Raw genomic sequence first — 57671 nt, 5'->3', positions numbered from 1 at the left:
ACGACGTGTACTGTATGGCCGATCCGACCTTCTTCGACTCGCCCACCGAGTTGAAGGAGGAGGGCCTGGACTTCGCCCTCTCCGGGCGGCCGGTGCCCGACGGGTGGAGCCGGATCGAGCACGGCGACTGGGTGGTCCACCGCCCCGAGGGCGGCGAGCCGCTGCCCAAGCAGGGCTGGAAGATCCACACCTCCGGCCGGGGGCAGAACGCCGACCGGATCCTCGATGAGGTGTCGGCCTACTGCTACGCCGAGCGCATCCCGTTCAAGCACCTGTCCGGCCGGCACATCCTGCAGACGCGGAACATGAAGTACGCGCACCGGGGGTCCAGCGGAAAGCTCGTCACCGTCTACCCGCGTGACGAGGCCCAGCTGAAGGCCGTGCTGGACGCGCTGGAACCACGCATCGGCGGTGAGGCCGGCCCGTACATCCTGAGCGACCTGCGGTGGAACGCCGGCCCGCTGTACGTGCGCTACGGCGGCTTCGCCGAGCGGCACATGGTCTCCGACCAGGGCCTGCTCGTCCAGGCCATCGAGGCGCCCGACGGCACGCTGGTGCCCGACAGGCGTGAGCCGGCCTTCCATGTACCCGAGTGGGTGGAGCTGCCGGACTTCCTGGTGCCCCAGCTGGAGGCCCGCAAGCGGGAAACCGTCGAAGGCCTGCCGTACCGGATCGAGAAGGTGCTGCACTTCTCCAACGGCGGCGGCATCTACAGCGGGGTGGACACCCGCACCGGCGAGCGGATCGTGCTCAAGGAAGCCCGGGCCCACGCCGGCCTGACCAACGACGGGAAGGACGCGGTCGACCGGCTCCGGCACGAGCGGGCCGTCCTGGAACGGCTCGCCGGGCTGAGCGTCGTGCCCAGGGTGATCGACTACTTCGAGGTCGGCGACCACCACTTCCTGGTCGAGGAGTTCCTGGACGGCCGGCCGCTGAACCAGTTCTTCGGTCGGCGCTACCCGTACAACAAGTCCCGGACGGACCGGGCGGAGATCGCCGAGTACACGGACTGGGCGATCGGGATCTGCCAGGCGGTCGAGGCGGCGGTCGACGCACTGCACGGGCGCGGCGTGGTCTTCGGTGACCTGCACCCGTTCAACATCCTGGTCCGCGACGACGGCGGCGTCGCGCTGATCGACTACGAGGTCGCGTCCCCGGTGGAGGCGGAGACCAAGCCCGCGCTCGGCAATCCCGCCTACGCGGCGCCGCGCGACCGCACCGGCTTCGCCATCGACCGCTACGCCCTGGGCTGTCTCAGGCTCGCGATGTTCATGCCGCTCACCGCGATGCTCCGCCAGAGCCTCGGCAAGGCCCGGCACCTGGCGGACGAGATCGCCCTGCGCTTCCCGGTGCCGCCGGAGTTCCTCGACGCCGCGGTGCGGGACGTACTCGGCCCGGCGGACCCGGAGCGACCGGACGGGCCGCCGTCCACCGGCACCTCCGCGACGGTCTTCGACCCGACGGTCCTGCCGCTGCCCACGCCGGACCGGGCCGACTGGGCCCGTACCCGCGACTCGCTGGCCGGGGCCATCCTGGCGAGCGCCACCCCGGACCGGGACGACCGTCTCTTCCCCGGTGACGTCGAGCAGTTCAGCACGGGCGGGCTCAACCTCGCCCACGGCGCCGCCGGGGTGCTGTACGCCCTGGACGTGACCGGCGCCGGCCGCTTCCCGCAGCACGAGCAATGGCTGCTGGACCATGCCCTGCGCAAGAACGCGCGGGCCCGGCTCGGTTTCTACGACGGCCTCCACGGCGTGGCCCACGTGCTCGACCTGCTCGGTCACCGCGCCGATGCGCTCAAGATCCTGGAACTCTGCCTGGCCGAAGGCTGGGAGAGCCTGGGCAGTGACCTGCAGAGCGGCCTGTCGGGCCTCGCGCTCAACTTCGCGCACTTCGCCGACGCCACCGGCGAGTCCGTGCTGCGCGAAGCCGCCCTACGGGCCGCCGACCTGGTCGCCGGGCGGCTCGGCGGCGCCGAGAGCGTGCCCGAGACCAGCGGCGGACGCCACCCGCACGCCGGGCTCATGCGCGGGTCCGCCGGGCCGGCGCTGATGTTCGTCCGGCTGTACGAGCAGACCCGGGACCGGGCGTTCCTGGATCTGGCCGCCACCGCCCTGCGGCAGGACCTGCGCCGCTGCCTGACCCGCACCGACGGCGCGGTCCACATCAACGAGGGCTGGCGCTCGATGCCCTACCTCGCGACCGGAAGCGCGGGTCTGGCGATCGTCCTGGACCGCTATCTGGCGCACCGCGAGGACGAGCAGTTCCGCATCGCCGCCGACGGCGTGCGGATCTCCTCGCAGTCCGAGCACTACGTGCTGTCCGGCCTGTTCAACGGTCGGGCCGGCATCCTGCAGCACCTCGCCTCGACGTCCCGGCTCCCGAGGCCGGCGGACGACCCGGACGTGGCCGCGCAGATCAGGGCGCTCTCCCTGCACGCGCTCGCCTACCAGGGCCGTCTCGCCTACCCCGGGGAACAACTGCTGAGGTTGTCGACGGACCTCGCGACCGGTTCCGCGGGCGTGTTGCTCGCCCTCGGCGCGGCCCTGGGCGGCCCCTCGGTCCACCTGCCCTTCCTCGGGCCGGCCCGGACCTCCTGATCCGCCCCACCCCACGGCCCCGGCCGGCGCCCGCGCGCCCGCCCGCGGGCCACCCCACCGACCGCCCTTCCGATCCGGGAAGGGTGCCCGCATGGGCAAGACCGAATCCAGAGGAAGGAACGAACCATGGCACTGCTCGACCTGCAGACGATGGAACTCCCCACCGAGGCCGAGGAGATGGCTCCGATGGGCAGCGGCGACAGCAACAACTGCTCCAACTCCAGCTGGCTCTGGTGCAACTGACCCTGCCCTTCGGGCCGGGTCGCGACACCTCGCACAGCACGGACCGTCCACGTACGACACACCAGAGAGGACAGGACCATGGCACTGCTTGACCTGCAGACGATGGAGCTTCCGGCCGAGGCCGAGGAGATGGCTCCGATGGGCAGCGGCGACAGCAACAACTGCTCCAACTCCAGCTGGCTTTGGTGCAACTGACGCTGACTGACCCAAGGGTCGGCTAGGCCGCCCGGGCCTGGGCGGGTACCCGCCCAGGCCCGGGCGGCGCGTTTCACCCTGGCACCGCCGACGCGCCCCGCTGCGGCATCCGCAGCCCACCACGACGACCCGTGACGACCCGTGACGACCCGAGACGATCCGGACGGGCAGAGCGATGACCCACTCCCCAGCAGCGCCCGACCGGGCCGAGCCGTCGACCGGGCGGGCCGCCGACCGGCTTCTGTTGCACGCGGTACGGCGTGCCGGCGGCTGGGCCGTTCTGCTGCTGCTGTCGGCACTCGGAAGCGTGCTGGCCCAGGTGCTGCTGCCCGCGGTGGTCGGCGCCGCTGTGGACAGTGCGACGGCCGGCCGCGGCGGTGACGGGCGGATCACCACCTGCGCGGTGGTGATCACCGTGTTCATCGCCTGTGAGGTGGTGTCCGACCTCGCGGCGGGCCGCTGCTCCGCCACCGGCACCGCCTGGCTGCGCCGGGCCGAACTCGCCCACCTGCTCACCCTCGGCGGCCGGGCCACCGCCCGCTTCGACCCCGGCGACCTCACCGCCCGGTTGATCGGTGGCGCCGCCGACGCGGGCGCCGCCGCGGAGGCGGCCGTGTGGGCAGCGCTCTCCGTCCTGCCGACCCTCACCAGCGTGGTCGCGCTCTGGCTGATCGACCCGTGGCTGGCGCTGACCTTCCTGGCCGCCCTGCCCGCGCTGGTCTTCTTCCTGCGCTCGTACGCCCAGGACATGTCGGCCTTGATCACCCGCTACCAGAAGGTCCAAGGCACCATCGCCGCCGGCTTCGTCGAGGCCCTGGGCGGTATGCGGACCATCGCGGCGGCGGGTACGACGGACCGGGAGGCCGAGCGCGTGCTGCGCCCGCTCCCGGAGCTCAGCGCACTCGGGCACGGCTTCTGGCGGGCGCAGACCAAGGTCGCGGCCCAGAGCGCCCTCCTGGTGCCGTTGCTGGAGGTCGCCGTGCTGTCCGTCGCCGGGTTCGGGCTGGCCGCCGGCCGGGTCACCGTGGGCGAGATGCTGGCGGCCTCCCGCTACGCCGCCCTGGGTGCCGGCGTCGGCATGACCGCCATGTTCCTCGGCCGGCTCGCCCGCGCCAGGGCCGGTGCCGGACGCCTCCGGGAGGTGCTCGCCGAGCCCGCCATGGAGTACGGCACCAGGTCGCTTCCGGCGGGCCCCGGCCGGGTCGAACTGCGAGGGGTCACCGTGCGGGTCGACGGCCGGACGCTGCTCGACGAGCTCGATCTCGATGTGCCGGGCGGAACGTCACTCGCGATCGTGGGCCGTTCCGGCACCGGCAAGTCCCTGCTCGCCGCGGTGACGGGACGACTGGCGGACCCCCAGCGTGGCACGGTCCTGCTCGACGGAGTGCCGCTGTCCGAGTTGTCGCGTGAGGAACTGCGCGGCGCGATCGGGTACGCCTTCGAACGTCCGGCCCTGTTGGGAGGGACGGTCGAGGAGGCCGTCGCGCTCGCCGACGTGGCCGCTCCGGACCGGCAGCGGATCGTCCGGGCCGCCGGTGCCGCCTGCATCGATGCCTTCGTCGAGCGGCTGCCGGAGGGCTACCGGACAGACCTGCGGGAGGTGCCGATGTCCGGTGGTGAGGCCCAACGGATCGGACTGGCCAGGGCGTTCGCGCACCAGGGCCGGGTCCTGGTGCTCGATGACGCGACCTCCAGCCTGGACACCGTGACCGAGTTCCGGGTCAGCGGCGCGCTCGCCACCGAACTGGCGGGCCGCACCCGTCTGATCGTCGCCCACCGGGCCTCCACCGCCGCCCGGTGCGACTCGGTGGCCTGGTTGGAGGGCGGCGGCATCCGGCGGGTGGGGCCGCACAGCGAGCTCTGGGCTCTGCCGGAGTACCGGGCCGTCTTCCGGCCCGACCCGCCCGCCGGCGAGGCCGGGCGCGCGGACCGGCACGAGGACGCGCGGACCGACCCCGCCGAGGTGGGCGCGTGAACGCGACGCCCGAGGTGTCTCTCCGGACCGAACTGCTCGCCCCGCTGCGCCGCCGTCCGCGTGTGGTCGGCTGGTTGGCGCTGTGGTCGACGGTCGAGGCGCTGCCCGGGTTCGCCGCCGGTCGATTGGTGGCCGGTTCGGTCGACTCCGGCTTCGGAGCCGGCCGCCCGGCGGTCGGCATGGCCTGCCTGGTACTGCTCGGTGCCACCGTCTTCGTCGGCGCGTGGGCGACCCGCCAGGTCTACCCGCGCCTGGCGGCCCTGGTGGAACCGCTGCGGGACGACCTGGTCCGCCGGGTCGTCGTCGGCGGACTGCGTACGGCGCAGGCGGCACCCGGCCGGCCCGACACCTCGGGCGTGGCCCGGCTGACCCAACAGGTGGAGATCGTGCGCGAGGCGTACGCCGGGATCACCATGGTCGTCCGCCGGTTCGTCTTCAGCGTCGGCGGTGCCCTGCTGGGCATGTGCTTCCTGGAGCCGCTGGTCCTGGTCGTCGTCCTGCCGCCGCTGCTCGCCGCGACGGGCCTGTTGGCGCTGATGCTCCGCAGTACGACCGAGGGGCAGCGGGAGCTGTTGCTCGCCGACGAGCGGCTCGCCGCAGAAGCGGGCGCCGTCATCGGCGGCCTGCGTGACGTGAGCGCGGCCGGCGCGGAGCGGTGGACCGGCGACCGGCTCTCGGCCGCGGTCCACCGGCAGGCCCTGGCGGCGCGGCGGGTCGCCCGGCTGACCGCCAACCGGACCCTCGTACTGGCCGTCGGCGGCTGGCTGCCGCTGGTCCTGCTGCTGTCCACGGCCTCCTGGCTGACCGGCCACGGTGTGACGGCCGGTGCTCTGCTCGGTTCCGTCACCTACGTCATGCAGGGCCTCCAACCCGCGTTGCAGACGCTGGTCCAGGGCCTGGGCGGCAGCGGCGTACGACTGGCGGTCACTCTGCGGCGCGTCCTGGGCTCCGTTCCGCCCGAACCCGCTGCCCGGCCACCCGGGTCCGCTGCCCGCGGGCACGGCCCGTACGGAGTCGAGCTGAGCGGGGTCAGCTTCGCCTACGGCCCCGGCGCCGAGCCGGTGGTCCGCGACCTCGACCTGTCGATCGGCCCGGGGGAGCACCTGGTGGTGGTCGGGCCCAGCGGCATCGGGAAGTCGACCCTGGCCGGCCTGATCGCCGGACTTCTCCGGCCGACCGGCGGCGAGGTGTGCCTCGGTGGGCGCCCACTGTCGGACGACCCCGCCGAGCTCGCTCGCCGACGCGTCCTGATCCCCCAGGAGGCCTACGTCTTCACCGGAACCCTGGACGAGAACCTCCGCTACCTCAGCCCCGGGGCCGGGCCGGAGGACCTGGACCGGGCAGTGGCCGCCATCGGCCTGGAACAGTTGGTCGAACGGCTCGGCGGCCATCAGGCGATGATCGCGCCCGACACGCTCTCGGCCGGTGAACGCCAGCAGATCGCGTTGGCCCGGGCATACCTGTCCCCGGCCGAGCTGGTCGTCCTGGACGAGGCGACCTGTCACCTGGACCCGGCCTCCGAGGCACGGGCCGAGGAGGCCTTCATCCGTCGGCCGGGCTCCCTGCTGGTCATCGCCCACCGGATGAGCTCGGCGCTGCGGGCCGACCGGGTCCTCGTGATGGACGGGACCGAGGCGGTCGAGGGCAGTCACGAGGAGCTGTTGGCGCAGTCCGGGCTCTACCGCGACCTCAACGGCCACTGGCGGGGCTCCGCCGACGCCGTTCGAGGGTCCTGACGGTTCCGTCGGCGGTCGAACCGGGACCGTGCACACGGGCCCCGGTCCGAGCCCGGCGTCAGTCGCGCCGGGGGCCGACGGACAGCCAGCCCATCTCCTCGGCGATCCGGATCGCGTCCACCCGGCTGCGCCCCCCGGTCTTGGACACCGCGGCGGCGAGGTGGTTGCGGGCGGTGCCCGCCGAGATGAAGAGCCGGGCGGCGATCTCGCCGACCGAGGCGCCCTCCGCGGCGAGCCGCAGGATGTCGAGCTCCCGCGGCGTCAGCGGGTTCTCCCGGGCGCCCAGCGCGGCCACCGCCAGCTCCGGGTCGATGGCGCGCTCGCCGGCGGCCACCTTCCGGATCGCCGCGGCCAGTTCCTCGGCCGGGGCGTCCTTGCCGAGGAAGCCGAGCACATGGGCGGAGAGCGCACTGCGCAGGTGCGAGGGGCGCGCCAGCCCGGTGAGCATGAGCGTCCCGCACTGCGGAAGCTTCTCGTGCAGTTCGGCCGCCGCCCGCAGCCCGTCCAGCCCGGGCATGTCGATGTCGAGCACCGCGACGTCCGGCCGCACCTCCAGGGCGGTCGGTACCACCAGGTCCCCGCGGTCCACGTCGGCGACGACCTCCAGGTCGTCCTCGTACGCGAGGAGTGCCATCAGCGCGCTGCGCACCATGCTCATGTCCTCGGCCAATAGGACCCTGATCATCCCGCATCCCCCTGTCAGGTAACTGCCACACCCACCCTTCATTAGACAACACGCCCTGGCCAAGCCCGTTTTCCGCACGTGATCCGCTCCACTCGACCCGTCGGTCGGCGTAGCCTTCGTGCATGGCAGAGAGCAAGGTCCGGAAAGCGGCGGCGCCGAAGGCCGGCCCGGTGGGGCGGGCGGCGGTGAAGCCGCGCAAGCCCGAGTCGCACCTGGCGATGGTGCGGCGGGCCCGGAAGATCAACCGTGAGCTGGCGGAGCTGTACCCGTACGCGCACCCGGAGCTGGATTTCGAGAACCCCTTCCAACTGCTGGTGGCCACCGTGCTGTCGGCGCAGACCACCGACCTGCGGGTGAACCAGACCACCCCGGCGCTGTTCGCGAAGTACCCGGCGCCGGAGGACATGGCGGCGGCGAACCCGGAGGAGCTGGAGGAGATCATCCGCCCGACCGGGTTCTTCCGGAACAAGGCGAAGTCGCTGATCGGCCTGTCGATCGCGCTGCGCGACGAGTTCGGCGGGGAGGTCCCGGGCCGTCTGGCCGACCTGGTGACCCTGCCGGGCGTCGGCCGCAAGACCGCCAACGTCGTGCTGGGCAACGCCTTCGGGGTCCCCGGGATCACCGTCGACACCCACTTCGGGCGCCTGGCCCGGCGGTTCGGCTGGACGGCCGAGGAGGACCCGGTGAAGGTCGAGGCGGCCGTCGCCGAGATCTTCCCGAAGTCGGAGTGGACGATGCTCTCGCACCGCGTGGTCTTCCACGGCCGCCGGATCTGCCATTCCCAGAGGCCGGCCTGCGGGGCCTGCCCGATCGCACCGCTCTGCCCCGCGTACGGCGAGGGCGTGACCGACCCGGAGAAGGCGCGCAAGTTGCTCAAGTACGAGATGGGCGGTCAGCCCGGGCAACGGCTGAGGCCGCCGGCGGACTTCCCCGGCGAGGCGGCCGCCCGCGCCGACGCCGCCGCCCACCAGGGGCAGGCCGCGGACCCGGCGGTGGCGGAGTGACCGCGCGCGGGATCGACGGGATCGAGCGGGGCGCCCTGCCGGCCTGGCTGGAGCCGGTCCGGGAGGCGGCCGAGCGGGTGCTGCCCGAGCAGCTGAGCCGCTTCCTGCCGCCGGTCGAGGGCGGCCGGGCGGCGGCCGTGCTGATGCTGTTCGGCGAGGGGCCGGAGGGCCCGGACCTGCTGCTGATCGAGCGGGCCCGTTCGCTGCGTTCGCACGCCGGACAGCCGTCCTTCCCGGGCGGTGCGCTGGACCCGGAGGACGGCGACCCGGACGGCCCCGGCCCGATCGCGGCGGCGCTGCGCGAGGCCTGGGAGGAGACCGGCCTCGACCCGGCCGGGGTGCAGGTGTTCGCGGCGCTGCCCCGGCTGTACATCCCGGTGAGCAGCTTCGTGGTGACCCCGGTGCTCGGCTGGTGGCGCGAGGAGTCGCCGGTGCACCCGGTGGACCAGGGCGAGACCGGCGCGGTCTTCCGGGTGTCGATCGCGGACCTGGCCGATCCGGCGAACCGGGTGCGGCTGCGCCAGCCGTCCGGCCACGTCGGCCCGGCCTTCACGGTCGCCGGCCGGCTGGTCTGGGGCTTCACCGCCGGGGTGATCGACCGGGTGCTGCACCACAGCGGGCTGGAGCTGCCCTGGGACCCGTCCCGGGTGGTCGACCTCCCGGACGACGCGCTGGCCCTGGTCCAGGGCGACCTCGAGCACTCCCGCGTGCTGCCGGGCGGCGACGCCGGAGCCCCGTGACCGGCCCTCGGCCCGTCGGGCCCGCGGGCCGTGGGAGGGTGTCGGAGTGAACGTCCTGGATGTGCTGCTGATCGCCGCTGCCGTCGGATTCGCCGTCTCGGGCTACCGGCAGGGCTTCGTGGTCGGTGTCCTGTCGCTGGTCGGCTTCCTCGGCGGCGGCCTGCTGGCCGTCGAACTGCTGCCGCTGCTGCTCGACCACCTGAGCCCCGGTACGACGGCCTCGGTGGTGGCCGTCGTCGTGGTGATCGTCCTCGCCGCGGTCGGCCAGGCGATCACCGCGCACTTCGGTTGGAAGCTGCGCGGACACATCGACCGCCGTCCGGCCCGGGTGCTGGACGCGGCGGGCGGCGCGGTGGTGAACGTGGTCTCGATGCTGCTGGTGGCCTGGCTGATCGGGTCGGCACTGGCCGGGGCCTCGCTGCCGACCGTCTCCAAGCAGGTCCGTTCCTCGGCGATCCTCGGCGGTGTGCAGAACGCGCTGCCCTCGGACGCGCCGAACTGGTTCTCGGACTTCTCCAAGGTGCTCGCCCGCAACGGGTTCCCGCAGGTCTTCAACCCCTTCGAGCACGAGCCGATCACCCAGGTCGACACCCCCGACCCGGCGCTCGCCGCCAGCCCGGCGGTGGCGCGGGCCAAGCAGAGCCTGGTCAAGGTGATGGGCACCGCGACCTCCTGCGGCAAGACCCTGGAGGGCAGCGGCTTCGTGTTCGCCCCGCACCGGGTGATGACCAACGCCCACGTGGTCGGCGGCGTCAGCGAGCCGACCGTGCAGATCGGCGGCGTCGGCCAGCTGTACGACGCGACGGTGGTCCGCTACGACTGGCAGCGCGACATCGCGGTCCTGGACGTGCCCAAGCTGAACGCGCCCGCGCTGTCCTTCGCGGGCGAGGCCAAGACCAACGACAGCGCGATCGTGGCGGGCTTCCCGGAGAACGGGGCCTTCAACGTCCAGCCGGCCCGCATCCGCGGCCGGATCCAGGCCAACGGCCCGGACATCTACCACCGCGGCCAGGTGGTGCGCGACGTCTACTCGGTGCGCTCGGTGGTCCGCCAGGGCAACAGCGGCGGCCCGCTGCTCACCCCGGACGGCCAGGTGTACGGCGTGGTGTTCGCCAAGTCCCTGGACAGCGCCGACACCGGCTACGTGCTGACCGCGGCCGAGGTGCGCGAGGACGCCCAGCAGGGCAGCGCCGCGACGGCCCGGGTGGACACCCAGGGCTGCGCGCTCTGACCGGAGGCCGGCGGCTGGCTGTCCGGCCCGGGGCGGGGCTGCCCGGGTCGGTCCGGCCACCGGTGCGGCCGGCGGTCCGGTCCGGGGCCTCGGCAGCCCGGGCGGACGCGCCGGGCCGGGGACCGGCCGATATCCGTCGTACCGTCAGCCTGCCCTGGTAGCCTCGGCGCGCTCACCCGTTCGGCTCAACCGGTCGCCGTCCCGGAGTGGGCTCTACGGGAGGTCGTGGCAGTCCGATGATGGGTCATTCGCACGCGGTGAGCGGGGCGATGCTGTACGCGGCGTCGGCCCCCTTCCTGCCCCCGCTGCTGCTGCACACCACGCTGCAGCCGGCGGACATACTGATGGGCACGGTGCTGTGCGCGGGTGCGGCCCTGCTGCCGGACCTCGACCACCACGACGGCTCGATCGCCAACTTCCTCGGCCCGGTCTCCAAGGCGCTCTGCCGCTTCGTGGCCTGGGCCTCCGGCGGTCACCGGCACGCCACCCACTCGCTGCTGTTCGTCGCGCTGATGGGCGGCGGCACCTGGGCCGGCGTCACCTACCTGGGCCGCAACTTCACCCTCGTGCTGACCTTCTTCCTGCTGGCGCTCGCGGTCCGGGCCCTGCGGCTCTGCCCGCCGAGCAACGGTCCGGAGGCGTGGATCACCGTCATCGGCCTGGCCGCGCTCGGCACCTTCGGGATGAACACCTGGATGCCCAACTCGCCCGGCTGGCTGCCGTACGCGGTGGGACTGGGCACGCTGGCGCACCTGCTGGGCGACTGCCTGACCAAGAAGGGTGCTCCGCTGCTCTGGCCGCACAAGGAGCGCTACGAGATCGTGCTGATCAAGCGCAGCGGCAACAACGTCGAGACCAAGGTGCTGGTGCCGATCATGTCGGTGGCGACCTTCGTCCTGCTCTGGTTCACCGCACTGGCGCCGATCACCAACTGACCGGCGGGACCTGACCGCAGGAACATCACCGCAGGGCCGTCATCGCAGGAACGTCACGTCAGGAACGTCACCGCAGGGCCATGACGGCAGGCCCGTCACAGCAGGACCGGCGCGGCGCGAGGCCTCAGGTCTCGCGCCGCAGTCGTGCGCCCACCCAGCGGGCGCGCCGGCCGAGGATGCGCGGGATGCCGAGCTGCCGCCGCTCCGTACGCTGGCGGCGGTCGAGGCCGTCGAAGCCGAGGTCGTCCGCCCGGTCGGGGCGGTGGGCGGAACGCTGCGGGCTGTTCTGGCGTCGGCCGCGTGGGACGGCGCCGCGATCGGGCATCCAACTCATACCGGAATGGATGCCCCTGGGCCGGTGGAGGTAACCGCCCGGGGTCCCCGAAGTTGGCCTATGCGCTTGTCATATGAGCGCAACATTAAGGGAGTTGGGCCCTGCGGCCCTTCCGCGGAGCCGTGCGCCCGGCCACCCGCCGGCGCCCTCCGGTGGCCCCGGAACCGACCCGGCGCCGACCCGGCGCCGCCCTGGGGACGCCCCGGGGATGCCCCGGAGCCGCCCCGGGGACGTCTCGGCGCCGCCCCGGAGTCACTCCTTGTGGCGCCCGATCCAGTCCAGCAACTCGGCGGTGAACTCCTCCGGCGCCTCCTCGTGCGGGAAGTGCCCGACCCCGGGCATCAGCCGCCAGCGGTACGGAGCCGCCACGTACTCGCCGCCGCCGAGCGCGGTGTGCGACAGCAGCACCGGGTCCGCCGCGCCCTGGACGTGCAGGGTCGGCGCGGTGATCGGCTTCTTCATCCGCCGGGCGAACTGGATGCCGTCCGGCCGCGCCATCGACCGCAGCAGCCAGCGGTACGGCTCGATCGAGCAGTGCGCGGTGCTGGGGATCCGGATCGCCTGCCGGTACGCGTGCACCGCGGCCTCGTCCAGGCCGTTCGGGCCGGTCCAGGCGGCCAGGTAGCGGCCGACCAGCGCGGCGTCGTCGGCCACCAGACGGCGTTCCGGTATCCACGGCCGCTGGAACCCCAGCACGTGCTCGAAGGCGGCGAACTGGTGCCGGTCGGTCAGCAGCGCCCGGCGCAGGTCCCTCGGGTGCGCGGCCGAGACCGCGGTCAGGCTCTGGATGACCGACGGGCGCATCACCGCCGCGACCCAGGCCAGGGTGCCGCCGGAGGCGTGCCCGACCAGGTGCGCCCGGCGCTCGCCGAGCGAGCGGATCACCCCGGTGATGTCCAGGGCCAGGTTGCCCGGGTCGTACCCGCGCGGGGTGCGGTCGCTGCCGCCGATGCCCCGGAGGTCGAGCGCCACCGCCCGGTAGCCGGCCTCGGCCAGGGCGGTCAGCTGGTGGCGCCAGGCCCACCAGTACTCGGGCCAGCCGTGCACCAGCAGCACCAGCGGGCCCGAACCCAGCTCGGCGATGTGGAAGCGCGCCCCGTTGGCCGCGAGGTCGCGGTGCGTCCACGGGCCTTCCTGCCGGATGCTCCACGGCTCGGCGCCCGTCTCCAGCTCGGCGCCCGTCTCCGCGGCGGCACCGGAGGCCGTCCCGGCGGGTTCCTGCCCGGCGGCCGGGTCGACCCCCTCGCTGGAGGGACCGGGGCCTGAGCCGGTGTCGGGGCCGGAGTCGGGGCCGTGACCGGCGGACGGCGGCGCGGGTACGGGCTTCTGGTCAAGCGGCATACCGAGAGCGTGTCACATCCGCGCGCCCGACACGTGCCCGGCACTCACTGTCGGTGGGTCCGGGTGACGGCCGGTGCCCGGCCGCCGCCGGCACCCACCGGTACCCGCCGGTCGACGGGACGCGGACGCCGGGGCCGTGCCCCGGGACGTGTTCCGTGACGAGCCCCTCGGCGCGACGCGTGACGTGTTCCCTGACGCGTCCGCCGACCGGTTTCGTCGAGGGGCCGCCCGCAGGTCCGCCCGCGGGTCCGCCTACGGGTCCGCCTACGGGATGCGGCCCAGGGCGCGGTCGATCTCCTCCTTGGTGGCCGGGCGCGGCCGGGCGTTCTTCAGTACGTCGGCGGTCTTCTGGGCGCCCTCGATGGTGCGGTGCGGCGGCTCGATCTTCTTGAACGAGCGGAACGCCAGCAGCCCGAGCAGCACCGCGAGCACCAGGTAGGCGCCGGCCACGATGAGGAACGACCAGCCCAGCGACAGGCCCAGCGCGTGGATGCCGAAGGCCGCTGCGGCGCTCAGCATCGGGATGGAGAACAGCGCCACCACGCCGGCGACCACCAGGGAGACACCACCGGAGACGCCGCGCTTCACGTCCGCCCGGATCTCGGCCTTGGCGAGCGCGATCTCGTCGTGGACCAGCGCGGACAGGTCGGCGGTGGCCGCCGCGAACAGCTGCCCCACCGAACGCTCGCCCTCGTAGGGCGCCCGGCCGTTGCTGGACGGGTCTGCGGCTCCTGCGGGCATCAGCGGTTCTCCTCTGCGACTGTGCGGCGTGACGCCGTCGCGGGTGTGCGGTTCCGGGGCCGGTGGGGGATCCGGAGGCGTCAGTGAATTGTCGACAGCTCAGAATCATGCCCCTACCGGTCAGTCGGACACCACTCCGGGGCCCCGCCGGAGGGACGTGTCCCGGCCCCGGCAGGCCTCCGGAGGCCCTCCGGGGCCCCAGGGACCCCGGGACCCTGGTGGGCCCGCCAAGGGCTCACGGGAGCCTCGGGGCGCCCCCGAGGAGCCCCGGGGAGCCCCAGGGGGTTCCTCCGGGAGCCCGGGAGCCTCCGAAGGCCGGGGGAGCCCGCGGGGACCGGGGCCGGTCCGGAGGGGCCGTCAGCGGCCCGTGCCGGGGTCCTCACCGGTCCGCGGCCGGGCCGGCTCGGACGTCCTCGCCCGCCAGGCCGGGTCGTCCTCCTGGTAGATGTCCGGGACGCCGTCCCCGTCCGTGTCCCGGTCCTCCTCCTCGCACAGCGCGCGGTAGTGCCGGTTGCGCAGCTTCAGCAGCACGGTGGCGACCACCGCGCAGAGCAGCGAGCCGACCAGGACGGCCGTCTTGGCCCGGGTGGCGAGCGCCGGGTCGTCCGGGAAGGCCAGCTCGCTGATCAGCAGCGAGACCGTGAAGCCGATGCCCGCGAGCACCGAGACGGCGACCATGTCGGCCCACTTGAGCTGCGGGTTCAGCTCGGCCCGGGTGAACCGGGCGGTCAGCCAGGTGCCGCCGAATATGCCCACCGACTTGCCGACCAGCAGTCCGACCACGATGCCGATCGGGGTGGCCTGGGTGAACACCTCGCGCAGCGCCGGGCCGGAGATCGCCACCCCCGCCGAGAACAGCGCGAACACCGGGACGGCCACCCCCGCCGAGAGCGGGCGGACCAGGTGCTCGATGTGCTCGCCGGGGGAGTGCTGCTCGTCGCCCTCCCGGTGGCAGCGCAGCATCAGGCCCATCGCGACGCCCGCCACCGTGGCGTGGATGCCGCTCTCGTGCATCAGCGCCCAGGTCACCACGGCGAGCGGCACGAACAGGTACCAGCCGTGGACCCCGCGCCGGTGCAGGAACCAGAACAGCACCAGCCCGGCGAAGGCCAGTCCGAGCGCCCAGAACTTGATGCCGGAGCTGTAGAAGATCGCGATGATCAGGATCGCGATCAGGTCGTCCACCACGGCCAGGGTGAGCAGGAAGGCGCGCAGCGCCGAGGGCAGGTGGCTGCCGACCACGGCCAGCACGCCCAGGGCGAAGGCGATGTCGGTGGCGGTCGGGATCGCCCAGCCGCCGGGGTGCCCGCCGTTGCCGGAGTTCACCAGGGCGAACAGGATCGCGGGCAGCGCGACCCCGCAGAGGGCGGCGATGACGGGCAGCACCGCGGCACTGGGCGTGCGCAGCTCGCCCGCGACGAACTCGCGCTTGAGCTCGATCCCGGCGACGAAGAAGAAGATCGTCAGTAGCCCGTCCTTGGCCCAGGAGGCCAGGGAGAGGTCGAGGTGCAGCGGAGCGGAGGGGCCGACGGTGTAGTCGAGCATGCTCTGGTAGGCGTGCGGCCAGACGTTGGCCCAGATCAGCGCGATGACGGCCGCGCCCAGCAGCAGCATGCCGCCGACCGTCTCGGTGCGCAGGGCGTCGGTGATGAAGGTGCGCTCGGGCAGTGACAGCCGGCCGAGGAACTGCCGGCGGCGGGTCGTCGGCTCGTGGACGGGCGGCTGGTCGGTCACGGGGGACCTCCTGAGGGGCTGGGAGCGGCAACGGATGCACGTGTGGTGCAGTTGCCGACCAGACTTCCCGGCGCGCCCTGTGACGCCCCGATCCCTGACAGGGGATCTTGATGCGTCGTTAACAGTCTAGCGGGACGTTTGGGTGACATCCGGATTGTCCTAGTAAAGGACTTAAGCCCTGGAGGCTGATGCTGCACTCCGGAGGCGCAGCGACCCGGCACCCGAACGGCGCCGGCTGCGTGCATTCGGGTGAATGCGTTCCCTGGCGCTCTCCCGGCGTCGACCGGCGTTCCTCCGCGTTCTTCCGAGCTCTCGGCGGCGCTGCCCTGCCCCGGACACGGCTGTGCCCCGGGCGGTGGTCACCGCCCGGGGCACAGCTGCCGTTCTGGGTCCGGTCAGCCGTTGCTGTTGCCGTTCGCGGGCGGCAGCTGGGCCTGGATCTGGCTCATCACCGAGCTGTCGGCGAGGGTGGTGGTGTCACCGACCTCGCGGCCCTCGGCGATGTCGCGCAGCAGACGGCGCATGATCTTGCCGGAGCGGGTCTTCGGCAGCTCGCCGACCACCTTGATCTGCTTCGGCTTGGCGATCGGGCCGAGCGTACGGCCGACGTGCGCCCGCAGCTCCTCGACCAGCTCCGGGCTCTCGGTGACGCCGCCGCGCAGGATCACGAAGGCGACGATGGCCTGGCCGGTGGTGGCGTCGGTGGCGCCGACCACCGCGGACTCGGCCACGGACGGGTGGCCGACCAGGGCCGACTCGACCTCGGTGGTCGAGATGTTGTGGCCCGAGACGAGCATGACGTCGTCGACCCGGCCGAGCAGCCAGATGTCGCCGTCCTCGTCCTTCTTGGCGCCGTCACCGGCGAAGTAGCGGCCCTCGAAGCGCGACCAGTAGGTGTCGATGTAGCGCTGGTCGTCGCCCCAGATCGTGCGGAGCATGGACGGCCACGGCTCGGTCAGCACCAGGTAGCCGCCGGAGCCGTTCGCGACCTCCCGGGCCTCGTCGTCCACCACGGTGGCCGCGATCCCCGGCAGGCCGCGCTGGGCCGAGCCCGGCTTGGTCTCGGTGACGCCCGGCAGTGGGCTGATCATGATGGCGCCGGTCTCGGTCTGCCACCAGGTGTCCACGATCGGGGTCTTGCCGGCCCCGATGTGATCGCGGTACCAGATCCAGGCCTCGGGGTTGATCGGCTCGCCGACGCTGCCCAGCACCCGCAGCGAGGACAGGTCGAACTTCGCGGGGATGTCGTCGCCCCACTTCATGAAGGTGCGGATCGCGGTCGGCGCGGTGTAGAGGATGGTCACGCCGTACTTCTGGACGATCTCCCAGAACCGGCCCTGGTGCGGGGTGTCCGGGGTGCCCTCGTAGATGACCTGGGTGGCGCCGTTGGAGAGCGGGCCGTAGACGATGTACGAGTGGCCGGTGACCCAGCCGATGTCGGCGGTGCACCAGTAGACGTCGGTCTCCGGCTTGAGGTCGAAGACCGCGTGGTGGGTGTAGCTGGCCTGGGTGAGGTAGCCGCCCGAGGTGTGCAGGATGCCCTTGGGCTTACCGGTGGTGCCCGAGGTGTAGAGGATGAAGAGCGGGTGCTCGGCCTCGTGCGCCTCGGGGGTGTGCTCGGTGGACTGGCGCGCGGTGATCTCGTGCCACCAGACGTCGCGGCCCTCGGTCCACGCGATCTCCTGCTCGGTGCGGCGGATCACCAGGACGTGCTCGACGCCGTCGACCTTGGTGAGCGCCTCGTCGATGGCCGGCTTGAGCGCGGACGGCTTGCCGCGGCGGTAGCCGCCGTCGGCGGTGATGACGAGCTTGGCCTGGGCGTCCTGGATGCGGGAGGCGACGGCGTCGGCGGAGAAGCCGCCGAAGACCACCGAGTGGGTGGCGCCGATCCGGGCGCAGGCGAGCATCGCGACGACCGCCTCGGCGATCATCGGCAGGTAGACCGCGACCCGGTCGCCCTTGCGGACGCCGAGCTCCAGCAGGGCGTTGGCGGCCTGCGAGACCTCGTCCTTGAGCTGGGCGTAGGTGATCGAACGGCTGTCGCCGGGCTCGCCCTCGAAGTGGATGGCGACCCGCTCGCCCAGGCCCGCCTCGACGTGGCGGTCGACGCAGTTGTAGGCCACGTTGAGCTTGCCGTCGGCGAACCACTTGGCGAAGGGCGGGTTGGACCAGTCCAGCGTCTCCGTCGGCTCGACGGCCCAGCTGAGGCGGCGGGCCTGCTCGGCCCAGAAGCCCAGGCGGTCCTCGGAGGCCTGCGCGTACGCGGCCGCGGTGACGTTGGCGGCGGCGGCGAGCTCTGCCGGCGGAGCGAATCGCCGCTCCTCCTTGAGCAGATTGGCCAGGCTCTCGTTGCTCAACGCGCACTCCTCATCGAGTCATGATCGGAGACGATCCCGTGCGTGGGGATTGTCCCGTGTGTCCCAGCGCACAGCTCACCAGGCGAATGGGGCAGTTGACAAGAGGCGACTGTGAATTGGTGTAGACCTTTGACCGACGATCGGACGCGGACCGGGCCGGCCCGCCGTGCGGGAGCGGGAAACCGTACGTGGGCTGGTGGGCCCGTGCCCCGGCCCGCCCGGCGGGGACACGGACCCGGCTCTCAGGCGGCCAGCCGGGGACCCTCCTCACCCTCGCCGGCCGGAACCCGACCGTCCTCATTCACCCGTTCGGCCGACATCCCGTCGGGCTGGGATCCGGCGGGCGCGCGGGCACCGGCCTCTGCGCAGGCCTGCGTACCGGCCGCCGCACGGGCCTCGACCGGGCTGAACGTCCCGGCGGCGCGGTCCAGGACGTAGGCCTGGGCGGTCGCGAAGTCGAAGTACATCCCGACCAGCCGCAGGGTGCCCTCCTCGACCCGGCGCTCGACCGCCGGGTTCGCCAGCAGCTGGTCCAGCTGCTGGACCACGTTGGTGATGCAGAGCTGCTCCGCCAGGTCGACCACCGGGCGGTCGGCGAACTCGGCGGGTGCCCGCCGCAGCCGGTCCAGCGAGCCGCGGCCGTTGCGCAGCCAGCGGGTCAGCGCGGTGGGCGGCCCCGGACGCTCGTGCACACCGTCCAGCAGGGCCTTCATCGCGCCGCAGCCGGAGTGGCCGCAGACCGTGATCGAGCGCACCTCCAGCGCCTCGACCGCGTACTGCACCGCGGCGGCCACCGAGTCGTCGGCCGCACCGGGTTCGAACGGGGCCGGCACCAGGTTGCCCACGTTGCGGACGGTGAAGAGGTCGCCCGGGCCGCTGTTGGTGATCATGCTGGTGACCATCCGCGAGTCCGCGCAGGTCAGGAAGAGCTGGGAGGGCGTCTGCCCCTCCCGCGCCAGCCGGGCGAGTTCGGGCCTGATCAGCGGAGCGGTGTGCAGCTGGAACCCCCGGACCCCGTCCAGCAGCCGGCCGTGCGGGTCCTCCTGCTGCTCGACGCAGTGGTGGCCGACCCAGGGCGTCCAGGCCCGGCAGCGGTGCGGCCCCGGTGAACTGCCCGCGCGGACCGTGCCGTCCGGGTCGAGCACCTCGTCGTCCTGGCGCCTGGTCACCATCGAGACCCGCCCGCCCGCACCCTGGTGCCCGGACCGCCAGCTGTGCAGCGTCTCGTACGCCGCGTGGTCCAGGAAGGAGCCGTCGTGGACCACGGTGACCGCGGCCCCGGCCGGGATCCCGGCGAACGCCCGGCTGAGCCGGGGGACGGCGGTGAAGGTGAGCGGTCCGTGCGTGTGGACGGTGACCGAGCCGTCGGGCCCGGTCTCGACGTCCACATGGGCGCGGGTCAGCCGGTAGAGCGCGAGCAGGACGGCGGTGCCCGCCCCGATCGCGACCCCCCACAGCACGCCGGCCGTCACCACGGCGACCACGGTGGTCAGGTAGACGGGGAACTCGCGGTGCCGGTGCACATTGCGGATGTGCGCGAAGCTCACCATCTGCAGCCCGACCACCAGGACCAGCGCGGCGAGCGCCGCCAGCGGGATCAGGCGCAGCCCGCCGGTCAACGCCAGCGCGGCGGCCAGCACCCAGACGCCGTGCAGCACCGAGGCCCACCGGCTCTGCGCACCGGCCTGCACGTTGGCGGTGCTGCGCACGGCGCCGCCGGCGACCGGCAGCCCGCCGATCAGCCCGCTCAGCAGGTTGGCGAGGCCCTGGCCGCGCAGCTCGCGGTCCAGGTCGCCGGTGCGGCGGGACATCCGGTCGACCGCGACGGCGGACAACAGCGACTCCACACCGGCGACCGCGGTGACGGTGAGGACGGCGGCGAGCACGCCGAGCAGCGGGCCGTGCGGCAGGGCGGGCACCAGCGCGTGCGGCTGCCAGGCGGGCAGTCCGATGTGGGCGAGCCGCAGGTCCAGGGCGAGCGCCAGGGCGGTGGCCAGGGCGACGGCGACCAGTGGACCGGGCACCTTGGCCAGCCGGGCGCCCGACGTGCCCGCGCGGCCGGGGAGCCGGCCGAGCCGGGGCCAGCCGAGCAGGACGGCGACGGTCACCGCGCCGACCAGCAGTGCGGGCGGCTGCGGACCGGCCAACTGCCCGGGCAGCGCCAGGAGGTCGGCGAGCGCGGAGCTCTGCGGTGAGCCGCCGAGGACGACGTGCAGTTGCGCGATGGCGATGGTGAGCCCGACCCCGGCCAGCATGCCGTGCACGATCGCCGGCGAGACGGCGAGCGCCGTCCGGGCCACCCGCCTTGCGCCGAGCAGGAGTTGGAGCAGTCCCGCGGCGAGGGTGATGGTGCAGGTGGCCTGCCAGCCGTACTGGGCGATCAGCCCGGCGGTGATCACGGTCAGCGCTGCAGAGGGGCCGCTGACCATGAGCGTGGTGCCGCCGAACAGCCCGACCACGATCCCGCCCACGGCCGCGGCGGCCAGGCCTGCGGTGAGCGGGGCGCCGGTGGCCAGGGCGATGCCGAGGGAGAACGGCACGGCGATCAGGAAGACCACCAGCGAGGCGGAGAGGTCCTGCGCCCAGCGGATCCGGGCGCAGGGGCCCGGCGGTGCGTGGTCGGTGGTGTCGGAGGCGATGGGGGCACTGGAGATGTCGAGGGTCATTGTCTTCCCGTCTGTCCGGGGGAACGAACGCAGTCAGGTCCGGTGGTGAGTCCGGGGTGGGGCTCCGGGCGGATCGGCTGTCGTGGGTCGCGACGGTGTGGCGGGATGGCGTGGGCACGGCGGGGAGTGCGGGTGTCACCGGCCGGCGTGGACCATCAGGCCCGCCAGGGGCCCGGGGCGAGGTGCGGGATGTCTCGCCGAGGGCCGTCGGGCCGGACCATCAAGACTCGGTAAACCGAGAGTAATGAAAGCTTTGCACAGCGTTGTCGCCGGAGGGAAGCGGAAAACCCCGTGGTTCACCCCAATGGGTGGTGGTCGAACCGCCGGGGATCTGCTGGTGGCCGTCGGGGCGCCCGCCGGAGCAGCCGCCGGAGTGCCCGCAGGAGCGCCCGCCGGGAAGGCGCGGGGCAGGGCGAGGTCGGGGCCGGACACGGCGAACGGGCCGCGGCCTCCCCGTGGCTCCGGGGGAGGTCGCGGCCCGTTCGGGCGCCGGGCCCGGGTGCGGGCGTCAGGCGCGGGCGCCCGCCGGGGCCGTCCGCTCGCCGTCGCCCGCGAGTCCGCCCAGCACGAAGTCCTCGTCCACCTGGGTCGCCAGGTCGATGCCGGCCTTGGCGTTGGCCCAACTCTCCGCGTTGCGGCGGTGGAAGAGCACGGCCTGCTCGGTGTAGCGGTGCGCGTCCCGTCGCCCGTGCGTCGCGTCGGCCTCGGCCCGCAGCTGCTCCAGCACGGCCCGGTTGGCCGGCTCCAGGGACTTCAGCGGCGGCTCGGCGCCCTGCTCCAGGCGGCGCACCCAGTCCGACTGCCCGAAGGTGGTGAGCAGGTCGTCGCCGACCTCCCGGCGCAGGAAGGCCAGGTCGTCCGGACTCTGCACCTTGTTGCCGACCACCCGCAGCCGCACCCCGAAGTCGCGGGCGTAGTCCCGGTACTGGCGGTAGACGGAGACGCCCTTGCGGGTCGGCTCGGCCACCAGGAAGGTCAGGTCGAAGCGGGTGAAGAGGCCGGAGGCGAAGGAGTCCGAGCCCGCCGTCATGTCGGTGACCAGGTACTCGTCGGGGCCGTCCAGCAGGTGGTTGAGCAGCAGTTCCACGGCCCCGACCTTGGAGTGGTAGCAGGCCACCCCGAGGTCCTCCTCGGCGAACGCCCCGGTGGCCAGCAGCCGGACCGAGCCCTCGTCCAGCGCGATCGGGCGGGCGCACGCGGCGTACACCGGGTTCTCCTCGACGATCCGCAGCAGTCGCGAACCGCGGCCGGGCGGCGTGGTCTTGATCATCTCGTCGGCCGAGCGGATCAGCGGATTGCTGCCGCGCAGGTACTCCTTGATCTCCGGCAGGTGCGCGCCGAGCGAGGGGAGGTCGGCGGCCTGGGTGTCCGTCAACCCGAGGGCGGGGCCGAGGTGCTGGTTGATGTCGGCGTCCACGGCGATGACCGGACGGCCGGCGGCGGCCAGGTGGCGGATGAACAGTGCGGACAGCGTGGTCTTCCCGCTGCCGCCCTTGCCGACGAAGGCGATCTTCATCTGGGGGACTCCGGCTCTCGCTCAGGGCCCTCGCTCCGGGCCGCCTGCCCAGGGGTCGCGCACGACTGGGCGCCCCTAGTTGGAAATCGTTATCGTCTCCGATAGCGGCCATGCTAGCCGCGGTTTGGGCCTCGCCGGGGGAGGGAAGTGAGGATTGCCTCTAACGGGTGATGCGGGGTTGCTGTTCCGGGAGGGGCGGCTCGTTCATTACTCTCGGGTAGGTGAGCACTGGAACAGATCCCCTCGCCCCGCTGGCCCAGCTCCCCGGGGTGCCCGACGCGGTCGCCGAGGTGCGCAAGGCCGTCGACCGGCTCTACGGCCACCGGGTGATGCGCCGCCGCGCGGCCGAGGTCACCTCCGAGTCCGCGCTGCGCGGCGCCCGCGCCTCGGCGGCCCTGGCCGGGGCCGACTGGCCGCTGGAGGAGGTCCGCCGCCGCACCGACTTCAGCGCCGACGCCGAGGCCCGTACGGTCGGCGCGGCGCTGCGGACCGCCGCCGAGGCCGGTCAGCTGCTGAGCATCTGGCGGCACTCGCCGCTCCAGGTGCTGGCCCGGCTGCACCTGCTCGCGGTCGGCGACGACGAGCCGGCCGCCGGGCGCCCGCGCCGGGCGGGAGAGGGCGCCGAGGAGCTGTTCCCGCTGGAGCTGAAGCCGGTGGAGAGCGTCGAGGTCGAGGCCGTGGACGGGCCGCTGCCCGCACTGCCGCCCGCCCCGGGCGCGGAGGAGGTCGCGGCCCGGCTCGACCAGCTCTCCCGGCTGCTGGTGGCGCGCGCGGAGGGGCAGGGCGTGGGCACGCCGGCCCTCGTGGTGGCCTCGGTGGTGCACGGCGAGCTGCTGGCGCTGCGGCCGTTCGGCACCCACAACGGGGTGATCGCGCGGGCCGCCCAGCGGATCGTGCTGATCGCCGAGGGGCTCGACCCGAAGGCGATCTGCCCGGCCGAGGTCGGCCTGGCGGAACTCGGCACCGCCGCCTACCGCCGGGCGCTCGCGGGCTACCTGGCGGGCACCGCCGAGGGGATGGCGGCCTGGATCGCGCACTGCGGCAGGGCGCTGCGGCTCGGCGTGCGGGAGAGCACGGCGGTCTGCGAGGCGATGCAGCGCGGGATGGTCTGAGCGCGGGTCCGGGCCACGGGTCCGGGCCGCGGTGCCGGTCCGGGCTCGGGCGTGCGGAAGGCCCCGCGAAGGGGTCCGTGGGCAAAGGGATGCGGCGGCACCTGATCCTGCCGGGTGCCGCCGCTGGTGCAGATATCCGGGTGACCATGCATGCACCGGAAGTGCCGATCAGACGGGGATCCTGCCCGTTCGTCTGGTCCGGCGGCCCGACAGCGGGTCGGCTGCATGTGGGTGCTCGGATACCTGTACGTGCGGTCCGTGGGGCCTGAACTGCGTTGTCGGTTTGACCTCTTCGGTCCTGACCGGGTCTCGCGGGCCGTGCTTCCTTTGTATCGCGTTTCGGGCGAAAGGGGAACCCGAAATGGGAAGTCCGTACTGATTGCCCGGTTTGCCCACCCCTGGGGGCGGCCGCCGGGCCTCAGGCGAGGGGGCGCCGCCGCCGGGCCAGGTACCAGATCACCCCGGCGGTCAGGGCCGCCGTCCCGATCGCCACCGCGGTCAGCACCGAGCCGCTGGGCGCGGAGAATTCGGGCAGTCGTCGCCGCAGTTCCACCGGCTTGTCGAAGACCAGCACCGGCCACTCCCGGGCCTGCGCCTCCTTCCGCAGCGCGCGGTCGGGGTTGACGGCCGACGGGTGGCCGACGGCCTCCAGCAGCGGCAGGTCCGTGGAGGAGTCGCTGTAGGCGTAGGACGCGGCCAGGTCGTATCCCTCGGTCGCGGCCAACTCCCGGATGGCGGCGGCCTTGTTCTCGGCGTAGGCGTAGTACTCGATCTCGCCGGTGTAGCAGCCGTCCTCGACCTTGAGCCGGGTGGCGATCACGTGGTCGGCGCCGAGCAGTGCCCCGATCGGCTCGACCACCTCGGAGCCGGAGCTGCTGACGATCACCACGTCCCGGCCGGCCGCGTGGTGCTGCTCGATCAGCGAGGCGGCCTCGTCGTAGATGATCGGGTCGATCAGGTTGTGCAGGGTCTCGGCGACGATCTCGCGGACCTGCTGGACGTTCCAGCCCCGGGTGAGCGCGGAGAGGTACTCCCGCATCTTCTCCATCTGGTCGTGGTCCGCCCCGCCGACCAGGAAGACGAACTGGGCGTACGCGCTGCGCAGTACGGCCCGACGATTGATCAGGCCGCCCTGGTAGAAGGGGCGGCTGAAGGCCAACGCGCTCGATTTGGCGATGATGGTCTTGTCGAGGTCGAAGAAGGCCGCCGTGCGCGGCCCGCCCGGCCGGGGGCGGGCGGGTGAGCGGAGCTCTTCGGGCCCGCTGGTGTCGCCCGTGGTGTCGCCCGGGGACTCGTCGGCGTGGTCGTCGGCGTTCTCGGTGGTGTCCACGGGAACCGAGGATAGAGGGAGCCGCAAAACACCCCGCCATTCGGCGTACTCGTGGGCGTGCGGGTTTGTGTTTCTGGCCGCTCGGGTACACCATGGAAGTCACGGATCGTTCGCGACCGTGCTAACCCGGTCCGGCTCCTCCCCCCCGAGTCGGGCTGTGGATAGACGACCCCCGCTCTCCCCCCCGGCGGGGGTCGTCGCACGTCCGGGGCCATTTTCAGGGCTTGAAGGCCCTTCGCGGCGCATCCGCCGCACGCCGCGCCGACGGCCTGCAGGGAGTGTCGGCACTCCGACCCGTCGACCATCTTTCGTCACTCTGTGTTGCCATTTGCTCATGGCTGACCAGGGGTGAACGGCTGGTTCCGATCGGTGGAGCGGGGCCGCTCCGAGAGGGTGCAGGGAAGGCGCTCCGGAGACCTTCCGGAGATCGTCCGATCACGCTGCGGTGGACCGCCGGTTCATCTCCGTGACCCCCTTTCGTCAATTCTTTGCCGATTAACACCCCCGCCCGGGTGAACGTATTCATCCACAGCCGCGAGTTATCCACAGGCAATCGGAACGTGGATGACGGAATCCGGATCTCCCCCCACCGTGATGTTCGGCGGCGGTCGCCGGGCAGGGCCTCATCCCCTTTCCTCTCTCGGAGGTCTGCCGGGCGGCCGTCCGCCGCAACCGTCCGACGTGCGCCCCGGCCACCCCAGGTGGCCGCCGGCGCGGAGGGGAGACCACCATGTCGACGCCGATCGCCGACCACGTCACCGCTGAGGGCCCCGGAGCCCTCGGGCCGCTCGTCGTCACCGGGGACGAGGGCCTGGCCGAGCACCTGCTGCGGCTCTGCGCGGCCGCGGGCACCGAACCGAGGCTGGTCCGGGGCGCGCCGCCGACGCGGGAGCTCTGGGACGGGGCCTCGCTGGTCCTGGTCGGGGACGACCAGGCCGATCGCTGCTCCGGACTGGGCCGGCGCGGCGGGGTGCTGCTGCTCGGGCTGGACCTGGACGACCCCGGTGTGTGGGTCAGAGCCGTCCAACTCGGCGCCGAGCACGTGCTGTTCCTGCCCGATGCCGAGGCCTGGCTGCTCGACCGGATCGCCGACGCGGCCGAGGGCGGCGGCGCCCCGGCGGTCACCGTCGCGGTGCTCGGCGGCCGGGGCGGCGCCGGGGCCTCGACGCTGGCCTGCGCCCTGGCGGTCACGGCCGCGCGGGCGGGCCGGCGGACCATACTCGTCGACGGTGATCCGCTGGGCGGCGGGCTCGACATCCTGCTCGGCGGGGAGATGGCCCGCGGGCTGCGCTGGCCCGACCTGGCCGCCTCGCGCGGCCGGGTCAGCGGGGCCGAGCTGACCCGGGCGCTGCCGGCGCTCAGACGCCTCCCCGCGCTGTCCTGCCTGTCCTGGGACCGCGGAGACACCCTGACGGTGCCGCCGGAGGCCATGCGCAGCGTGCTGGCCGCCTCCCGGCGCCGCGGCGGGCTGGTGGTGGTCGACGTGCCCCGCCACCTGGACGCGGCAGCCGGGCAGGCCATGGAGCAGTCCGACCTGGCGCTGCTGGTGGTGCCGGCCGAGCTGCGGGCGGTGGCCGCCGCCGACCGGGTCGCGGCGGCGGCCCGGATGCGGCTCGCGGACGTCCGGGCCGTGGTGCGGCCGGTCCGGGCCGGCGGGCTCCCGGCCCACCGGATCGCGCGCGGCCTGCGGCTGCCGCTGGCCGGGGAGTTGGAGCCGGAGCCGGGCCTGTCCCAGGACGTCGAGAAGGGCGTCCCGCCCGGGGTCCGGGAGAGCGGCCCGCTCGCGCGCTTCTGCGCGACCTTCCTGAACGAAGTGCTGCCGCCGGTGTCGGCGGTCGGAGGAGGAGTGTACTGATGGTCCGTCTGCGGAGAACAGCCCTTCGAGGTGAAGTACCCGGCCCTGGCACCGGTGTGCGGGAGCACCGGCCGCTCAGGAGCGTGCCGCCGCCCGGCGGGCCGCCGGAGGCCGAGCACGGGCCCTGCCCGTACGGGCGGACGGCCCGCGAGCAGCGGGCGGCGGCGCTGGTGGACGCGGTGCGGCTGCGGCTGGCCGAGTCCGGGGCCGCCCCGACGGCGGGCTCGGTCGCGGCCGCCCTGCGGGCCACCCGGCCGCCGCTCGGCGGGGACGAGGTCCTCGACACCGTGCGCTCGGTGCGCGCCGAACTGGTGGGTGCGGGCCCGCTGGACCGGCTGCTGGCGGCGCCCGACGTCACGGACGTCCTGGTGAACGGACCGGAGGAGGTGTGGGTCGACCGTGGCGGCGGCCTGCACCGGGCCACCGGGGTCCGCTTCGCCGACGCCGAGGCGGTGCGGCGGCTGGCCCACCGGTTGGCCACCGCGGCCGGGCGGCGGTTGGACGACGCCCGCCCCTGGGTGGACGCCCGGCTGCCGGACGGGACCAGGCTGCACGCCGTCCTGCCCCCGATCGCGGCCGGGTGCACGCACATCTCGCTGCGGGTCTGCCGGCCCCGGCCGTTCACGCTCGACGAACTGGCCGCCGGCGGGGCGCTGCCGCCGGAGGGCGCCGGCCTGCTGGCCGGCATCGTGCGGGCGCGGCTGTCGCTGCTGGTGTCCGGGGGGACGGGCTCGGGCAAGACCACGCTACTCGCAGCGTTGCTCGGGCTGGTCGAGCCGGACGAGCGGATCGTGGTGGCCGAGGACTCCGCCGAACTGCGACCGGCGCATCCGCACGTGGTGCGGCTGCAGAGTCGCCCGCCCAACCAGGAGGGACTGGGCGAGTTCACCCTCCGGGACCTCGTCCGCCAGGCGCTGCGGATGCGCCCGGACCGGCTGGTGATCGGCGAGGTGCGCGGGGCCGAGGTGTCGGACCTGCTGGCCGCGCTGAACACCGGGCACGAGGGCGGATGCGGGACGGTCCACGCCAACACGGCGGCGGACGTGCCGGTCCGGCTGGAGGCCCTGGGCTCGCTCGCCGGGCTCGACCGGCCCGCGCTGCACAGCCAACTGCGGGCCGCGCTCGACGTGGTGGTGCACCTGGTGCGGGACCCGGGGTCGGGGCGGCGCCGGGTGGCGGAGATCCACACGCTGGCCGGGGACCGTGCCGGGCTGGCCGTGACCACTCCGGCGGTGGCCTTCCCGGCGGCGGGCGGTCTGGTCCCCGGGGTGGGCTGGCAGCGGCTGGTCGGGCTGTTGGCGGCGCGCGGGGTGACGCTCGGGGCCGGGCTCGGGGCGGAGTTCGGGCCCGGTCCCGGGGGCTCGTCGTGACGGGGCCGGCCGCGGTGACCGGGACGGCGGCGACGACGGCGGTCATGGCGGCGACCGCGGTGACGGCGGCCGGGTCGGCGGACCCGGCGCTGCGGGCGGTGGAACTCGCCTTCGTCCTGCTGCTCGGCGGGTGCGCCGCGGGGGCCCTGGCGCTACTCGGGGCCTGGAGCAGGAAGGGCGGCGGAGCGGGAACGGCCGGCGACGGCCGACGACGGAGGTGGTTGGTATGACGCGGGATCAGTTCACGCTCTGCTGGGCGACGGCGCTCTGTCTGGCGGCCGTTTCCGGGTGGCGCGTGCTCCAGGAGCAACTGCCGGGCGGGCGGCGTTCCAGACTGGTGCTCGCGGGCAGCGGGCCTCCCACCCGGGATCCGGGCCGCCCGGTGGCGGCGGAGTGGGTCCGGGCCCGACTGCCGCAGGCGCCGGCGCCGGAACTGCTGGCCCTGCCGGTGGGATTGGCCGCCGGGCAGGCCACCGCGTCACCGGTGCCCGCGCTCGCGGCCGCGCTGGCCGTCCTGCCGCTGCGCAGATGGCGGTTGCGGCGCCGGTCGGCGGCGGAGTCCGGGCGGCGGGCCGCCGCCGTGGTGGAGCTCTGCGCCGCACTGGCCGGGGAGTTGCGCGGCGGGGCGACGCCCGAGCAGGCGCTGCACCTGGTCACGGCGCGGCTGGCCGCCGATCCGGACGGGCTGCGCGGGCTCGGCGAGGAGCCGGTGGCGCGGCTCGCGGCGGGCCGCTACGGCGGGGACGTGCCCGCGGCGTTCCACCTGCTGGCCGAACTGCCGGGCGGGAGCGGGGCGGCGGCCATCGCGGCCTGCTGGCGGGTCGCCGCCGACAGCGGGGCGGGCCTGGCCGCCGCGCTGGACCGGGTCGCGGAGGCGCTGCGCGGCGAGCGGGCGCTGGCGGAGGAGATCGCCGGGGAACTGGCCGGGCCGCGGGCGACGATCGCCGTCCTGGCCGCGCTGCCGGGCGCCGGGCTGCTCCTCGGTGCGGCGCTCGGGGCCCGTCCGCTGGCCGTCCTGCTGCACACGCCGGCCGGCCTGGGCTGCCTGGCCGCCGGGGCGGCCCTGGAGGGGCTGGGTGCGCTCTGGACGGCGCGCATCGTCCGCTCGGCGGCCCGGGGCGCGCTGGACGCCCCGCGGAGGCCCGGTGAGCGCCCTCGGGCGCCCGGCGGGCCGCCCGTCCTCCTCGCGGGCGAACGCCGCTGCGGGCTGTCGCGGGTGCGGGTGGCCCGGGCGCGGGTGCTCGGAGCGGGAACGGGGGCCGGCTGATGCGGGGCGTCGAGTGGGCGGTGGCCGGGCTCCCGGTCGTGGCGACCGCCGTGGCGCGCGGGCGGGCGCTGGTACGTGGCCGGGTGAGGCGGCGGCAGGCGTTCGTCGGAGCCCGTGAGCAGACGGGGGCGCGGCAGCGCACCGGGGCGACGAACCCGGGCGTCGAGCGTCGGTTGCGGATGGCTTCGGCTGTCGCTGCCGGGCTCACCGTGGCACTGCTGGTCGGCGGCGGCACCGGGCTGGTCGCCGGGGCGCTGGCGGCGGTGGGCGTCCACCGGTGGTCGGCCAGGGCGCGCTCGGCGGCCGACCGGCGGGCGGCCCTGGAGGAGGAGCTGATGACCAGGCAGCTCCCGCTGGGTGCCGAACTGTTGGCGGCCTGCCTCGGAGCGGCCGCGCTGCCCTCCGAGGCCGTGTCGGCCGTCGGTCGGAGCGTCGACGCGCCGATGGGCCCCCGGCTGGTGGCGATCGGGGCCGAACTGGCCCTCGGCGCACCGCCGGAGCTGTGCTGGAGCCGACTGGGCGAGCGGCACCCGTCACTGGCACCGCTGGCGCGCTGCCTGGTGCGGACGAGCCTCGGCGGCACCCCCGCGGCCGGGCCGCTGATCGGACTGGCCCAGGGGCAGCGGACGGCAGCCGCCCGCGCCGCCCACACCAGGGTCCGCCGGGCCGCGGTGCTCGCCACCGCGCCGCTCGGGCTCTGCTTCCTCCCGGCCTTCGTGCTGATCGGGGTGGTGCCGGTGGTCATCGGCCTCACCAGCCGCTTCGCACAGGCGATGTGACCGCACGTCGATTGTTCGTCCATCGAGAGACAGGAGAGATCCATGACGACAGTGATCGCGATCGGGCCCGGTAACGGGCGCCCGCTCCGGAGGTTGCTCGGCGCGTGGCGGCGGCGGAGCCGCTGGGCGGCCTGCCGGGTGCGCGGGGTGACCCGCCACCGGGCCCGGTCGGACGCCGGGATGACCACGGCCGAGTACGCGGTCGGGACCTTGGGGGCGTGCGCCCTCGCGGCCGGGCTCTACAAGGTGGTGACCAGCGAGGCCATCATGGGCGCGCTGACCGACACGCTCCAACGGGCGCTCCATGCGACGTAGGGCCGGTCTTCGGGCCCCCGCCCGGGGCGCCGATGCCGGGAGTCCGAAGACGGGCCCCGGCCCGTGCCGGACGGGCTCGGGCCGGGCCGGGCGCACCGGCGGTCGGCCGTGGTCGCTGCGGCCGGGCCGGCGCGGCGACGCCGGCTTCGTCACGGCGGAGACGGCGGTGGCCCTGCCGGCGCTCGTCCTGCTCGCGGCGATGCTGATCTGGGGCGTGCTCGCGGCGGCGGCGCAGATCCGCTGTGTGGACGCCGCCCGGGTCGGTGCCAGGGCAGCCGCGCGAGGGGAGGCGGACGCCGTCGAACTCGCCCGCGCGGCGGCCCCGGCTGGCGCGCAGGTCCGGCTGGCGCTGGCGGCCGACACGGTGCGGGTGGACGTGGACGCGCCGTGCGCGGCACCGGGCAGGATCGGCGGACTCCTCACGGTGCGGGTCGGCGCCGAGGCCGTGGCCGCGCGGGAGGACGTGCCGGTCGCAGTCGCGGGTGGAGGCGGTGGCCCATGGCCGTCCTGACCGGGCCGCGGCAACTGCGGCAACTGCGGGTACTTCGGGTGCTGTGGGCACTGCCGGAGCGGGTGGCGAGGGCCCGTACAGCACGTGTGGCGGCGGTTGCGGGCGGGCGGGGCGCGGACACCGGCTCGGCGACGGTCTGGCTGCTCGCCCTGGCGATGCTGGGCACGGCGGTGTTCGCCGCGACGATCGCGGTCGGCTCGGTGGTCGCCGCCCGGCACCGGGCCGAGTCGGCGGCCGACCTCGCGGCCCTCGCGGCGGCGGACCGGCTGCTGCTGGATCCGGACGGAGGCTGCGCCCGGGCCGTCGGGATCGCCGCCGCGCAGGGCGCCGGCCTGGTGTCCTGCGTGGTGGACGGGTCGGCCGACGCCGTCGAGGTGGTGGCCGAGGTGGAGGTCGGCCGACTCCCGTTGCGGATTCCGGTCGGTCCGGCACGGGCGAGGGCCCGGGCCGGACCGGTACGGGCCCCGGTCACTGCGGCCGAGGACGGTCCGGGTGGTGCCCCGAGCGCTGCGGGGGCGGCCTCATGAGCCGGCCGGTGCTCCATCGGCCGGCGCCTCATCGGCCGCTGCTCCGTCGGCCGGCGCCACGCCGGTCGGGGCCGCACCGCCGGGGCCTGCCTCGACTGCCGCCCCGGGGGCCCCGGGTGCCCCGGCCAGCAGGACGTCCAGGAGCCGGACGGCGGCGGCCTTGTCCAGCGGGTCGTTCCCGTTGCCGCACTTGGGCGACTGGACGCAGGAGGGGCAGCCGCGCTCGCACTCGCAGGAGGCGATCGCCGAGCGGGTGGCCGTCAGCCACTCGACCGCCCGTTGGAAGCCGCGTTCGGCGAAGCCGGCCCCACCCGGGTGGCCGTCGTAGACGAACACGGTCGGCAGCCCGGTGTCCGGGTGCAACGGGACGGAGACGCCGCCGATGTCCCAGCGGTCGCAGGTGGCGAACAGCGGCAGCAGGCCGATCGAGGCGTGCTCGGCGGCGTGGGCGGCGCCGGGCAGCTGGTCGGGCGGGATCTCCGCGTCGAGCAGCTGGTCCTCGGTGACGGTCCACCAGACCGAGCGGGTGCGCAGCGTGCGGGGCGGCAGGTCGAGCTTGGTCTCGCCCATGATCTCCCCGGTGGAGATCCGCTTCCGGAGGTAGCCGACCACCTGGTTGACCACCTCCACCGAGCCGAAGCTGAGCCGGCCCTCGCCCCAGTCGATGGTGGTGTCGGTGTCGAGGACGGAGATGGAGGTGATGTCGCGGGCGGCCGTCGTGTAGGGCGGATCGGCCGGTTCGACCAGGGCCACGGAGTTCTCCAGGTCGAAGTCCCGGACCAGGTAGGTGCGGCCCTGGTGCAGGTGGACGGCCCCGGTGTGGACGGTGGTGTGCGCGGCCGCGGCGTCCACCGTGCCGAGCAGCCGACCGGTGTCGGCCTCGACGATCTGGACCGGGCTGCCGCCGCTGCCGCGCAGGTCCACGGCGTCGGCCGCGCGTTCCCGGCGGGTCCAGTACCAGGAGCCGTCGGCGCGCCGACGCAGCAGGCCGCGCCGTTCCAGGACCGGCAGCAGCGGGGCGGTGGAGGGCCCGAACAGCTCCAGGTCGGCGTCGGTGAGCGGGAGTTCGGCGGCGGCCGCGCACAGGTGCGGGGCGAGTACGTGGGGGTTGTCGGGGTCGAGCACGGTGGCCTCGACGGGCGCCGCGAACAGTGCCTCCGGGTGGTGCACCAGATAGGTGTCCAGCGGGTCGTCCCGGGCGATCAGGACGGCCAGCGCGCCCTGGGCCTCGCGGCCCGCCCGGCCCGCCTGCTGCCAGAGCGAGGCCCGGGTGCCCGGGTAGCCGGCCATCAGGACGGCGTCGAGACCGGAGATGTCGACGCCGAGTTCGAGGGCGGAGGTGGAGGCGAGGCCGAGCAGCCGGCCGCTGTGCAGGGCGCGTTCCAGGGCCCGGCGTTCGTCGGCCAGGTAGCCGCCGCGGTAGGCGGCGACCCGGTCGGCGAGCGGTCGGCCGAGCTGGTCCTGGGCCTGGAGGGCGACGAGTTCGGCGGCCCGGCGGGAGCGGACGAAGACCACGGTGCGGGTCTCCCGCTCGACCAGGTCGGTGAGCAGGTGCGCGGCCTCGGCGGTGGCGGTGCGCCGGACGGGCGCGCCGTGCTCGCCGACGTTCTCGGTCAGCGGCGGCTCCCAGAGGCCGAAGACCATCGGCCCGCGCGGCGAGGCGTCGTCGGTGACGGCCACGGAGGGCAGGCCGGTGAGGCGTTCGGCGGTCGCGGCCGGGTCGGCGGTGGTGGCGGAGGCCAGCAGGAAGGTGGGTGAGGAGCCGTACCGGGCGCAGACGCGGCGCAGCCGGCGCAGCACCTGGGCCACGTGCGAGCCGAACACGCCCCGGTAGCTGTGGCACTCGTCGACGACCACGTAGCGCAGCGCTTTGAGGAAGGAGGACCAGCGGGCGTGGCCGGGCAGGATGCCCCGGTGCAGCATGTCCGGGTTGGTGAGCACGTAGGAGGCGTACTGGCGGACCCACTCCCGTTCCTCGGTCGGGGTGTCGCCGTCGTACAGGGCGGCGCGGACCCTCGGCGGGGCGAGTTCGGCTGCCCGGCGGCGCTGGTCGGCGGCGAGCGCCTTGGTCGGCGCCAGGTAGAGCGCGGTCGCGCCGCGGCCGTTGCGGGCCTCGGTGCCGTCCAGGAGGTCGCTGAGGACCGGGGCCAGGTACCCCAGCGACTTGCCCGAGGCGGTGCCTGTGGCGATCACCACAGTCTGACCGCTTTTGGCCAGGTTCATCGCTTCTGCCTGGTGCACCCAGGGGCGCTCCACCCCGACGGCGAGTGCCGAGGCCACGATCTCCGGGCGGATCGATCCGGGCCACGGTGAATAACGCGCAGGTCGGGCGGGAAGGTGCTCCGTATGGGTGAGCCGTTCGGACCGCCCCCGGCCGGTGGTCAGGGTCGTGAGCAGTGCCTCGGGCGGGCTGTGTCGGGGCGGCATGAGGACCCAGTGTGTCACCGGCGTGACGGAGAATCGTCGTAAGCCATCGTGCGGGCATGGTCGCAGGTGGTTGAATGTGGCCGTGACGGCCGTACGGCCGTGGGTCGCAGCGCTGAGGCTTGCCACGCGTTGGCTGGGCGCGCCCGGGCTCGCGACCATGCGGTGGCGGCCGTTCCGGCCGAGGATCGCACATGACGTAGCAAGGCAAGGTGCTGGAGGTTCCGTGGACCTGTCCCTGTCGACCCGTTCAGTCGGCGATCGCACGGTCGTCGAGGTTGGCGGCGAGATCGATGTGTACACCGCCCCGAAGCTGCGGGAGCAGCTGGTCGAGCTCGTCAACGACGGCAAGTACCACCTCGTCGTCGACATGGAAGGCGTCGACTTCCTCGACTCGACCGGCCTGGGTGTGCTGGTGGGCGGTCTGAAGCGAGTGCGTGCCCACGAGGGCTCGCTGCGCCTGGTCTGCAACCAGGAGCGCATCCTGAAGATCTTCCGCATCACCGGCCTGACCAAGGTCTTCCCGATCCACACCTCGGTGGACGACGCGGTCAACGCGACCGACTGACGCGGCCGGGCCGGCCCTCGTGGTCGGCCCGTCCCGTTTCCTCGCGTCCGGGGTGCCTGGGCCCGCGCGGCCCGGGGCGTCCCCGGCCGCTTCTGGGCCGGTTCCGCCGGCCCGTCGGGGCCGGTTTCCGGCCCTGGTCGGAGTACCCCGAGGGGGAGAGATGGCAACCGTCGAACTTCGATTCAGCGCGCTTCCCGAGCACGTGCGGACGGCCCGGCTGGTCGCGGCGGCCGTCGCCAGACGTGCCGGTGTCGACGAGTCGGTGCTCGACGAGGTACGGCTCGCGGTCGGCGAGGCGTGCTCCCGTGCGGTCGGGCTGCACCAGCGTGGTGGCATCGGTGGCACGGTCCGGGTCGCGTTGACCGACCAGGAGAAGCGTTTCCTCATCGAGGTCGAGGACGAGGCCGGCCCCGCCGCCGTCCCGGCCTCCGGCAGCGCCGAGGGCGGCGAGCCGGACGAGGACACCCTGGGCCTCGCCGTGATCAGTGGCCTGGTCGAGGACCTGGAGGTCACCAACGGCACGGACGGTGGCCTGATCCGGATGAGCTGGCCGGTTTCGGTCGCTTCCGTCGCGGTCTGAGGCACGGCACCCTTCTCCGGTTTTCGGCCTTTCGGCCTTCCGGCTACGGTCCGGCGGCCCCTGGTTGGGTCTCCCACCCACAGGCCTCTCGCGCGTTGACAGGTCGTCGAGTGCTGCGGTTCGTCGAGCATGACGGTCCGCTGCTTCCGGCACGACCGGCTCCGATCGCTGATCGGACCTCGTCGCGGAAGAGCAGCCGGGCGCGTTCGTCCTCCGGACGGACGGCGACAGCCTCGCGCTGCGTACGGTCCGACGCCGGTCCCGTACGACGGCGAGTGCCGGCCGGCGAGCCCCTGCGACAGCCTCGGCACGCCGGACGGGGACGCCCGGGTGCCGCGCACCTTCCGACGGGGCGATCCGATCCGGGGCGAGCGGGCCCGGGCGAGCGGGCCTGGGCGGTGCCCGGCGCCGGGGCCCGAAGTCGGTGGCGGGAACCGGGAACCGGGGTGCTGGCACCGGCCGTGTAGGTTCGACGACCGAAGACGACCGAACCGAAAGGCTCCTCCCGGTGAACAAGCGACTGCTGGCCGTACCCGCCCTCGGTGTGCTGCTGGCGTTCGGCGCCGTCGGCTGCGGCGGCGACGACAACAGCAAGCAGCTGGAGTCCTGGGCGTCGACCGTCTGCGGCGCCGCCAAGGACCCGATCGCCCAGGCCCAGACCGCGCTCGCCGACACCGGCCAGGTGAAGACCGGTGAGACCCCGGCCGACCTGCAGAAGCGGCTCTCCACGGACATCGGGCGACTGGCCAAGACCAACCAGGACATCGCGGCCGCCATCGACTCGGCCGGTGCGCCCAAGGTGCAGGACGGCGCGACCCTGCAGAAGGACACCGTCGACGAGCTGAAGAAGGCGTCCGACGGCTACCAGGAGGTCCAGAAGAAGTTGGACGCGCTGCCCAACAACGACCAGGCGAAGTTCGCCGACGGGCTGCGCAGCGTCGCCGACCAGGTGCAGCAGCTGGCCTCGTTGTCCACCCAGGCGCAGAGCAAGCTGCAGCGCGGCGAGCTCGGTGCCGCGATGGCCAAGCAGGAGGGCTGCAAGCCGTCGCCGACCACTGCCCCGAGCGGCGGCACCGGCACCGGTGGCACCCCGGCGCCCGGCGGCGGGGGCACCACCCCGGCCCCCGGCGCGACCGATACCCCGAGCGCCCCTGCCACCACCCCCGCGCCGGGCGCGACCGACACGGCCGCCCCCGCCGCCGGAGCGACCACCCCGGCTGCCCCGCCCGCCACCACCCCGGCCCCGTCCGCGAGCTGACCCGAGCGGGAGGCGAGGGATCCCGCCCTCGACCGCAGCCGGTGCCGCTCGCAGGAGCGGCACCGGCTGCGGTGCGTCCTGCGCCGCCTGTCCTGCGCTGTGTCCCGGGCCGTCCCACGACAGCCCACGACAGCCCACGACAGCCCACGAAGATCCACGAAGACCCACGAGGGCCCGGAAGCCCCGGAAGCCCGGAGCCCCCGGCGCACGGGGCGTGCGCGGGGCGCGCGGAGCACCGGGGGCTCCCGACGGGTCGGGTCGGCGCGCTGCGGGGCGGTCGGTCCCGGGGCAGGCGGCGGGGGAGTGCCGGGGGACAATGGCGGGGTGATCAGTAGCCCCGTTCTCGACCCGACCCGCCTCGCCAAGCTGCGCGAGGCGCTGCTCGCCGCCTCGTTCACCGCCGACGGGTGCCTGGACCTGCTCGGGCCCACCGGCTATTCGGCGCTGGCCCGCAGCGAGGCGGTTCCGGCGCTGCGTGCGACGCGCGGTGGCAGCCCGCTGGAGACGCTGGTGCGGCTGTTCCTGCTGCAGCAGCCCGTGCCGTACCGGGCGGCCGCCGCCGCGCTGCCGGTGGAGGACTGCCTGGCGGACGGCTGGCTGAGGCCCGACGGGGACCTGGTGCGCGCCACGGTCGATGTCCGGCCGTACGCCAACGAGGTTGCCGGGATGCCCGGTTCGGATGCCTGGGTGGTCTCCGACCTGGGCTGCGCGGTGGGTGGCGCGGGCGGCATCGGCTCCGGCGAGACCGCGCACGGGGTGGCCCGCAAGGACCTGGTGCTGGGCGTCGGCGGCGCCTCCACCACGCTGTCGAACATCACCGTGCGCCGTCCCGTCCGGGCCGCGCTGGACCTCGGCGCGGGCTCCGGTGTGCAGGCGCTGCACGCGGCCCGGCATGCCGCCACCGTCACCGCCACCGACCTCAACCCGCGTGCGCTGCGCTTCACCGAGCTGACCCTGGCGCTGTCCGGTTTCGACCACACCGAGGTGCTCGCCGGCAGCCTCTTCGAGCCGGTCGGGGAGCGGAAGTTCGACCTGATCGTCTCCAACCCGCCGTTCGTGATCTCGCCGGCCGGCCGGTTCACCTACCGCGACGGCGGTATGGCCGGTGACGACCTGGGCCGCAGCCTGGTCCGCTCCGCCGCCGACCACCTGGAGCCCGGCGGCTACTGCCAGTTGCTCGCCAACTGGCAGCACGTCGAGGGCGAGGACTGGCACGAGCGGCTGGAGGGCTGGATCGCCGGCACCGGACTGGACGCCTGGGTGGTCCAGCGCGAGGTCCAGGACGTCGCCCAGTACGCCGAGTTGTGGCTGCGCGACGGCGGCGACCACCGCGGCCCCGGCGGGGACTACCAGGCCCGCTACGGCGAGTGGCTGGACGCCTTCGAGGCGGGCCGGGTCGAGGGCATCGGCATGGGGTGGATCACGCTGCGGGCGAGTGGCGCCGAGCGTCCGACCGTCCGGGTCGAGGAGTGGCCGCACCCGGTGGAGCAGCCGCTGGGCCCGCACATCGAGGCCTGGTTCGACCGGCAGGACTTCCTCCGCTCGCACGACGACGCGAGCCTGCTCTCGGCCCGCTACGTGCTGGCCGACGAGGTGGTCCAGGAGCAGGTCGGGGCACCGGGCGCGGAGGACCCGGAGCATGTGATCCTGCGTCACAACCGGGGCATGCGACGGGCCACCAAGGTGGACACGGTGGGCGCGGGCTTCGTCGGCGTCTGCGACGGGACGCTGTCGGCGGGCGAGATCGTGGACGCCATCGCGCAGCTGCTCGGCGAGGACCGGGTGGTCCTGCGTGACCGGGTGCCGGAGTCGCTGCGGCTGCTGACCGAGCAGGGGTTCATCGACCCGGTCCGCTGACGGTCCGCCGGCGCACACCAGCGTCCACCCGCGCCCACCCGCGTTCGCCTGCGCCTGAGCCGACGGCGCCCCGGTTCACCTGCCCGTACCCCCTGGTTCGTCCGGCGGCCTTCGAGCGGCTGCTCCCCGTTGGTCCTCCGCTGTGAGGCTCTGTCCACAGGCTGTGGACAGAGCTGGGGAGCCGGGGGCCAGGGGTGGACACGACGACGGCGACGGTGGGCGGGCTGGTGCTCGCCCTCTTCGGTGGCGTACTGCTGCTCTGGTGCGCCGCCGAAGTGCGCCTTCGCCACCAGGTGCGCCGTCGGGGGGTTCCGGCGGTGGCCACCGTGGTCGCCGAGGACGACGCGCACGGGCAACTGGACAGCGCGCCGTTGCTCTCCTTCTCCGTGCCGCCCTCGGTGGGCGGCTCCGGCGCGTGCCGGATCGCAGGGCTCGTGCAAGCCCGTCCGCGCGGGCATACGCCGCTGCGCCGTCCGGATCGTTTCGCGCCGGGCGCCCCGGTGCGGATCTGCTACGACCCGCAGCGCCCGACCAGGGTGGTGCTGGCCGCCGGGGAGATCGGCCGGGCGGCCGTCGCCGACCTGCTGTGGAGCACCCTGGGGGTGGCCTGTCTGGGGGCGGGCGCCGGACTGCTGGCCGCGGTCGGCGGCTGAGGCTCCCGCCCGTGCACGAGGACGTCCCCGGTGGCGTCCGGTGGCGTCCGGCAGTGCTCGGCGCACCCCTCCACCGGAGTGCCCCGTCCGGAAGTTCCGGTCGGTATGTCTGAACTTCTGACCGGAACCCGACCGCCCGTCGATTTTTCCGTTGACAGATCTTGAAATCCGTCATTCCATCCTCCGGGACCTGCCGAAGGCCCCCCTCCACGGGGCGCGAACCTCCGTCATCGGGTTACCGTTCGAGTGGCGTCGGTGAGCCCGGCAAGTGAAAAAGCGGGATCCTTCCGTTTGACAAGGGTGGCCGGGGTACGGTCACACTCCGCTGGTGGGGTGTCGTGCAGCGGCGGCCCCGGGACGGTGGAGGGGTCGGGCGGAGCGCAGCCCGTGCTGCCGCGCCGACCAGCCACATAAGGACCGGGAGAGAAGAGCGAAGGTGTCCCCGAGCAGCGAGACCGCGCACGGACAGCGACTCGTCATTGTCGAGTCGCCGGCCAAGGCGAAGACGATCAAGGGCTACCTGGGCCCCGGCTACATCGTCGAGGCGAGCGTCGGGCACATCCGCGACCTCCCGAGCACCGCGGCCGAGGTTCCGGACAAGTACACCGGCGAGGTGCGCCGTCTCGGGGTCGACGTCGACCACGACTTCGCACCCATCTACGTGGTCAACGCGGACAAGAAGTCCCAGGTCAGCAAGTTGAAGTCGCTCCTCGCGGAGTCCGACGAGCTCTTCCTGGCCACCGATGAGGACCGCGAGGGCGAGGCCATCGCGTGGCACCTCCAGCAGGTGCTCAAGCCCAAGGTGCCGGTGCACCGGATGGTGTTCCACGAGATCACCAAGTCGGCGATCCAGGAGGCCGTGGCCAACCCGCGCGAGCTCAACCAGCGCCTGGTCGACGCCCAGGAGACCCGCCGCATCCTCGACCGCCTGTACGGCTTCGAGGTCTCGCCGGTGCTGTGGAAGAAGGTCATGCCGAAGCTGTCGGCGGGCCGCGTGCAGTCCGTCGCCACCCGGCTGGTGGTCGAGCGCGAGCGCGAGCGGATCGCCTTCCGCAGCGCCTCGTACTGGGACCTGGTCGGCACCTTCGGCACCGGCCGCACCCCGGCCGACGCCGCCAACCCGGAGACCTTCGGGGCCCGGCTGGCCGCCGTCGACGGAAAGCGGATCGCCAGCGGCCGCGACTTCGGTTCGAACGGGCAGCTGAAGGCCGGCAGCACCAACACCCTGCACCTGGACGAGCAGGCGGCCCGTCAGCTGGCCGCCGCCCTCGCGCAGACCGCGTTCAGCGTCCGCAGCGTCGAGTCCAAGCCCTACCGCCGCTCGCCGTACGCGCCGTTCCGCACCACCACGCTCCAGCAGGAGGCCAGCCGCAAGCTGGGCTTCGGCGCGAAGCGGACCATGCAGGTGGCCCAGAAGCTGTACGAGAACGGCTTCATCACCTATATGCGTACCGACTCCACCACGCTGTCGGACACCGCGATCTCCGCCGCCCGCGCCCAGGTCACCCAGCTGTACGGTGCCGACTACCTGCCGGACGCCCCGCGCACCTACGCCAGCAAGGTCAAGAACGCGCAGGAGGCGCACGAGGCCGTCCGCCCGTCCGGCGACCGCTTCCGCACCCCTGCCGAGACCGGCCTGACCGGCGACGACTTCCGGCTGTACGAGCTGATCTGGATGCGCACCGTCGCCTCCCAGATGAAGGACGCGGTCGGCCAGTCCGTCACCGTCCGGGTCGGCGGCACCTCCGCCGACGGCCGGGACGTCGAGTTCTCCGCCTCCGGCAAGATCATCACCTTCCACGGCTTCCTCAAGGCCTACGTCGAGGGCGCCGACGACCCGAACGCCGAGCTCGACGACCGCGAGCGCCGGCTGCCGCAGGTCACCCAGGGCGACCCGCTGGCCGCCGAGCAGATCACCCCGGAGGGCCACGCCACCAAGCCGCCGGCCCGCTACACCGAGGCCTCGCTGGTCAAGGAGCTGGAGGACCGGGAGATCGGCCGCCCCTCCACCTACGCGTCGATCATCGACACGATCATCCAGCGCCGGTACGTCTTCAAGAAGGGGACGGCGCTCGTCCCGTCCTTCCTCTCCTTCGCCGTGGTCAACCTGCTGGAGAAGCACTTCGGCCGGCTGGTCGACTACGACTTCACCGCCAGGATGGAGGACGACCTCGACCGGATCGCCGCCGGCGAGGCGAAGTCCGTGCCGTGGCTGAAGCGCTTCTACTTCGGTGAGGGCGAGGGCCACGCCGTGGGCGGCGCCGCCGAGGCCGGCAACGGCGACGGCGACCACCTGGGCGGCCTGAAGGAACTGGTCACCGACCTCGGCGCGATCGACGCCCGGGAGATCAGCTCGTTCCGGATCAGCGACGACATCACCCTGCGGGTCGGCCGCTACGGTCCGTACGTCGAGCGCGCCTCCACCGTCGAGGGCGAGCCCGGCCAGCGCGCCGACATCCCGGACGAGCTGCCGCCGGACGAGCTCACCGTCGAGCTGGCCGAGGAGCTGCTGGCCAAGCCCAGCGGCGACTTCGAGCTCGGCCCGGACCCGGTCAACGGCAACATGCTGGTCGCCAAGGACGGCCGCTACGGCCCGTACGTGACCGAGATCCTGCCCGAGGGCACGCCGAAGACCGGCAAGAACGCGGTCAAGCCGCGGACCGCCTCGCTGTTCAAGACGATGGCGCTGGACACCGTCACCCTGGAGGACGCGCTGCGGCTGCTCTCGCTGCCGCGCGTGGTCGGCACCGACGCCGAGGGCGCGGAGATCACCGCGCAGAACGGCCGCTACGGCCCGTACCTCAAGCGCGGCACCGACTCGCGCTCGCTCACCAGCGAGGACCAGCTCTTCACCATCACCCTCGACGAGGCGCTGGCGATCTACGCCCAGCCCAAGCAGCGCGGCCGGGCCGCCGCCGCCCCGCCGCTCAAGGAGCTGGGCAACGACCCGGTCAGCGAGCGCCCGGTGGTGGTCAAGGACGGCCGCTTCGGCCCGTACGTGACCGACGGCGAGACCAACGCGACGCTCCGCAAGGACGACGACGTCGAGACCATCACGCCGGAGCGCGGCTACGAGCTGCTCGCCGAGAAGCGGGCGCGCGGTCCGGTGAAGAAGGTGGCGAAGAAGGCCCCGGCGAAGAAGACGGCGGCCAAGAAGACGACCGCCGCCAAGACCACGGCGACCAAGACGGCGACGGCCAAGAAGACCGCGGCGAAGAAGACCGCCACCAAGACGGCGACGGCGAAGAAGACGGCGGCGAAGAAGACCGCCGCGAGCACGGCCACCGACGAGGGCTGACCCTCCGGCAGCGGCAGCGGGCCCGCGCCCCCTCACCGGGGGCGCGGGCCTGCGGCGTGCCGGGGGCCGGGTGGGGCGGGGTGGGCCCGAGTGGGCCCGAGTGGGGATCCGAGGCAGGACCAGAGACAGGACCAGAGTCGGGATCCGTGCGGCGATCCCGGCGGGGAACTGTGCGGAGAACCGTGCGGAGAACGTCACAACCCGGTGATGAGCGGGATCCGGAAGTCCGTTCGTCTCATTCCGGCCAAGCCCAGCCCGCTACGCTGACCGTATGACGAGCGAGGAGCAGCCCACCCCCAGCGCCGCCCCGGCCGCCAGGGCCGCAGTGCCGGACCTGCCCGAGGTCGCGCCCGCCGGGACCCCGGCGGACCGGGCCCGGGCGCTGCTGCGGACGCGTCCCTACCGGCGGCTGTGGACCACCCAGCTGATCGGCGGCACCGCCGACCGGCTCGGCCTCCTGGTGCTGCTGGCGCTCACCGTGATCGCCGCCGCCCAGGGGCACCAGTTCGGCGACCTGCCGCGCAGCCTCGCCTTCGCCCTCGCCGCGGTGTTCGCCGTGCGCGTGGCGGCCACCGGCCTGGTCGGCGTGGCGCTGCTCGGCCCGGTGCACAAGCTGGTCGCGGGCAGGCTGGACCGGCGCTGGACGCTGTTCGGCGCCGACGTGCTGCGCGCCCTGCTGATCGGCCTCGCGCCCTGGTGGAGCGTCTGGCTGGGCTCCGGCCCGAACCCCTCCGGGGCCGCCGCCTACGCCCTGCTCGCCACCGTCTTCGTCACCGGAGCGGCCGAGCGGGTCTGGGGGATCACCAAGGCCGCCGCCGTCCCGGGCCTGCTGCCGTCCGCCGATCCCTACGCCCCGGCCGCCGAGCGGCGGCCCGCCGCCGCCAACCTGGAGACCGTCCGGGTCGTCGACCGCTTCACCGGCTGGGTCACCGTGCCGCTCGCGGCCGTCGGCCTGGTCGGCTTCACCCTGCTCAACAACATCGGCGCGGCGCTCGGCGCGGACTGGCTCCGCGCCCACCAGCTCACCTTCGCGGCGCTCGGCGCGGCCGGACTGTTCGCCGCCGCGGCGGTCCGCGACTACCTCCGGCAGCTGCCCGGCGGCCCGGTGAACGTCGCCCCGGTCTCGCCGCTGCGGGGCCTGCGGGCGCCCACCGACGCCGCCCCGGGCCCCGCGCTCGGCAAGGGCCGCACCGGCGGCGCCCCGTACTTCACCTTCGCCGTCGCGGCCGGCTTCGCCTCGATGGCGGGCGTCGCCGGGCTCGCGCTGCTCACCGCCGCCGAGCACCGGGCCGGGCCGATCGGCTACGGCCTGGTGGTCCTCGCCGCCACCGGCGCGCCCGCCCTGGGCGCCCGGCTCACCCGGGCCACGCTGCCCTCGCTCTCCCGCCGCCGACTGCTCGCGCTGGCGCTGCTCACCCAGGGCGTCGCACTGATCCTGGCCGGGCTGGTGCTGGACTTCGTGCTGGTCCTGCTGCTCACCGTGCTGGCCGCCCTGGCCGCCGGGGTCGTCGTCTCGGCCGGGCGCACCCTGCTCGCGCAGGAGGTCGAGGAGGCCCGGCTGCCGAAGGTCACCGAGCACCTGGCCGCGGTGCTGCGGACCGTGGTCGCCGCCGCGCTGGTCGTCGTCCCGCTGATCGCCGCCGCCTACGGGGACGTCGAGTACGGCGCCGTCGAGCCCGGCTCCTTCACCTTCATCCACGGCGGCGCGGCCCTGGCCGTCGCCACCGCGGGCCTGCTCACGCTGGTGCTCGCCGCCGTCGTGCTGGTGCGCACCGACGACCGCCGCGGCACCGCGCCGTTCGGCCGGGACCTGCTGGACGCGGTGCGCGGCGCCGTCGGCCCGGTGCCGAACCGGGGCGCGGGGACCGGCTTCTTCATCGCCCTGGAGGGCGGCGACGGCGCCGGCAAGTCCACCCAGGCGCAGGCGCTCGCCGAGTGGATCCGCGGCAAGGGGCACGAGGTCGTGCTCACCCGCGAGCCCGGCGGCAGCCCGGTCGGCCAGCGGCTGCGCGGCCTCGTCCTGGACGTCGGCAACACCGGCCTGTCGCACCGCGCCGAGGCGCTGATCTACGCCGCCGACCGTGCCGAGCACGTCGAGAACGTCATCCGGCCGGCCCTCGCCCGCGGCGCCGTGGTGATCACCGACCGCTACATGGACTCCTCCATCGCCTACCAGGGCGCCGGGCGCGACCTGGCCGCGACCGAGGTCGCCCGGATCTCCCGCTGGGCCACCGGCGGGCTGCTGCCCGACCTGACCGTCGTCCTGGACGTCGACCCGACCCGGGCCCGGGAGCGCTTCACCGAAGCGCTGGACCGGCTGGAGTCCGAGCCGACCGAGTTCCACCAGCGGGTCCGGGCCGGCTTCCTCGCCCTCGCGGCCGCCGACCCGGCGCGCTACCTGGTCGTCGACGGCAGCCAGGCCCCCGGCTTCGTCACCACCGCCATCCGGCACCGGCTCGACCGCGAGCTGCCGCTCTCCGAGCAGGAGAAGGCCGCCCGTGCCGAGCAGGAGCGCCTCGCCCGCGAGGAGGCCGAGCGCCGCGCCGCCGAGGAGGCCCGCAAGAAGGCCGAGGAGGAGGCCGCCGAGCGCAAGCGGCAGGAGGTGCTGGCCCAGCTGCGCGCCGAGCAGGCGGAGAAGGAGCGGCTGGCCAAGGAGGAGGCCGAGCGGGCCGCCGCCGAACTCCGGCGCAAGGCCGAGGAGGAGGCGCGCCGCCGAGCGGAGGAAGAGGCCGCGCGCCGTGCTGCGGAGGAGGCCAAGCTCCGTGCCGCAGAGGAGGCCCGGCTGGCGGCCGAGGCCGCCGAGCGCAAGCGGGTCGCCGACGAGGCGGCTGCCCAGGCGGAACTCCAGCGGCAGCGGGAGCTCGCCCGCGAGGAGCAGCGCCGCCGGGCGGAGGAGGCGCTGCAGCGGGCCGAGGAGGCCCGGCTGGCGCAGGCCGCCGCGCTGGCGGCCGCGGCCGCGGCCGCCGAGACGGCGGCGGGTCGTGCGGACGGACGTGCGGACGGACGGCCGGGGTCAGAGGGTGGCGCGGACGTCACCACGGAGCTGCGGGTCGTCCGGGACACCCCGAAGGGCGCTCCGGTTCAGGACGCTTCGGTTCAGGGCGATCCGGTTCGGGACACTCCGGTTCAGGGCGTTCCGGTTCGGGACGTGTCGGCTCAGGACGCTTCGCAGCGCTCGGCGGGCGGGCTCGGGGACGAGGCGACCCGTGAGCTGTCGTTGCGGGACCGGCAGGCCGCGGTCCGGGCGGCGGAAGCCGCCGAGGCGCGCAAGGCGCTCGGCGCGGCCGGGTCGGGCAGCGCCGCCGGGGCGGTCGACGCGACCGCCAAGCTGCCGGTGGTGCCGGCCTCGGCGGTGGACGAGACGGCCGTACTGCCGCGGATTCCGGCGGAGGCCGACCGGACCGCCGTGCTGCCTCGGGTCGAGCCGGATCGTCCGGTGGACGGCACGCGGGAGCTGCCGGTGATCGGCGGGGAGGCCGCTGCGGAGCCGCGGCAGCAGTCCCGGCCGCAGGCGCGGCCGCAGCGTCCGACCCGGTCGGAGGCGCAGCCCGCGCCGCAGCCGGCTGCCGAGCGGCAGCGGCCGGAGTGGGCCGAGGAGACGCCGATGGACGACCTGCCGAGCCTCACCGACACCCTGCTCGGCTCGCACGACGAGTGGTCGCAGTGGGAGCACGGCGGCCCCGGGCAGGGCGGCCCGCAGGGCGGTACCGCTCCGCGCGCCGAGGACCGGGGCCCGGGCGACGGCCAGGGCCAGGGCGACGGCAAGGGTGACGGCAAGGGCAAGGGCCGTCGGTGGGGCCGCCGGGGCTGACACCGGTGGATGCGTGACGGCGCCGTCGGGGCGGGTCCCCGGCGGCGCCGCCTTGCTGTCGGGGCCGGGGCACCGGGTGTCGGGCGTCGCGTGTCGGGCGTCGGGCAAGGTCCGCCGTGACCCGGACGGAGCAGTGGCTGTCCGAGCGGAGACGTATGCTCGACGGCGGGGAAGATGCGCCGTGGGCGCTGCCGTACGGAGCTTGGGAGCAGCAGTGGCCGTCTGGGACGACCTGGTGGGCCAGGAGCGGGTGGTCGAGCAGCTCACCGCCGCCGCCCGGGCGGCCGGGGCGGCGGTCGAGGCCGGTCGCGGGGCCGCCCCGGTCGAGGGCGGGAATGCCTCCCTGATGACGCACGCCTGGCTGTTCACCGGTCCGCCCGGCGCCGGTCAGGTCACCGCCGCGCGGTCGTTCGCCGCCGCCCTCCAGTGCACCAGCCCCGACCTCGCGCTCGGCGGCACGCCCGGCTGCGGGTTCTGCGACGGCTGCCACACCGTGCTGGCCGGCAGCCACGCCGACGTGAAGTACGTCCGGACCGACGGCCTGTCCATCGGCGTCGGCGACATGCGTGACCTGGTGCTGCGCGCCTCCAGCTACCCGACCGGCGGCCGCTGGTCGGTGATCCTGGTGGACGCCGCCCACCGGCTCACCGAGGCCGCCGCGAACGCGCTGCTCAAGGGCGTGGAGGAGCCCTCCCCGCGCACCGTCTGGCTGCTCTGCGCCCCCTCCGTCCAGGACGTGCTGCCGACCATCCGCTCGCGCTGCCGCCTGCTGGTGCTGCGCACCCCCTCCGCCGAGGCGGTCGCCGACACGCTGGTCCGCCGCGACGGCGTCGCCCCGGAGACGGCCCGGCTCGCCGCGCTCGCCGGGCAGGGCGACATCGACCGTTCGCGCCGCCTCGCGGTCGACGAGCAGGCCCGCACCCGCCGGGCGGAGGTGCTGCGGATCCCGCTGGAGGTCGGCGACATCGGCGGCTGCCTGGCCGCCGCCCAGCGCCTGGTCGACACGGCGAAGGCCGATGCGGAGGCGCTCGCCGAGACCCGGGACGCCAAGGAGACCGACGACCTCAGGGCCATCTACGGCGCCACCGAGGGCGGCAAGGCGCCGCGCGGCATGGCGGGCGCGGTCAAGGAGCTGGAGAAGCGGCAGAAGAGCCGCTCCACCCGTACCCGTCGGGAGACCCTCGGTGTCGCCCTGCTCGACCTGCTCGGCTTCTACCGCGACGTGCTCGCGATCCAACTCGGCTCGACCGGCGCGCTCTCCAACGAGGACCAGCGGCAGGCGCTGAACCGGGTCGCCCAGGCCGGTCCGGCGGAGGGCACGCTGCGCCGGATCGAGGCGGTGCTGGCCTGCCGGGTGGCGCTGGACCGCAACGTGGACCCGCTGCTCGCGGTCGAGGCGATGACGGTGGCCCTGCGGGCGGGCTGAGCCGGCCGCCGCCGGGGCGCCTGCCGGGTCGTCCGGTGGGTCGTCCGGCGGATCGTCCGCTGGGCCGCTTGGTGGTCCGTCGGCCGGACCGCTCCACCGGCCGAGGGCCGTACGCCTCCCGGACCCGGTGCGCTGTCCCACCTTCGAGTGAACGAGCGATACGCGCCGGGCACACCCGCGTGTGACCGTCCGCCGGTTGTGCACGCTGGGGGCCGACTGCGCCCGCTGCCGGGCCGGTCGTCTCCCGTACGCGCCGGGTCCGGTCCGGCGCCGGCCCTCCTCCGAGGCGGTGCGTCGCATGATTCGTTCGCTTCTCGTCATCCCCCTGTTGGCCGCCGCTCTCGGCGGGATCTGGCTGGCCCGCGGCGCCCTGCTGCGCTGGCGCGACCTGCGCGTCGCCGAGACCTACGAGCTGGCCGGTGACCGCTGGCCGATGCTGTTGCGGGCGGCCGGGGCGATGGTCTGCGGGGTGTGCGTCACCGCGTTGACCCTGCTCACCGCACTCGGCGCCTTCGGCGGGCTCGGCCGCGGCCCCCAGGAGCCGGAGCGGGCCGAACCGGTCGTGGACGCGGCGGGGACGGGCGCGGCACCGGTCGCCGGGGCGGCGGCCCGGCAGCAGGCGGCGCCGCCCGTGGCCGTCGAAACGGCCGCCGTCGCCCCCGGCGCCGTCCCCGGCACGGCCCCCGGCACCGTCCCCGCCGTAGTCAGCCGCTTCGACAGCGTCGGCCACCCGGGCGGCGGCGAACTGCTCCAGTCCGCCGTGCTCGGCCCCGACGGGCGCCCGCGCAACGTCCGGGTCTGGCTGCCGCCGCAGTACGCCAAGGAGCCCAACGCGCGCTTCCCGGTCGTCGTGATGCACGCGGCCGCGCCGCGCAAGACCGCCGACGCCGAGGTGCCGGACGTCTTCGAGGGCATCGGCTCGGCCCTGCAGACCGGCAAGGCCCGTCCGTTCATCCTGGTCGCCCCCGAGGCGCCGAACGGCACCGCCCACCCCTGCGAACTGGTCGCCGCCGCCCCGGCCGCCGTCTCCGACGACGCGACGCTGCGCACCACCATCGCGGCCTCCTTCCGCACCCTGCCCCCCGGCCCGGCCTCCTGGGGCACCCTCGGCGTCGACGGCGGCGCGCCGTGCGCGGCCGCCGCCGGGCTGGCCCGCCCGGACCTGTACGGCGCGGCCGCGGCGGTCTCCGGCCGCTACGACGCCGCCGCGCTCACCCAGACCGGCGCCGAGGCCCCGGCCGGCAGTGCGGCCAAGCTGCTGCTGGCCGCCGCCAAGGCCGACGCCGCCGGGCTGGACGCGGCCCGCAAGCTCCAGGCCTCGCTCAAGGCCGGGGCGGGCCCGGCGGCCAAGGCCGAGGTGCGGATCTCGGACAACGTGCAGGACTTCACCCCCGACCGGGAGCGGTTGCGGCTGGTCCGGCAGGCGGCGCAGTTCCTGGCGGAGGCGCTGGCCAAGGCGTCCTGAGCGCCGGCCGAGCGGGCGCTACGCTGCCCGGTACCCGGGGTGGGTACCGGGCAGCGGCGTTGCCCCGTCCCCCAGGACCGTCGAGGTCGCGGTCGTCCCGGTTGTCCCGGTCGTCGCGTCGTCGGGGCACCGAGGTGTCGGGGCACCGAGGTGTCGGGGCGTCGATCTTCGTTCCATCCTTCGAGGAGAGCAACCGGATGAGGGCCTTCGGGCAGGTGCGGGTACTGGCCGTGGCGCTTGCCGCCGGACTGCTGGCGGGCGGGTGCAGCTCGGGTCCGTCCGGGGCGCCGAGGGCGGCCTCGTCCGACTCGGCCGGCTCCGGCACGCCCTCCGCCCCGGGCACCGCGCCCGGGGTCACCCCGCTGGAGCCGCTGCCCGCCGCCGTCCCGGCCGCGCTCGCGCCCTACTACGCGCAGCGGCCGGTCTGGCGGCCGTGCGACGGCGCCTTCGAGTGCACGACGTTCCGGGTGCCGCTGGACTACGACCACCCGGCGGACGGCGAGCTCACCCTGGCGGCCGCCCGCGCGCCGGCCGAGCCCGCGACGGCCGGTTCCGGTTCCGGTTCCGGTGCGGGTGCGGCCGCTTCAGGTGCCGCGACGGCCGGGGCCGGGGCCGGTGCGGGCTCCCAGGACCCGAGGCTCGGCTCGCTGCTGCTCAACCCGGGCGGGCCCGGCGGCTCGGCGATCGAGTACCTGGAGTCCGCCGCCCGGACGTACGACCACGGCGTGCGCGCCCGCTACGACCTGGTCGGCCTCGACCCGCGCGGGGTGGGCCGCAGCAGCCCGGTGACCTGCCTGAGCGGCGACCGGATGGACGCCTTCACCGCCGTCGACCTGACCCCCGGCGACCAGCGCGGAATCGACGCCCTGGTCGCCGCCGACAAGGAGTTCGCCGAGGGCTGTCGCCGGCGGGCCGGGGCGGCGCTGGGCCACCTCAGCACCGTCGAGGCCGCCCGCGACATGGACGTGCTGCGCGCCCTGCTGGGCGACGAGCGGCTGAACTTCGTCGGCAAGTCCTACGGCACCTTCCTCGGCGCCACCTACGCCGGGCTGTTCCCGAGCCGGGTCGGCCGGCTGGTGCTGGACGGCGCGATGGACCCGGCGCTCGACTCGATGGCCGGCAACCGCACCCAGGCCGGCGGTTTCGAGACCGCCTGGGCGGCCTTCGCCAAGGACTGCGTCAAGCGCGAGGACTGCCCGCTCGGCCGGACCGAGCAGCAGGCCGGCGAGCAGCTCACCGCCCTGTTCGCGACCGTCCGCGGCACCTCGCTGCCCACCACCGACAACGGCCGCCGGCTCACCGAGTCCCAGGCGACCACCGGCGTCATCGAAGCCATGTACGCCGACTTCCTCTGGCCCAAGCTGCGCACCGCGCTCACCGACGCCCGGGCCGGCGACGGCACCGGGCTGCTGAAGCTGTCCGACGCCTACTACGGGCGGGAGGCGGACGGCTCGTACCCCAACCTGATGTTCGCCAACACCGCGGTGAACTGCCTCGACCTGCCCGCCCCGTTCCGCGGGCCGGAGGACGTCCAGCGGGCGGTGCCGGACTTCGAGCAGGCCTCGCCGCACTTCGGCCGCGACATGGCCTGGATGGCGCTGACCTGCGCCTACTGGCCGGTCCGGGCCACCGGGGCGGCGCACACCATCCGGGCCGCCGGCGCCGCCCCGATCGTCGTCGTCGGCACCACCCGCGACCCGGCCACCCCGTACGCCTGGGCGCAGTCCCTGGCCGGCCAGCTGGAGTCCGGCCGCCTGCTCACCTTCGACGGGGACGGCCACACCGCGTACGGGCGCCACAACGCCTGCGTGGACGGCGCCGTCAACCGCTTCCTGCTGACCGGAGAGGCCCCCGAACAGGGCAAGCGCTGCGACCGGTGAGGGCCCGGGTGTCGGACGGCCGGTCGGTAGTTTTCGCTTCAATCGACGGCCGGTGCGACGTTACGATGAGCGCCCCCCTGCCACCTTCCCCGCACCGGAGCGCATCGTGCTCGGAGTCAACGACCTGGCGACCTACATACTCGGCGCCCTCGTCATCATCCTGCTGCCCGGCCCCAACTCCCTGTACGTGCTGTCCGTCGCCGCCCGCAAGGGCGTCCGGACCGGCTACCGGGCCGCCGCCGGCGTCTTCGTCGGCGACCTCACCCTGATCAGCCTCACCTCGCTGGGCGCGGCCTCCCTCCTCAAGGCCAACCCGGCCGTCTTCGCGGTGGTCAAGTTCGGCGGCGCCGCCTACCTGCTCTGGATCGGCTACGGCATGCTCCGCGCCGCCCGCCAACTCTGGCTCGAACGCCGCGCCGAGGCCGACCCCTCCGCCGAGCCGGCCCCCGAGTCCGCCGAGAACCCCTTCCGCCGCGCCCTGGTGGTCAGCCTCCTCAACCCGAAGGCCATCCTCTTCCTGCTCTCCTTCTTCACCCAGTTCGTCGACCCGTCCTACGGGCAACCCGTCCTCTCCTTCGCCCTCCTCGGCGGCATCCTCCAGACCTTCAGCCTGCTCTACCTCTCCCTCCTGATCTTCGCGGGCACCACCCTCGCCACCGCCTTCCGCCGCCGCAAGCGCCTCTCCGCCACCCTCACCAGCGGAGTCGCCGTCCTCTTCGCCGGCTTCGCCGCCAAGCTCGCCGTCTCCTCCGCCTGACCGGCCCCACGGCAACCGGTTACGGATCACCCGCGAAACCTGTGTAGACTGGCCCGCGTTGCCGCGACACGCGGCAACGGTGCCGCCTTAGCTCAGTTGGCCAGAGCAACGCACTCGTAATGCGTAGGTCGCGGGTTCGAATCCCGCAGGCGGCTCAAGGTAAACCCCAGATCAGGCCTCTGACCTGGGGATTTTGCTGTTTCGTGACCTTTGAATGCTGGGACTATCGGGCACGAAACCAACGCATGCCGGATGCGTGGATCGGTGGCCACTCTGCGTCGATAGCTTTTCGTCGTGACGCCCTCCAGCGAGTCGCTGACCTGCGACTTGTCGCTGCATGTAGTCGTGATATCACTGATCCCTGGTGCTGCGGTGCCCCAAAAGTGCCCGAGGAGTGCCCGCGCGTCCCGAGGCATGTATCGGGGCCGGATCGGGAAGGTGCCGTTCCTCCGCGAATGTGCCTGGACAGCGGTTGCGGTGAGTGACATTTTGGGGCTTGGCGGCAGTCGCGCCCAACGTGGCCGCTGGCACTGTCGATCGTGACAGGCAGGCTTAGCGACAGGTCAGGCTATCGGCTCGGCAGCCGTGGCTGAGGGGGCAGGCTCGACTGCGCAGCGCGCGTAGGCCACGTCCGAGCTGCCTACGGGTGGTGTGCGATCGTTTCCGCCGTGACCAGCAAAGAGACTCTTGTACACATCGCTTTGGCGGACGGTCGGCCGAGCGGCATCCGGAAGGCATACAGCGTAGAGCGTTCGTGCATCTGCGTGGCCTTCGGACGGGCGGATTACCCGAAGGCCCGCATGCGCGAGGAGCTGTCTCGAACGGGCGTCTACCTGGTGCAGGGGCCGGACCCCGACCACCCTGGTAAGCAGCGGGTCTACATGGGGCGCGGGCAGGTTCTGACGACGCGGCTCGACGATCACCAGCGGAAGAAGGACTTCTGGACCCAGGGCTTCGCGTTCACGACGAAGGATAACGGTCTGACCGAAGCTCATGTGGTCCAGCTGGAGGCGCGGCTGATCCGTCAGGCGCGCGCAGCCGGCGTCGCGATAGTGGACAACGACGTGACGCCGAATCCGACGCCACCTCGTGCTGAGGAGCAGCCCGCCCACGACCGGCTGTTCGAGGACGTGTTGCTGCTCATGGGCGTCCTGGGTGTGGTGTGTCTGGAGGAGCCTGCCACCACGGTTGCTCCCGCCGACGCCGAGGGCGTGCAGTACCAGCTGAAGCCCAAGGGCACGTCATGCTGGGGCTTCGAGTGCTCCGATGGGTTCCTGGTCCGCGAAGGGGCACTGGGCAGGATCGGCAAGGCGGAGAAGCTGTCGGCCAGTTACCGCCTACGCCGGCAGCAGCTTCTCGACGACCAGGTCCTGGTGGAGACGTCGGACAAGAAGCACCTGCACTTGGTGCGCGATCACGTGTTCGGTAGCCCGTCCCAGGCGGCCAGCGTGATGGCGGGGGTGAACTTGAACGGCCGCGTGGCCTGGGCCGACGAGAGCGGGCAGACGCTCAAGGATCACCAAGTCGGCAGTACCCTGGTCCCGCCTTCGGCACCGTCGAGCGACCAGCCGGCATTGTTCGAGCCGGGGCGGGCCACGTGACGCCGAGCGGCTTGGTGTCCGCCGACAGTCGGCCCGGCCCACTGTGGAGTTCACTGAGCACCTCCTCTGCGGTGAGAGGGCCCGCCGTCGGTGCTTGGCCGCGCCGCCTTGCCCTGGTCCAACCGCCGGTTTCCGGAGAGAGCCGGTACTCGATGTCAGTTGCCTTGGAGACTCTCGTGCAGGGAGCGCATGGCGTGGATTGCGAATCGATCGTCGTCATTTCCCACGGCGAGAAAGTCATCAAGGTCCGGCCAGCTGATGAGTTCGCTCAGTAGGGCTATGGAGCGCGTATCACCAATCATCAACGCCTCGGCGCAGGCGTGGCCGGTATTGCGAAGGAGGTCGATGACAGAGTGGCGAAACAGGCGGGGACCCTCAGCTGATAGCTTCCAGAAGCGGACCTCCTCGATGGCTTCACGCCACTTCGCCTGCCGGGCGAGAGCCTCGATCATGAAGCGTCGGGCTTCCCCCGCAGTCGGCCCGACCAGTCCGTCGTCCAGTAGCTTCCGGCAGCATCGCTCTGCTTCGGCATACTGGCCCTGATGGATTAACTGATTCGCTTGTTCGACAGTCCTGTGGCTGGTGGAGTAGGTGGACGGTTCGATTCTTCCCTCTAGATCGGCGAAGGCGAGCGCCAGCGGTGCAAGTCGTGCTGCCTCGGCCTGCGGCAGATGCGCGTACTGGATTGATATCCGCGAGTCGATGGCGAGCTTGAGAGCGGCCTTTGGGGCGTCGAACGCCCAGGCTCTGGCTTGCTGGAGTACGAACTCCATGTGCTCTACCGCCTCTTGGAAGGTGGTCGTGAGGTTGGCCTTCAGGTCACCGCCTATCTCTTGGGCCTGGATATAGATCAGGGCCAGGGATTGTCGAGTCTGTACAAGCAGCACATCATTCGTGGGGTCGAGGCGCCCCAGGTGCTGGAGTTCGAGGTTGAATAGCGCCTCTGCGCGGAGTACATCTCCCTGAGTGTGATGGGAACCGGCGAGATTGCCGTACAGGTGGGCAACGCGTGTGCTGGAGAACCGCATCTGCTCGATGCGGAACAGCAAGGTCTCGGCATGAGGGGTGAGCACCTGTACCCGTTCAAGTTCTCCGAGCTGCAACGGCCAGTAGAGCCAGCGTTCAAGGTGTCCGAGGATTCGGTCCAGGGCGGTGGGCAGCTCGTAGTTCGCCCGCAGTCGTGCTCGGAGCAGAGCCTGGCTGACAGTGTTGACGGCGAAAGTTCGATCCGCGTCTGGCAGGGCTTTTCCGAGGGCGGTGGGCGGCAGCGGGAGGTCGTTCTTGACTAGCGAGAAGCGGTTGAGTTCCCTAAGGGTTTCACCGAGATTGGCGAGTTCGGGTGAGACGAGGAAGTACCTGTGCTGCTCGCTTTCTTGCGAATCGATGTCGGTGAGTGCGGCCGCCAGGAGTAGGTGTCCCGGGATGCAGTGTGACGCCAGATATGCAGATGCGTAGAGCATGTTCAGGGCCAGCGTTGGCAGGTCAGCGGCGCCGGGCCGAGTGCGGGCTTCAAGGCGGTCGATGCTGAGATTGAGTGCTGCCGCTAGCGTGTCGGGATATCCGGGAGGAACGGAGTCCTTGTCACTGAGCGAGCGGACCGCCAGCTCTTCCAGGTAGCTGTCGACGTACTCGGGCCCGTGATCACAGCCGTCGAGGTAGCCGGCTCCCAGTTCCAAGGCCAGCGGCCAGTCGCCCAACGCCTGAGCCAGGCGACCGAGAACCGCTTCCCATAGGGCACGCTCATCATCGTTGAGCCGAAGGCGCCGGCTCAACAGCTCAACGGACTCGCCACGCTCCATCACCGGCACCGCGATGACTGCTCCACCACCAGGGTGGGACGCCCCGTTGAGGGTGGTGACGATCACATCACCACGACCCACCTTCGGCACCCAGCTCTCAACCTCCCGAGCCGAGTTCACATTGTCGAGAACCAGCAGCCAGCGCCCCGCCAACCGGCCGAGAACATCCTGCACCGCTTGCTGGAGTGCCCAGATCGGCCCCCCGCGCAGGGTGTTCGCGGCACCTGGATCAACTGCGGCGACGATGCGATCGAAAGACGTCCGGATCGAGGACTCCGTCTCACAATCGATCCACCCAATGAGGTCGTACTCATCAGCATGGGCCGCGATGAACAGCGCAGCGGCGCTCGACTTTCCGATGCCTGACGGGCCGACCAGCGTCGTACGGCGCACGGTCTGCCGGGCAACTACCTCGAACGCTCTCTCCAGCGGTACGAGCAGCGTAGGTCGTTCAACATCGGGGATTGCGGGGATCGACCCGACCAGTGTGCCCCAGTCTCGGAACCCGATCGAGCGGGCCAAGGTCTCGCCATCGACCAGCACGAGCCCGCGCAACTCCTCTACCGGAAAGCTCGCCCGGTTGCCGGTGACGTCTGCGGCTCGGCCCAGGATCTCGGAGATCAAATATCCGGTCAGCAGACCAGCGGACTGTTCCCCGAGCCCATGTCGTGCGCGGTTGCGCAATGCTCGCAGTGCCTCGCGAAGGTCTTCGCGGATCTCCTCGTCGTCACGTTGGTCGTAGGCCACCCGGCAGCGCGCCAGTCGGGCGAGTTGCTCCTCGTTGAGGCTTTCCAACTGCCTGTGCCGCTGCGGCGCGGCGTGGAACAGCTTGAGCAGGTGGCCGCGCAGCTGTGAGGGCTCCGGTTGTGAGGAGAGGATGTCATTGAGCTGGTCGCTGAGGGCACCGCGTCGGCCGTTGGTCAACAGCCAGTACTGGCGAGCCTCTTGGTTGCCGCCCACCATGTTCAGCAGGATACCCAGAGCCGTTGCCCCGCTGATCGTGCCGCCCGCAACCTTGCTCTTGACCTGGACGACCGATCGCAGGGAGCCGTCGAGCTCGACGACATCGAAGTCCACCTGATCTTCGGCTCCCTCACTGGCGGAGGGTCCCTCCACACGAACGCACGCCACCTGCGCATCGTCGATCACCGCGATCAGCTGTTCCAACGTGCGCAGGTACTGATACTGGTAGCCGCGTGCGGCGACACGCCCCCCGTCCACCCGGCATCCTCCGTTCGCCAGCACCCGCCCGCCACTGAGAGGGTTCCGCATCCAGCCTGCCACTCCGGGTAGCGATGTACTGGCAACTTCGAAAGTCCCGTCGGACCCTGGTAGTGACAGCAGGATGGCTGCTGAGATTTGCTTTACCTGAAGTCAACTGATGGTGCGTCGGGTTTCTCGGACGTGGCTGATGAGGCTGGCGTCCTTCTGGCACGTACATCCGGGGGCGGGGGTCCAGTAGTCGGTCATCTGGTCGGGTTGGGGGCCGAATCGGGCGTCGTACTCGATGCGCCGCATGGGTCCGTCGACCAGGCCCGTACTGCGCGCGATCCAGGCGCCGACGACCAGGCACGCGGCCTGCTGGGCCACGAACGCGGCCGAGGGCCGGAAGGCGTCGTCCGTCCCGCCACCCAGCTCCGCCGAGTTGATCAGCCCGCACACCGGCCGCCCGAGGAACCGCCGCACGAGTTCACGCTGTTGATCGTCTAGGAATTCCAAGTCCTGTTCGGTCAGTGGTTCCTGTCCGCGGGCGATTCGTGTAAGCGGAAGCCCGGTCAGTTCGTGGAGCCGCTGTTCCGCGCTTTTCCCGGAGTGGTTGGCTTTGTAGTAGCAGCGCAGGCAGGGGCCGGTGGGCAGTGCCTCGTGCAGGGCGACGGTGGTGCCGACCGGGCCGCCGGTGCTGCCGTCCAGGGTGAGGTCGGCGTGCAGGCGTTGCAGGTCGTGCCGTGCATCGATGCTGTCCAGTCCGCCGAGGACGGTTCGGGGCCAGGGCAGGGTGCCGGTGTCGACGGCCTCGATGGAGTCCTGGATCGTCCCGTGGAACGGGTTCACCTCGATCCGCCGCAAGCGCGCGGCGATCAGCCGCACCTTCGGCAGGAGCGCGGCCGCGTCGGCCAGGGTGCCGATGCTGTAGGAGGTGACGTTCGGCTTCTCGAAGACCTCCCTGTCCACTACCGCCAGCTCGCCGGAGACCCGCAGCAGGTCCAGGACCAGGGTGATGCCGGTGCCGATCGCACCGCCACCGCCCAGCAACACCCGCTCCAGCACGGGCGGCGGGGCAACGGCGGTGCCGGGCTGCTCGCTGGGCAGAACGGGACAGAAGTCCACCACCGGGGTGACCTGGAACTTCCCCTCCGGCAGCCCGGCGACGACCTTGAACGCCTCGCCCGCCAGCATTGCCGCAGTGAGGACCGCGCCCAGCCCGGTGCCGGGCGCGTTGAGTCGGGGGAAGGCATGCCCGGTGTGCCGCAGGCGGGCCCCGTGCCCGTCCGGCGCACCGGCCACCGCAACGTCCGGCAACGGTTCGGTGCCCACATGCAGACGCAGAGGCGCTTCGCTCGGGGCCTTGCCGATGCGAAGCGGCCGGTCCGGGTCGATCCCGGCCGCCGCCTCCACCAGTTGGCGGACGAGTGTGTCGTTGAGTCGCCTCGGTCCGCGGCCGGGGTCCAGGCTGAGAGGTACCGGCCACCGGCGCAGGTCGGCCACCAGTACTTCGAGGGTCTCGGCGACTGCGGGCAGGCGTCCATCGGCGGTCAGATGGACGGGGCTGCCCTCCATCCGCTCCCGCAGGGTGGTTTCGTTCACGCCGGCGGCCAGGCCGCCCAGGCGCACGCTGCGGCTGTAGTCAGTACGCACGGACGCCCTCCTCGTCGAACAGCACCGTGAGCACCGGGGGCAGCGCATCGTCGACGACCGGGGCGGAGCTGGGAACCCAGTCCCGGTCGAAGCGCCACCACCCCCACGCCGCCGGGTCGGCGGGCGGTGCAGCGTAGGTCGGGACGACGGCGCTGACGAACCCCGGCACCCGCAGCGAGTACAGGCGGTCGGTCCGCGACAGGAAAGCCTCCTCGGGGTGCGAGTGGATCATCGCCCGTGTCCGGTAGGACCGCTCCTCGGCGAAGGTGAACAGCCGGTCGTACGCGACGGCGCTGACCCTGAAGAGCCCCGGGCCCCGCACGATCCCCGCCGTGTCGG

43 protein-coding genes and 1 tRNA gene (2 of these 44 only partly in view) are annotated in these 57671 nt (G+C 73.5%); 31 read left to right on the top strand and 13 right to left on the bottom strand.

Features of this window, described 5'->3' with window-relative positions; translation table 11 throughout:
* From lanKC to ACFQ6N_RS02075, 5 genes are all read left to right on the top strand, one after another.
* Nucleotides 1-2600, top strand: partial view of a class III lanthionine synthetase LanKC gene (gene lanKC / locus ACFQ6N_RS02095; protein ID WP_380646255.1) — the 3' portion only. It extends 13 nt beyond the left edge of the window; 2600 of the gene's 2613 nt are visible here — the last part of the coding sequence; its start codon lies beyond the left edge, outside the window; the stop codon is at nt 2598-2600.
* Nucleotides 2601-2726: 126 nt separating this feature from the next.
* Nucleotides 2727-2843 (top strand): SapB/AmfS family lanthipeptide, encoded by a 117-nt coding sequence (locus ACFQ6N_RS02090; protein ID WP_380646254.1) that lies wholly within the window; start codon nt 2727-2729, stop codon nt 2841-2843.
* A gap of 78 nt (nt 2844-2921) precedes the next feature.
* Nucleotides 2922-3038 carry a SapB/AmfS family lanthipeptide gene (locus tag ACFQ6N_RS02085; protein ID WP_380646253.1) on the top strand — a complete coding sequence of 39 codons (117 nt, stop codon included), beginning with the start codon at nt 2922-2924 and terminating at the stop codon, nt 3036-3038.
* Nucleotides 3039-3213: 175 nt separating this feature from the next.
* Nucleotides 3214-5013, top strand: a complete 1800-nt coding sequence (locus ACFQ6N_RS02080) for an ABC transporter ATP-binding protein (RefSeq protein WP_380646252.1) — start codon at nt 3214-3216, stop codon at nt 5011-5013.
* Nucleotides 5010-6749 (top strand): ABC transporter ATP-binding protein, encoded by a 1740-nt coding sequence (locus ACFQ6N_RS02075; RefSeq protein WP_380646250.1) that lies wholly within the window; start codon nt 5010-5012, stop codon nt 6747-6749. The genes ACFQ6N_RS02080 and ACFQ6N_RS02075 overlap by 4 nt, the downstream gene beginning before the upstream one ends.
* Before the next feature lie 58 nt (nt 6750-6807).
* Here the strand turns inward: ACFQ6N_RS02075 and ACFQ6N_RS02070 are convergent, their stop codons facing one another.
* Entirely contained in the window at nt 6808-7434 is a 627-nt protein-coding gene (locus ACFQ6N_RS02070) for a DNA-binding response regulator (RefSeq protein ID WP_380646249.1), read from the bottom strand.
* Between the two features lie 122 nt (nt 7435-7556).
* On the opposite strand from ACFQ6N_RS02070, the gene nth reads away from it, so the two are divergent.
* The 4 genes from nth to ACFQ6N_RS02050 all read left to right on the top strand — a co-directional run bounded on the left by nth (nt 7557) and on the right by ACFQ6N_RS02050 (nt 11344).
* Nucleotides 7557-8438 carry an endonuclease III gene (gene nth / locus ACFQ6N_RS02065; RefSeq protein ID WP_380646248.1) on the top strand — a complete coding sequence of 294 codons (882 nt, stop codon included), beginning with the start codon at nt 7557-7559 and terminating at the stop codon, nt 8436-8438.
* Nucleotides 8435-9178, top strand: coding sequence for an NUDIX hydrolase (locus ACFQ6N_RS02060; RefSeq protein WP_380646247.1), 744 nt, complete (start codon nt 8435-8437; stop codon nt 9176-9178). The genes nth and ACFQ6N_RS02060 overlap by 4 nt, the downstream gene beginning before the upstream one ends.
* Nucleotides 9179-9224: 46 nt before the next feature.
* On the top strand, nt 9225-10409 hold the full coding sequence (locus tag ACFQ6N_RS02055; protein WP_380646246.1) for a MarP family serine protease: 1185 nt from the start codon (nt 9225-9227) through the stop codon (nt 10407-10409).
* 236 nt (nt 10410-10645) lie between these two features.
* Entirely contained in the window at nt 10646-11344 is a 699-nt protein-coding gene (locus ACFQ6N_RS02050) for a metal-dependent hydrolase (protein WP_380646245.1), read from the top strand.
* Between the two features lie 124 nt (nt 11345-11468).
* Here the strand turns inward: ACFQ6N_RS02050 and ACFQ6N_RS02045 are convergent, their stop codons facing one another.
* The 7 genes from ACFQ6N_RS02045 to ACFQ6N_RS02015 form a co-directional block, all read right to left on the bottom strand.
* The gene (locus ACFQ6N_RS02045) at nt 11469-11669 is read right to left on the bottom strand and encodes a hypothetical protein (protein WP_380646244.1); all 201 of its coding nucleotides are present in this window, start codon (nt 11667-11669) and stop codon (nt 11469-11471) included.
* Nucleotides 11670-11930: 261 nt separating this feature from the next.
* Entirely contained in the window at nt 11931-13019 is a 1089-nt protein-coding gene (locus tag ACFQ6N_RS02040) for an alpha/beta fold hydrolase (RefSeq protein WP_380646243.1), read from the bottom strand.
* A 264-nt stretch (nt 13020-13283) separates the two neighbouring features.
* Nucleotides 13284-13760 carry a phage holin family protein gene (locus tag ACFQ6N_RS02035; RefSeq protein WP_380646242.1) on the bottom strand — a complete coding sequence of 159 codons (477 nt, stop codon included), beginning with the start codon at nt 13758-13760 and terminating at the stop codon, nt 13284-13286.
* A gap of 357 nt (nt 13761-14117) precedes the next feature.
* Complete coding sequence (gene nhaA, locus ACFQ6N_RS02030; protein ID WP_380646241.1) at nt 14118-15494, bottom strand: Na+/H+ antiporter NhaA; 1377 nt, start codon at nt 15492-15494, stop codon at nt 14118-14120.
* 395 nt (nt 15495-15889) lie between these two features.
* Nucleotides 15890-17851, bottom strand: coding sequence for an acetate--CoA ligase (gene acs / locus ACFQ6N_RS02025; protein ID WP_380646240.1), 1962 nt, complete (start codon nt 17849-17851; stop codon nt 15890-15892).
* A 242-nt stretch (nt 17852-18093) separates the two neighbouring features.
* Complete coding sequence (locus tag ACFQ6N_RS02020) at nt 18094-20517, bottom strand: SulP family inorganic anion transporter (RefSeq protein WP_380646239.1); 2424 nt, start codon at nt 20515-20517, stop codon at nt 18094-18096.
* A gap of 508 nt (nt 20518-21025) precedes the next feature.
* Nucleotides 21026-22033: an ATP-binding protein gene (locus ACFQ6N_RS02015; RefSeq protein WP_380646238.1), complete on the bottom strand. Its 1008-nt coding sequence runs from the start codon at nt 22031-22033 to the stop codon at nt 21026-21028.
* 221 nt (nt 22034-22254) lie between these two features.
* Here ACFQ6N_RS02015 and ACFQ6N_RS02010 point away from each other — a divergent pair, with 221 nt between their 5' ends.
* Nucleotides 22255-23145: an oxidoreductase gene (locus ACFQ6N_RS02010; RefSeq protein WP_380646237.1), complete on the top strand. Its 891-nt coding sequence runs from the start codon at nt 22255-22257 to the stop codon at nt 23143-23145.
* 418 nt (nt 23146-23563) lie between these two features.
* Here ACFQ6N_RS02010 and ACFQ6N_RS02005 read toward each other — a convergent pair whose 3' ends face one another.
* Complete coding sequence (locus ACFQ6N_RS02005) at nt 23564-24475, bottom strand: HAD family hydrolase (protein WP_380646236.1); 912 nt, start codon at nt 24473-24475, stop codon at nt 23564-23566.
* Between the two features lie 730 nt (nt 24476-25205).
* Between ACFQ6N_RS02005 and ssd the strand changes: the two genes are divergently transcribed.
* From ssd to ACFQ6N_RS01965, 8 genes are all read left to right on the top strand, one after another.
* Complete coding sequence (gene ssd, locus ACFQ6N_RS02000; RefSeq protein ID WP_380646235.1) at nt 25206-26330, top strand: septum site-determining protein Ssd; 1125 nt, start codon at nt 25206-25208, stop codon at nt 26328-26330.
* Nucleotides 26331-26413: 83 nt separating this feature from the next.
* Nucleotides 26414-27700 carry a TadA family conjugal transfer-associated ATPase gene (locus tag ACFQ6N_RS01995; protein WP_380646234.1) on the top strand — a complete coding sequence of 429 codons (1287 nt, stop codon included), beginning with the start codon at nt 26414-26416 and terminating at the stop codon, nt 27698-27700.
* Nucleotides 27697-27930, top strand: a complete 234-nt coding sequence (locus tag ACFQ6N_RS01990; RefSeq protein ID WP_380646233.1) for a hypothetical protein — start codon at nt 27697-27699, stop codon at nt 27928-27930. Before ACFQ6N_RS01995 ends, ACFQ6N_RS01990 begins: the two co-directional genes overlap by 4 nt.
* Nucleotides 27927-28967 (top strand): type II secretion system F family protein, encoded by a 1041-nt coding sequence (locus ACFQ6N_RS01985; RefSeq protein ID WP_380646232.1) that lies wholly within the window; start codon nt 27927-27929, stop codon nt 28965-28967. The genes ACFQ6N_RS01990 and ACFQ6N_RS01985 overlap by 4 nt, the downstream gene beginning before the upstream one ends.
* A gap of 179 nt (nt 28968-29146) precedes the next feature.
* On the top strand, nt 29147-29746 hold the full coding sequence (locus tag ACFQ6N_RS01980; RefSeq protein ID WP_380646231.1) for a type II secretion system F family protein: 600 nt from the start codon (nt 29147-29149) through the stop codon (nt 29744-29746).
* A 42-nt stretch (nt 29747-29788) separates the two neighbouring features.
* On the top strand, nt 29789-30061 hold the full coding sequence (locus tag ACFQ6N_RS01975) for a DUF4244 domain-containing protein (RefSeq protein WP_380646229.1): 273 nt from the start codon (nt 29789-29791) through the stop codon (nt 30059-30061).
* Between the two features lie 166 nt (nt 30062-30227).
* Nucleotides 30228-30572 (top strand): TadE family type IV pilus minor pilin, encoded by a 345-nt coding sequence (locus tag ACFQ6N_RS01970; RefSeq protein ID WP_380646228.1) that lies wholly within the window; start codon nt 30228-30230, stop codon nt 30570-30572.
* Nucleotides 30560-31099 (top strand): Rv3654c family TadE-like protein, encoded by a 540-nt coding sequence (locus tag ACFQ6N_RS01965; protein ID WP_380646226.1) that lies wholly within the window; start codon nt 30560-30562, stop codon nt 31097-31099. Before ACFQ6N_RS01970 ends, ACFQ6N_RS01965 begins: the two co-directional genes overlap by 13 nt.
* Here the strand turns inward: ACFQ6N_RS01965 and ACFQ6N_RS01960 are convergent.
* Nucleotides 31094-33526 carry a DEAD/DEAH box helicase gene (locus ACFQ6N_RS01960; RefSeq protein WP_380646225.1) on the bottom strand — a complete coding sequence of 811 codons (2433 nt, stop codon included), beginning with the start codon at nt 33524-33526 and terminating at the stop codon, nt 31094-31096. The two genes, ACFQ6N_RS01965 and ACFQ6N_RS01960, sit on opposite strands and share 6 nt — an antisense overlap.
* A 223-nt stretch (nt 33527-33749) precedes the next feature.
* On the opposite strand from ACFQ6N_RS01960, the gene bldG reads away from it, so the two are divergent.
* The 13 genes from bldG (at nt 33750) to ACFQ6N_RS01895 (ending at nt 52677) form a co-directional block, all read left to right on the top strand.
* Nucleotides 33750-34091, top strand: coding sequence for an anti-sigma factor antagonist BldG (gene bldG / locus ACFQ6N_RS01955; protein ID WP_049659132.1), 342 nt, complete (start codon nt 33750-33752; stop codon nt 34089-34091).
* A 160-nt stretch (nt 34092-34251) separates the two neighbouring features.
* Complete coding sequence (locus tag ACFQ6N_RS01950) at nt 34252-34671, top strand: ATP-binding protein (protein WP_380646224.1); 420 nt, start codon at nt 34252-34254, stop codon at nt 34669-34671.
* A 508-nt stretch (nt 34672-35179) separates the two neighbouring features.
* Nucleotides 35180-35929, top strand: coding sequence for a small secreted protein (locus ACFQ6N_RS01945; RefSeq protein ID WP_380646222.1), 750 nt, complete (start codon nt 35180-35182; stop codon nt 35927-35929).
* A 324-nt stretch (nt 35930-36253) separates the two neighbouring features.
* Complete coding sequence (locus ACFQ6N_RS01940) at nt 36254-37786, top strand: methyltransferase (protein ID WP_380646220.1); 1533 nt, start codon at nt 36254-36256, stop codon at nt 37784-37786.
* Nucleotides 37787-37980: 194 nt separating this feature from the next.
* Nucleotides 37981-38439 carry a DUF3592 domain-containing protein gene (locus ACFQ6N_RS01935; RefSeq protein WP_380646219.1) on the top strand — a complete coding sequence of 153 codons (459 nt, stop codon included), beginning with the start codon at nt 37981-37983 and terminating at the stop codon, nt 38437-38439.
* 436 nt (nt 38440-38875) lie between these two features.
* A complete protein-coding gene (gene topA / locus ACFQ6N_RS01930) occupies nt 38876-41737 on the top strand; it encodes a type I DNA topoisomerase (protein ID WP_380646218.1) in 2862 nt (953 codons plus the stop codon).
* Nucleotides 41738-42008: 271 nt separating this feature from the next.
* Nucleotides 42009-45548: a dTMP kinase gene (tmk, locus tag ACFQ6N_RS01925; protein WP_380646217.1), complete on the top strand. Its 3540-nt coding sequence runs from the start codon at nt 42009-42011 to the stop codon at nt 45546-45548.
* A 214-nt stretch (nt 45549-45762) separates the two neighbouring features.
* The gene (locus ACFQ6N_RS01920) at nt 45763-46974 is read left to right on the top strand and encodes a DNA polymerase III subunit delta' (RefSeq protein ID WP_380646376.1); all 1212 of its coding nucleotides are present in this window, start codon (nt 45763-45765) and stop codon (nt 46972-46974) included.
* A gap of 298 nt (nt 46975-47272) precedes the next feature.
* Nucleotides 47273-48439, top strand: a complete 1167-nt coding sequence (locus ACFQ6N_RS01915; RefSeq protein WP_380646216.1) for a hypothetical protein — start codon at nt 47273-47275, stop codon at nt 48437-48439.
* Between the two features lie 197 nt (nt 48440-48636).
* Nucleotides 48637-50319, top strand: coding sequence for an alpha/beta hydrolase (locus ACFQ6N_RS01910; protein ID WP_380646215.1), 1683 nt, complete (start codon nt 48637-48639; stop codon nt 50317-50319).
* Between the two features lie 106 nt (nt 50320-50425).
* Nucleotides 50426-51076: a leucine efflux protein LeuE gene (gene leuE / locus ACFQ6N_RS01905; protein WP_380646375.1), complete on the top strand. Its 651-nt coding sequence runs from the start codon at nt 50426-50428 to the stop codon at nt 51074-51076.
* Nucleotides 51077-51157: 81 nt separating this feature from the next.
* Nucleotides 51158-51231 (top strand) — tRNA-Thr (locus tag ACFQ6N_RS01900).
* A gap of 513 nt (nt 51232-51744) precedes the next feature.
* On the top strand, nt 51745-52677 hold the full coding sequence (locus ACFQ6N_RS01895; RefSeq protein WP_380646214.1) for a GIY-YIG nuclease family protein: 933 nt from the start codon (nt 51745-51747) through the stop codon (nt 52675-52677).
* 155 nt (nt 52678-52832) lie between these two features.
* Here ACFQ6N_RS01895 and ACFQ6N_RS01890 read toward each other — a convergent pair whose 3' ends face one another.
* The 3 genes from ACFQ6N_RS01890 to ACFQ6N_RS01880 form a co-directional block, all read right to left on the bottom strand.
* Nucleotides 52833-55697 carry a hypothetical protein gene (locus ACFQ6N_RS01890; protein ID WP_380646213.1) on the bottom strand — a complete coding sequence of 955 codons (2865 nt, stop codon included), beginning with the start codon at nt 55695-55697 and terminating at the stop codon, nt 52833-52835.
* Between the two features lie 153 nt (nt 55698-55850).
* Nucleotides 55851-57332, bottom strand: coding sequence for a ThiF family adenylyltransferase (locus ACFQ6N_RS01885; protein WP_380646211.1), 1482 nt, complete (start codon nt 57330-57332; stop codon nt 55851-55853).
* Nucleotides 57322-57671: the 3' portion of a hypothetical protein gene (locus ACFQ6N_RS01880; RefSeq protein WP_380646209.1), read on the bottom strand. 151 nt of this gene lie beyond the right edge of the window; only the last 350 of its 501 coding nucleotides appear in the window; its start codon lies off the right edge, out of view; the stop codon is at nt 57322-57324. Before ACFQ6N_RS01880 ends, ACFQ6N_RS01885 begins: the two co-directional genes overlap by 11 nt.

The sequence above is a fragment of the Kitasatospora sp. NPDC056446 genome (genome assembly GCF_042796115.1).
Classification (GTDB): Bacteria; Actinomycetota; Actinomycetes; order Streptomycetales; family Streptomycetaceae; genus Kitasatospora.
The sequence above is the reverse complement of the archived record's forward strand: the minus strand, read 5'-3'. Positions and strand labels throughout refer to the sequence as shown.

Bases quoted from the DNA above. Each gene is read 5' to 3' on its own strand.
- ACFQ6N_RS02090 (WP_380646254.1), top strand. From the start codon at position 2,727: ATGGCACTGCTCGACCTGCAGACGATGGAACTCCCCACCGAGGCCGAG.
- ACFQ6N_RS02085 (WP_380646253.1), top strand. From the start codon at position 2,922: ATGGCACTGCTTGACCTGCAGACGATGGAGCTTCCGGCCGAGGCCGAG.
- ACFQ6N_RS02080 (WP_380646252.1), top strand. From the start codon at position 3,214: ATGACCCACTCCCCAGCAGCGCCCGACCGGGCCGAGCCGTCGACCGGG.
- ACFQ6N_RS02070 (WP_380646249.1), bottom strand. From the start codon at position 7,434: ATGATCAGGGTCCTATTGGCCGAGGACATGAGCATGGTGCGCAGCGCG.
- nth (WP_380646248.1), top strand. From the start codon at position 7,557: ATGGCAGAGAGCAAGGTCCGGAAAGCGGCGGCGCCGAAGGCCGGCCCG.
- ACFQ6N_RS02050 (WP_380646245.1), top strand. From the start codon at position 10,646: ATGATGGGTCATTCGCACGCGGTGAGCGGGGCGATGCTGTACGCGGCG.
- ACFQ6N_RS02045 (WP_380646244.1), bottom strand. From the start codon at position 11,669: ATGCCCGATCGCGGCGCCGTCCCACGCGGCCGACGCCAGAACAGCCCG.
- ACFQ6N_RS02040 (WP_380646243.1), bottom strand. From the start codon at position 13,019: ATGCCGCTTGACCAGAAGCCCGTACCCGCGCCGCCGTCCGCCGGTCAC.
- ACFQ6N_RS02035 (WP_380646242.1), bottom strand. From the start codon at position 13,760: ATGCCCGCAGGAGCCGCAGACCCGTCCAGCAACGGCCGGGCGCCCTAC.
- ACFQ6N_RS02020 (WP_380646239.1), bottom strand. From the start codon at position 20,517: ATGACCCTCGACATCTCCAGTGCCCCCATCGCCTCCGACACCACCGAC.
- ACFQ6N_RS02015 (WP_380646238.1), bottom strand. From the start codon at position 22,033: ATGAAGATCGCCTTCGTCGGCAAGGGCGGCAGCGGGAAGACCACGCTG.
- ssd (WP_380646235.1), top strand. From the start codon at position 25,206: ATGTCGACGCCGATCGCCGACCACGTCACCGCTGAGGGCCCCGGAGCC.
- ACFQ6N_RS01985 (WP_380646232.1), top strand. From the start codon at position 27,927: ATGACGCGGGATCAGTTCACGCTCTGCTGGGCGACGGCGCTCTGTCTG.
- ACFQ6N_RS01980 (WP_380646231.1), top strand. From the start codon at position 29,147: ATGGCTTCGGCTGTCGCTGCCGGGCTCACCGTGGCACTGCTGGTCGGC.
- ACFQ6N_RS01975 (WP_380646229.1), top strand. From the start codon at position 29,789: ATGACGACAGTGATCGCGATCGGGCCCGGTAACGGGCGCCCGCTCCGG.
- ACFQ6N_RS01965 (WP_380646226.1), top strand. From the start codon at position 30,560: ATGGCCGTCCTGACCGGGCCGCGGCAACTGCGGCAACTGCGGGTACTT.
- ACFQ6N_RS01960 (WP_380646225.1), bottom strand. From the start codon at position 33,526: ATGCCGCCCCGACACAGCCCGCCCGAGGCACTGCTCACGACCCTGACC.
- ACFQ6N_RS01950 (WP_380646224.1), top strand. From the start codon at position 34,252: ATGGCAACCGTCGAACTTCGATTCAGCGCGCTTCCCGAGCACGTGCGG.
- tmk (WP_380646217.1), top strand. From the start codon at position 42,009: ATGACGAGCGAGGAGCAGCCCACCCCCAGCGCCGCCCCGGCCGCCAGG.
- ACFQ6N_RS01915 (WP_380646216.1), top strand. From the start codon at position 47,273: ATGATTCGTTCGCTTCTCGTCATCCCCCTGTTGGCCGCCGCTCTCGGC.
- ACFQ6N_RS01910 (WP_380646215.1), top strand. From the start codon at position 48,637: ATGAGGGCCTTCGGGCAGGTGCGGGTACTGGCCGTGGCGCTTGCCGCC.